The sequence below is a fragment of the Paenibacillus sp. oral taxon 786 str. D14 genome, assembly GCF_000159955.1.
In the GTDB taxonomy this organism is placed as follows: Bacteria; Bacillota; Bacilli; order Paenibacillales; family Paenibacillaceae; genus Fontibacillus; species Fontibacillus phoenicis.
Genome location: NZ_GG695981.1, coordinates 23,048 through 79,091, shown reverse-complemented (window position 1 = coordinate 79,091; position 56,044 = coordinate 23,048). Strand labels below are relative to the sequence as shown.

At 52.5% G+C, this 56,044-nt stretch carries 54 protein-coding genes; 4 read left to right on the top strand and 50 right to left on the bottom strand.

Annotated elements, in window-relative coordinates; genetic code table 11:
* Positions 1 to 44: 44 nt before the first annotated feature.
* From POTG_RS14690 to POTG_RS14515, 36 genes are all read right to left on the bottom strand, one after another.
* On the bottom strand, positions 45 to 551 hold the full coding sequence (locus POTG_RS14690; RefSeq protein ID WP_036645630.1) for a DivIVA domain-containing protein: 507 nt from the start codon (positions 549 to 551) through the stop codon (positions 45 to 47).
* A 180-nt stretch (positions 552 to 731) separates the two neighbouring features.
* Positions 732 to 1,514 (bottom strand): YlmH family RNA-binding protein, encoded by a 783-nt coding sequence (locus POTG_RS14685; protein ID WP_036645627.1) that lies wholly within the window; start codon positions 1,512 to 1,514, stop codon positions 732 to 734.
* A gap of 2 nt (positions 1,515 to 1,516) precedes the next feature.
* A complete protein-coding gene (locus tag POTG_RS14680; protein ID WP_009225615.1) occupies positions 1,517 to 1,801 on the bottom strand; it encodes a YggT family protein in 285 nt (94 codons plus the stop codon).
* Complete coding sequence (locus POTG_RS14675; protein ID WP_009225614.1) at positions 1,801 to 2,250, bottom strand: cell division protein SepF; 450 nt, start codon at positions 2,248 to 2,250, stop codon at positions 1,801 to 1,803. The genes POTG_RS14680 and POTG_RS14675 overlap by 1 nt, the downstream gene beginning before the upstream one ends.
* Complete coding sequence (locus POTG_RS14670) at positions 2,250 to 2,942, bottom strand: YggS family pyridoxal phosphate-dependent enzyme (protein ID WP_036645624.1); 693 nt, start codon at positions 2,940 to 2,942, stop codon at positions 2,250 to 2,252. Before POTG_RS14670 ends, POTG_RS14675 begins: the two co-directional genes overlap by 1 nt.
* 8 nt (positions 2,943 to 2,950) lie before the next feature.
* Positions 2,951 to 3,787, bottom strand: a complete 837-nt coding sequence (gene pgeF / locus POTG_RS14665) for a peptidoglycan editing factor PgeF (RefSeq protein WP_036645622.1) — start codon at positions 3,785 to 3,787, stop codon at positions 2,951 to 2,953.
* 274 nt (positions 3,788 to 4,061) lie between these two features.
* On the bottom strand, positions 4,062 to 4,397 hold the full coding sequence (locus POTG_RS14660) for a YlmC/YmxH family sporulation protein (protein WP_009225611.1): 336 nt from the start codon (positions 4,395 to 4,397) through the stop codon (positions 4,062 to 4,064).
* Positions 4,398 to 4,568: 171 nt separating this feature from the next.
* The gene (gene sigG / locus POTG_RS14655; protein ID WP_009225610.1) at positions 4,569 to 5,351 is read right to left on the bottom strand and encodes an RNA polymerase sporulation sigma factor SigG; all 783 of its coding nucleotides are present in this window, start codon (positions 5,349 to 5,351) and stop codon (positions 4,569 to 4,571) included.
* 152 nt (positions 5,352 to 5,503) lie between these two features.
* On the bottom strand, positions 5,504 to 6,226 hold the full coding sequence (gene sigE / locus POTG_RS14650; RefSeq protein ID WP_009225609.1) for an RNA polymerase sporulation sigma factor SigE: 723 nt from the start codon (positions 6,224 to 6,226) through the stop codon (positions 5,504 to 5,506).
* A gap of 19 nt (positions 6,227 to 6,245) precedes the next feature.
* Positions 6,246 to 7,217: a sigma-E processing peptidase SpoIIGA gene (spoIIGA, locus tag POTG_RS14645; RefSeq protein ID WP_009225608.1), complete on the bottom strand. Its 972-nt coding sequence runs from the start codon at positions 7,215 to 7,217 to the stop codon at positions 6,246 to 6,248.
* Between the two features lie 188 nt (positions 7,218 to 7,405).
* On the bottom strand, positions 7,406 to 8,521 hold the full coding sequence (ftsZ, locus tag POTG_RS14640; protein WP_036645617.1) for a cell division protein FtsZ: 1,116 nt from the start codon (positions 8,519 to 8,521) through the stop codon (positions 7,406 to 7,408).
* Positions 8,522 to 8,577: 56 nt separating this feature from the next.
* On the bottom strand, positions 8,578 to 9,828 hold the full coding sequence (gene ftsA / locus POTG_RS14635) for a cell division protein FtsA (RefSeq protein WP_009225606.1): 1,251 nt from the start codon (positions 9,826 to 9,828) through the stop codon (positions 8,578 to 8,580).
* Between the two features lie 255 nt (positions 9,829 to 10,083).
* Positions 10,084 to 10,851 (bottom strand): cell division protein FtsQ/DivIB, encoded by a 768-nt coding sequence (locus tag POTG_RS14630; RefSeq protein WP_009225605.1) that lies wholly within the window; start codon positions 10,849 to 10,851, stop codon positions 10,084 to 10,086.
* A gap of 116 nt (positions 10,852 to 10,967) precedes the next feature.
* The gene (gene murA / locus POTG_RS14625; RefSeq protein ID WP_009225604.1) at positions 10,968 to 12,248 is read right to left on the bottom strand and encodes a UDP-N-acetylglucosamine 1-carboxyvinyltransferase; all 1,281 of its coding nucleotides are present in this window, start codon (positions 12,246 to 12,248) and stop codon (positions 10,968 to 10,970) included.
* Between the two features lie 16 nt (positions 12,249 to 12,264).
* Positions 12,265 to 13,170 carry a UDP-N-acetylmuramate dehydrogenase gene (gene murB, locus POTG_RS14620; RefSeq protein ID WP_009225603.1) on the bottom strand — a complete coding sequence of 302 codons (906 nt, stop codon included), beginning with the start codon at positions 13,168 to 13,170 and terminating at the stop codon, positions 12,265 to 12,267.
* A 227-nt stretch (positions 13,171 to 13,397) separates the two neighbouring features.
* Positions 13,398 to 14,507 (bottom strand): undecaprenyldiphospho-muramoylpentapeptide beta-N-acetylglucosaminyltransferase, encoded by a 1,110-nt coding sequence (gene murG, locus POTG_RS14615; protein WP_009225602.1) that lies wholly within the window; start codon positions 14,505 to 14,507, stop codon positions 13,398 to 13,400.
* 4 nt (positions 14,508 to 14,511) lie between these two features.
* On the bottom strand, positions 14,512 to 15,609 hold the full coding sequence (gene spoVE / locus POTG_RS14610; protein WP_009225601.1) for a stage V sporulation protein E: 1,098 nt from the start codon (positions 15,607 to 15,609) through the stop codon (positions 14,512 to 14,514).
* Positions 15,610 to 15,658: 49 nt separating this feature from the next.
* Entirely contained in the window at positions 15,659 to 17,083 is a 1,425-nt protein-coding gene (gene murD, locus POTG_RS14605) for a UDP-N-acetylmuramoyl-L-alanine--D-glutamate ligase (protein WP_036645666.1), read from the bottom strand.
* A 5-nt stretch (positions 17,084 to 17,088) separates the two neighbouring features.
* Entirely contained in the window at positions 17,089 to 18,054 is a 966-nt protein-coding gene (gene mraY, locus POTG_RS14600; RefSeq protein ID WP_009225599.1) for a phospho-N-acetylmuramoyl-pentapeptide-transferase, read from the bottom strand.
* 23 nt (positions 18,055 to 18,077) lie between these two features.
* A complete protein-coding gene (locus tag POTG_RS14595; protein ID WP_009225598.1) occupies positions 18,078 to 19,478 on the bottom strand; it encodes a UDP-N-acetylmuramoyl-tripeptide--D-alanyl-D-alanine ligase in 1,401 nt (466 codons plus the stop codon).
* Positions 19,475 to 20,965, bottom strand: coding sequence for a UDP-N-acetylmuramoyl-L-alanyl-D-glutamate--2,6-diaminopimelate ligase (locus POTG_RS14590; RefSeq protein ID WP_009225597.1), 1,491 nt, complete (start codon positions 20,963 to 20,965; stop codon positions 19,475 to 19,477). The genes POTG_RS14595 and POTG_RS14590 overlap by 4 nt, the downstream gene beginning before the upstream one ends.
* Positions 20,966 to 21,051: 86 nt before the next feature.
* The gene (locus POTG_RS14585) at positions 21,052 to 23,016 is read right to left on the bottom strand and encodes a stage V sporulation protein D (RefSeq protein ID WP_009225596.1); all 1,965 of its coding nucleotides are present in this window, start codon (positions 23,014 to 23,016) and stop codon (positions 21,052 to 21,054) included.
* Between the two features lie 83 nt (positions 23,017 to 23,099).
* Positions 23,100 to 25,346 carry a penicillin-binding transpeptidase domain-containing protein gene (locus POTG_RS14580; protein WP_009225595.1) on the bottom strand — a complete coding sequence of 749 codons (2,247 nt, stop codon included), beginning with the start codon at positions 25,344 to 25,346 and terminating at the stop codon, positions 23,100 to 23,102.
* Positions 25,347 to 25,365: 19 nt separating this feature from the next.
* A complete protein-coding gene (locus tag POTG_RS14575) occupies positions 25,366 to 25,764 on the bottom strand; it encodes a hypothetical protein (RefSeq protein WP_009225594.1) in 399 nt (132 codons plus the stop codon).
* Positions 25,765 to 26,739, bottom strand: a complete 975-nt coding sequence (rsmH, locus tag POTG_RS14570; protein ID WP_009225593.1) for a 16S rRNA (cytosine(1402)-N(4))-methyltransferase RsmH — start codon at positions 26,737 to 26,739, stop codon at positions 25,765 to 25,767.
* Between the two features lie 53 nt (positions 26,740 to 26,792).
* Positions 26,793 to 27,230: a division/cell wall cluster transcriptional repressor MraZ gene (gene mraZ / locus POTG_RS14565; protein WP_009225592.1), complete on the bottom strand. Its 438-nt coding sequence runs from the start codon at positions 27,228 to 27,230 to the stop codon at positions 26,793 to 26,795.
* Positions 27,231 to 27,765: 535 nt separating this feature from the next.
* Positions 27,766 to 29,034 carry an adenosylhomocysteinase gene (locus POTG_RS14560; RefSeq protein ID WP_009225591.1) on the bottom strand — a complete coding sequence of 423 codons (1,269 nt, stop codon included), beginning with the start codon at positions 29,032 to 29,034 and terminating at the stop codon, positions 27,766 to 27,768.
* Between the two features lie 12 nt (positions 29,035 to 29,046).
* Positions 29,047 to 30,684, bottom strand: coding sequence for a bacillithiol biosynthesis cysteine-adding enzyme BshC (gene bshC, locus POTG_RS14555; RefSeq protein ID WP_009225590.1), 1,638 nt, complete (start codon positions 30,682 to 30,684; stop codon positions 29,047 to 29,049).
* A gap of 175 nt (positions 30,685 to 30,859) precedes the next feature.
* Entirely contained in the window at positions 30,860 to 31,801 is a 942-nt protein-coding gene (locus tag POTG_RS14550) for an ABC transporter ATP-binding protein (RefSeq protein ID WP_036645611.1), read from the bottom strand.
* Positions 31,798 to 32,793 carry an ABC transporter ATP-binding protein gene (locus POTG_RS14545; RefSeq protein WP_036645609.1) on the bottom strand — a complete coding sequence of 332 codons (996 nt, stop codon included), beginning with the start codon at positions 32,791 to 32,793 and terminating at the stop codon, positions 31,798 to 31,800. The genes POTG_RS14550 and POTG_RS14545 overlap by 4 nt, the downstream gene beginning before the upstream one ends.
* An 11-nt stretch (positions 32,794 to 32,804) precedes the next feature.
* A complete protein-coding gene (locus POTG_RS14540) occupies positions 32,805 to 33,767 on the bottom strand; it encodes an ABC transporter permease (RefSeq protein WP_009225587.1) in 963 nt (320 codons plus the stop codon).
* Between the two features lie 5 nt (positions 33,768 to 33,772).
* A complete protein-coding gene (locus tag POTG_RS14535) occupies positions 33,773 to 34,705 on the bottom strand; it encodes an ABC transporter permease (protein ID WP_009225586.1) in 933 nt (310 codons plus the stop codon).
* A gap of 186 nt (positions 34,706 to 34,891) precedes the next feature.
* Positions 34,892 to 36,607, bottom strand: a complete 1,716-nt coding sequence (locus tag POTG_RS14530; RefSeq protein ID WP_036645607.1) for a peptide ABC transporter substrate-binding protein — start codon at positions 36,605 to 36,607, stop codon at positions 34,892 to 34,894.
* A gap of 225 nt (positions 36,608 to 36,832) precedes the next feature.
* Positions 36,833 to 37,216: a DUF3397 domain-containing protein gene (locus POTG_RS14525; protein WP_009225584.1), complete on the bottom strand. Its 384-nt coding sequence runs from the start codon at positions 37,214 to 37,216 to the stop codon at positions 36,833 to 36,835.
* 81 nt (positions 37,217 to 37,297) lie between these two features.
* Positions 37,298 to 38,227 carry a ketopantoate reductase family protein gene (locus tag POTG_RS14520; RefSeq protein ID WP_009225583.1) on the bottom strand — a complete coding sequence of 310 codons (930 nt, stop codon included), beginning with the start codon at positions 38,225 to 38,227 and terminating at the stop codon, positions 37,298 to 37,300.
* Between the two features lie 105 nt (positions 38,228 to 38,332).
* The gene (locus POTG_RS14515) at positions 38,333 to 38,986 is read right to left on the bottom strand and encodes an RsfA family transcriptional regulator (RefSeq protein ID WP_009225582.1); all 654 of its coding nucleotides are present in this window, start codon (positions 38,984 to 38,986) and stop codon (positions 38,333 to 38,335) included.
* 345 nt (positions 38,987 to 39,331) lie between these two features.
* Between POTG_RS14515 and POTG_RS14510 the strand changes: the two genes are divergently transcribed.
* Both POTG_RS14510 and POTG_RS14505 read left to right on the top strand, forming a co-directional pair.
* The gene (locus POTG_RS14510; RefSeq protein WP_009225581.1) at positions 39,332 to 39,568 is read left to right on the top strand and encodes a DUF2626 domain-containing protein; all 237 of its coding nucleotides are present in this window, start codon (positions 39,332 to 39,334) and stop codon (positions 39,566 to 39,568) included.
* A gap of 129 nt (positions 39,569 to 39,697) precedes the next feature.
* Complete coding sequence (locus POTG_RS14505) at positions 39,698 to 40,774, top strand: coiled-coil domain-containing protein (protein WP_157273455.1); 1,077 nt, start codon at positions 39,698 to 39,700, stop codon at positions 40,772 to 40,774.
* A 14-nt stretch (positions 40,775 to 40,788) separates the two neighbouring features.
* On the opposite strand, the gene POTG_RS14500 is transcribed toward POTG_RS14505, so the two are convergent.
* Complete coding sequence (locus POTG_RS14500) at positions 40,789 to 42,051, bottom strand: sugar ABC transporter substrate-binding protein (protein ID WP_009225579.1); 1,263 nt, start codon at positions 42,049 to 42,051, stop codon at positions 40,789 to 40,791.
* Between the two features lie 657 nt (positions 42,052 to 42,708).
* Positions 42,709 to 44,040 carry a PhoH family protein gene (locus POTG_RS14490; RefSeq protein WP_036645603.1) on the bottom strand — a complete coding sequence of 444 codons (1,332 nt, stop codon included), beginning with the start codon at positions 44,038 to 44,040 and terminating at the stop codon, positions 42,709 to 42,711.
* A gap of 124 nt (positions 44,041 to 44,164) precedes the next feature.
* On the opposite strand from POTG_RS14490, the gene POTG_RS14485 reads away from it, so the two are divergent.
* Positions 44,165 to 44,740, top strand: a complete 576-nt coding sequence (locus tag POTG_RS14485) for a YhcN/YlaJ family sporulation lipoprotein (protein WP_036645601.1) — start codon at positions 44,165 to 44,167, stop codon at positions 44,738 to 44,740.
* A 40-nt stretch (positions 44,741 to 44,780) separates the two neighbouring features.
* Here the strand turns inward: POTG_RS14485 and POTG_RS14480 are convergent, their stop codons facing one another.
* The 6 genes from POTG_RS14480 to POTG_RS14455 all read right to left on the bottom strand — a co-directional run bounded on the left by POTG_RS14480 (position 44,781) and on the right by POTG_RS14455 (position 50,237).
* Complete coding sequence (locus POTG_RS14480) at positions 44,781 to 45,233, bottom strand: pyridoxamine 5'-phosphate oxidase family protein (RefSeq protein WP_009225576.1); 453 nt, start codon at positions 45,231 to 45,233, stop codon at positions 44,781 to 44,783.
* Between the two features lie 106 nt (positions 45,234 to 45,339).
* Positions 45,340 to 46,434 carry an LCP family protein gene (locus tag POTG_RS14475; RefSeq protein ID WP_036645599.1) on the bottom strand — a complete coding sequence of 365 codons (1,095 nt, stop codon included), beginning with the start codon at positions 46,432 to 46,434 and terminating at the stop codon, positions 45,340 to 45,342.
* Positions 46,435 to 46,527: 93 nt separating this feature from the next.
* A complete protein-coding gene (locus POTG_RS14470) occupies positions 46,528 to 46,836 on the bottom strand; it encodes a YlaH-like family protein (RefSeq protein ID WP_009225574.1) in 309 nt (102 codons plus the stop codon).
* Between the two features lie 37 nt (positions 46,837 to 46,873).
* Complete coding sequence (gene typA, locus POTG_RS14465; protein WP_009225573.1) at positions 46,874 to 48,715, bottom strand: translational GTPase TypA; 1,842 nt, start codon at positions 48,713 to 48,715, stop codon at positions 46,874 to 46,876.
* Between the two features lie 205 nt (positions 48,716 to 48,920).
* On the bottom strand, positions 48,921 to 49,421 hold the full coding sequence (locus POTG_RS14460; protein ID WP_009225572.1) for a hypothetical protein: 501 nt from the start codon (positions 49,419 to 49,421) through the stop codon (positions 48,921 to 48,923).
* Between the two features lie 156 nt (positions 49,422 to 49,577).
* Positions 49,578 to 50,237, bottom strand: a complete 660-nt coding sequence (locus tag POTG_RS14455; protein ID WP_009225571.1) for a TerC family protein — start codon at positions 50,235 to 50,237, stop codon at positions 49,578 to 49,580.
* A gap of 131 nt (positions 50,238 to 50,368) precedes the next feature.
* On the opposite strand from POTG_RS14455, the gene POTG_RS14450 reads away from it, so the two are divergent.
* Entirely contained in the window at positions 50,369 to 51,073 is a 705-nt protein-coding gene (locus POTG_RS14450) for a TerC family protein (RefSeq protein WP_009225570.1), read from the top strand.
* A 60-nt stretch (positions 51,074 to 51,133) separates the two neighbouring features.
* On the opposite strand, the gene thiI is transcribed toward POTG_RS14450, so the two are convergent.
* From thiI to POTG_RS14420, 6 genes are all read right to left on the bottom strand, one after another.
* The gene (gene thiI, locus POTG_RS14445; protein WP_009225569.1) at positions 51,134 to 52,366 is read right to left on the bottom strand and encodes a tRNA uracil 4-sulfurtransferase ThiI; all 1,233 of its coding nucleotides are present in this window, start codon (positions 52,364 to 52,366) and stop codon (positions 51,134 to 51,136) included.
* A gap of 15 nt (positions 52,367 to 52,381) precedes the next feature.
* Positions 52,382 to 53,521 carry a cysteine desulfurase family protein gene (locus POTG_RS14440; protein WP_036645596.1) on the bottom strand — a complete coding sequence of 380 codons (1,140 nt, stop codon included), beginning with the start codon at positions 53,519 to 53,521 and terminating at the stop codon, positions 52,382 to 52,384.
* 119 nt (positions 53,522 to 53,640) lie between these two features.
* The gene (locus POTG_RS14435) at positions 53,641 to 54,408 is read right to left on the bottom strand and encodes a lytic transglycosylase domain-containing protein (protein WP_009225567.1); all 768 of its coding nucleotides are present in this window, start codon (positions 54,406 to 54,408) and stop codon (positions 53,641 to 53,643) included.
* A gap of 187 nt (positions 54,409 to 54,595) precedes the next feature.
* The gene (locus tag POTG_RS14430) at positions 54,596 to 55,006 is read right to left on the bottom strand and encodes a hypothetical protein (protein ID WP_009225566.1); all 411 of its coding nucleotides are present in this window, start codon (positions 55,004 to 55,006) and stop codon (positions 54,596 to 54,598) included.
* A 29-nt stretch (positions 55,007 to 55,035) separates the two neighbouring features.
* Positions 55,036 to 55,269, bottom strand: a complete 234-nt coding sequence (locus POTG_RS14425; RefSeq protein WP_036645660.1) for a DUF1540 domain-containing protein — start codon at positions 55,267 to 55,269, stop codon at positions 55,036 to 55,038.
* 128 nt (positions 55,270 to 55,397) lie between these two features.
* Positions 55,398 to 55,901 carry a YpuI family protein gene (locus POTG_RS14420; RefSeq protein ID WP_009225564.1) on the bottom strand — a complete coding sequence of 168 codons (504 nt, stop codon included), beginning with the start codon at positions 55,899 to 55,901 and terminating at the stop codon, positions 55,398 to 55,400.
* Positions 55,902 to 56,044 lie beyond the last annotated feature (143 nt).

The following is a 56,044-nucleotide window of genomic DNA, read 5'->3' as shown; positions in this document are numbered from 1 at the left end:
CCATTTGGCTTCCATGAGGGAGCGCCAAATGGCGTTTGTTGTGATTAGTACAATTCCTGTACTTCTTGACCTTTCTCAGGGACACGTTCGCGGCTCTCCAGCGTATCCCAGGTTTCGCTGCTAAGCAAATCCAACTGGGCTTCCACCAGCGTACGGAAACGAGCGCGGTAAATGGAAGCCTGCTTCTTGAGCTCTTCCACTTCCATCGCGATTTTGCGCGATTTGGCCAGCGATTCGTTGACGATCCGGTCGGCATTCTTCTCCGCTTCCTTCACGATCAACTGGGCTTCCTTCTTCGCGTTGTTCTTCACTTCATCGGCCGCTTCCTGTGCAACGATAATGGTCTTGCTAAGAGTTTCCTCGATATTCGCGAAATGATCCAATTTCTCTTGCAAAGTCAACAGTTGGTTATGAAGCTCCTTGTTCTCCCGGATCACGATCTCATAGTCTTTAATGACTTGGTCGAGAAACTCGTTAACTTCATCTTCGTCATAACCGCGCAAACGTCTGGAAAACTCTTTGTTATGTATATCCAGCGGCGTTAATGGCATGATCCTCACCTCCTAGAAATTTCGAAACTCCCCGTGAAGCGATAGTTCCATCAGCTAATGGTCCCGTTGTTGAACTCGCACCTCAGCGGGAAGACGTGTCCAATTCAATCACGAGATACATTCAAGAACCAGTTCGAACTATCATATTCGACAAGAATCCACCATCTCCTGCAAAACGCCTTATACAAATTTACCGATTTTGACACGATGTCTGCCTTTCTTGGTCAGACCGCCTGCTTCCAGCACCTTAAACCGCCCGAAGCCCTGCAGTGCGACGACATCGCCAACCTTCAACGGTGTGGAGGGGTCCTCCTCCGTTCTCCAGTTCACTCGGCAGCGGCCGGCTTTGATCGGAAGCAGCACTTTGTTGCGGCTTAAGCGAAATACATCGCTGGCGATCCCATCCAGCCGCAATGAAGCCACCGTTAGCTCCATCGGTTCCAGCTCTTTCTCCATCGTCCGCAGTTCGCTGAGGTTCAGCACATCGGTCATGACGTTGACGCGATGCACTTGATGGAGGTTCATTTGCAGAAACGGCGCAATCTCTTCCGCAACGATGACGTGACATCCGTCCTCGCGAACATGGATGTCGCCGATTTTATCGCGTTTGAGTCCTAATCCCAAAATCGCCCCTAAATAATCGCCATGCTGCAGGGCGAGAAATTTCTGGTCTCCTGAGGTGATATCGAGCACTTTCAGTCCCATCGGCTCTTGGCTTAGATCCCGGTAATCCGGAGCAATTAATGCCCGCCGCCGTTCCGCGCCTTCATAACCGCCGTCCAGCCGAATTTGCGTGTCTGGATGACGATTCGCCAGGGTCTCCAGAATATAACACTGCCGCGGATCCAAGAAGTCGCTGAGCTTGACCTCATGATAATCCCCGGCATTCACGACCCATTCCCAGGCTCGGTCGACAAACGGCCGTTCCTCCGGTTTAAAATGCTCATAAATATCGGCTTTCATCATTAGTACCCAAAGATATAGTGGAGAACACTACTTAATCCGAAGAAAGCCAATCGGAGCACAAACAAGGCAATAATCGGGGAGATGTCGATCATCCCCATGATCGGTGGAATAAACCGCCGGAAAGGAGCCAAATAAGGTTCAACCAGCTTGCCGAGCAGCTCGCCGATAAAGCTGTCGCGGGCGTTAGGCACCCATGACATCAAAATGTAAACCAGGATCATATAAAAATAAATGTTGTATAGCAACATCACGATGGAATCAATATAGCCTGCCAAAGCTGTCATCACCTCATTCTGTTATAATCGGAATCCTCCGTTAAAATCTCTGTAATGGATCCCTGAATCTCGACGGTATCCGGCGTGCAGAGAAAAATATTCGATCCAATTTTGGATATGCTTCCGCTTAGCGCATAAATCGTTCCGCTTAAGAAATCGATAATGCGCATAGCTTGATCATTGCGAACCCGCTGCAAATTGATGACGACCGATCGATGGGAACGAAGATGGTCAGCGATTTCCTGCGCTTCTTCATAGGAGCGAGGTTCATAGAGGATCACCTTGACATTCTTCTGGGAGTGAATGCTGACCACGTTGCTTCCTCTCTGATTTTTACGGGATTCAAAGCTTGGGGTTTCAATTTCCGTGTCTTCTTGACCAGAAAACCGTTCGCGCTCCACAATCTCTTCTTCTTCCTGCAAGCCCAGAAAGTTCATGAACCGGTTCATTACTCCCATTACGACAATTCCCCTTTCCCCACTAACAGCGTTCCGAGGCGAACCCATGTCGCCCCTTCCTCAATCGCCACTTCAAAATCTCCCGACATGCCCATCGACAATTCCGTCAACGGCTCCGCCGTCACCGATTGAGCGTTCAGTTGATCACGCAGCTCGCGCAGCTTGCGGAAGACTGGTCTTGTCCGCTCTGCATCCTCCTCGATGGGAGCCATGGTCATGAGACCCACCACGCGGACATGCTTCAAATCAGCGATTTCCTTCAAAAAATCAGCAGCGGCCTCGGGTGCAATCCCTTGCTTGGACGCCTCGCCGGAGACGTTCACCTGCAAAAATGCGGTAACGCTCGTTCCCATCGCAGAGGCTCGTTTCTCCAATTCACGGGCCAGCGACAGCCGGTCCAACGAATGAATATATTGAAATCTTCCAATGACGTCCTTGACCTTATTGCTCTGCAGGTGGCCGATAAAATGCCAGGTCCCTTGCCCTCCGAGCGCTTCCCATTTCGGAACGGCGATTTGCGGGCGATTCTCGCCGATATGCACGATTCCTGCCTCCAGCACTTCGCGCGTAGCTTCAACCGATACATATTTGGTTACGGCGACGACATGGACCTCCTCGCGCTTCCTGCCGCTTCGCTCGCAGGCTGCCTTAATCTGCTCTTCCACGTGCTGTATCCGTTCCTTCAGCGACACGGGAAGGATCACCTCTCTTTTATGCCAATCCAGCTTGCCATTCTCCCTGTAACGCCATTTTGCGCCCGGTAAGAGTAAAAATACTCCGGATGACAGCTTGTACACCACGTTGTACATTCGATATGAGTCGGCAATATTCCTGCTTTAATCATAATGATTCGATTCATTTCTTTCAAGTTCAGCATTGTTTTTCCTGCACGGGGAGATGCGGAAGCATAATGCTGCTCCTCGCCTGGTAGGGCCTCACGGACCTTCTCCATCACCACTTCGTCCACCTCATAGCAGCATTCCCCAATGCTGGGGCCAATCGCCGCCCGGATCTCGCTGCGCTGGCTGCCGAACTCGCGCTCCATCGTTTGGATCATTTCCGCAGCGATCAGACGGACGGTGCCTTTCCAGCCGGCGTGGGCCAAGCCAACGACGCCTCTCACGGGATCAGCGAAATAAAGGGGAACACAATCGGCATAAAACGAGGTGAGCAGCACGCCCGGCACGTTCGTCACCAGCCCGTCCGTTTCCTGGAAAGCGCTGCTGCGGTCCAGGTATCCTTTGCCGCGATCTTCGGCACGAACCACGGCGACGGCGTTGGCGTGAACCTGCTCCCCGCAGGTCCATGCCTCAGGGGCAAACCCCAACGCTTCAGCTAACCGGCGCCGGTTCTCAAGCACGTGCTGAGGATCATCGCCAACGTGGAGAGCCAAATTTAAGGCATCATACGGCGGTTCGCTGACTCCGCCTGACCGTCCGGTAAATCCGGCGCTGATTCCCGGAAAAATATTCGCCCACGGAGCCAGCTCGAGCCGTTCCGGTTGTTGGTCTTTAGCATTCCTTACAAACGGTTCCATCATCCATCTCCTTATAGGAATTAAAATTTAACGGACCTAAACGACCTTATTTATCAAAAAAGCCGCCTAATTTTTTTGTAACGGACCGGAGAGTCGTTATTAGCTTGAAATCGCAGGAAATCATGCCCAGTTCAGCCGAATAAGGTCTTTAGGGTCCGCTACATTTTGTTTCCGGCAGAAATCGGCAGAATAACGTCTCTGAGGTCCGTTATAATTCAAGACACTGTATTTCCTTCAAGTCTACCACAAATCGGCACTACACCGCTTGTGGATTCTAGCTCCGCCGTTCCGCCCGTCCGTCTCGGTCGATATACACCGTCGTGTCGTAGGTCGTCTGCGTTCTTGGTTCTCGGAGTTCCTCCATTTTAACCAACACGACATCAGATCCGATTTTCACGATATTTTTCCATGGGATGATCAGATCGCTCCCTCCGCCAAACAACCCCATAAATTTAGCCCCGACAGGCACAACAATCGCCTCAATAACCCCCTGCCTCAAGTCCAGTTCCAGGTCGCTGATATGCCCAAGCCGTTTCCCGTCCACGACGTTGATGACGTCCTTCGTCTGAAAATCGGATATTTTCATACTCGCCCTTACCACATTGTCCATGGTTCTACCGCCCCCGTCCCGTCTAATTACTCCGTCCCTTTACTATATGAGCGCGGGATTCGGAGCATGCGCCTTGGCCACAGGAAAAGAGACGTCCAAACAACACACAAAAAAACTCCGTAGCGAAATCGGCAGGAGCCCAAATAAAAAAGGTCCCCGCAGGGACCGGATTTACGACTTCACATGCTTCTGCATTTGTAAAATAGCGGATTTCTCGAGCCTGGACACTTGGGCTTGGGAGATCCCGATCTCATCGGCGACCTCCATTTGCGTTTTGCCTTCAAAGAAACGCATGGACAAGATCATCTTCTCACGGTTGCCCAACCGCTGCATCGCTTCGCGTAAGGCGATTTCCTCGATCCAGGATACGTCCTTGTTCTTGTCATCGCTGATTTGGTCCATCACGTAGATGGGATCCCCGCCGTCATGGTAGATCGGCTCGAACAAGGAAACCGGGTCCTGGATGGCGTCGAGGGCAAAGACGACGTCCTCCTTCGGTAAGCCCAAAGCCTCAGAGATTTCAAAAATCGTAGGTTCACGGGAGTTCTGATTGGTCAGGTTGTCCCGCATTTGAAGCGCCTTGTAGGCGATATCTCGCAAGCTTCGGGAGACGCGGATCGGGTTGTTGTCCCGCAGGTAACGCCGAATTTCCCCAATGATCATCGGCACAGCGTAAGTGGAGAATTTGACGTTCTGCGATAAATCGAAATTATCGATGGCTTTCATGAGTCCGATGCAGCCAACCTGGAATAGGTCGTCCACATACTCCCCCCGATTGTTGAACCGCTGGATGACGCTCAGCACGAGTCTCAGATTGCCATTTACTAACTTTTCTCTGGCTGATCTTACGTGGTCCTGCTGCAACGAGTGGAACAATTCACGCATTTCCGCATTGGTTAGAACGGGCAATTTTGCGGTATCGACACCGCAAATTTCGACTTTGTTTCGGGTCATCGTGTCTTACCTCCCAAGGAGAAACTAATGAACAGTATCTCCCGGGACTGCATTTTTATTCCGCCGTCATCTTCCAGGTCGAAGCGAAAACACTTAAGTCGACTTCTGTCGAAATAATTGGAAATTGGGAAAATTTCGCTTCCATCAGGCCATTACACCATCTTGTTAAATTCCTTGCGCAGCCGTTTAATGATCCGTTTCTCCAGACGCGAGATGTACGATTGCGAAATCCCCAGCAGGTCAGCTACATCCTTCTGTGTCTTCTCATCGCCGTCAACGAGCCCGAACCGAAGCTCCATAATCATCCGTTCGCGCTCGGTTAATTTATCCAGCGCTTTGTGCAGCAGCTTGCGGTCGACCTGCTCCTCGATGTTACGATAGATTGTATCGTTCTCCGTACCGAGCACGTCGGAGAGAAGCAGCTCGTTGCCGTCCCAATCGATGTTCAGCGGCTCATCAAAGCTGACCTCGGTGCGGATTTTGCTGTTCCGACGCAGGTACATCAGAATTTCGTTTTCGATACAACGGGATGCGTAGGTCGCCAGCTTGATCTTTTTCTCCGGGTCAAACGTGTTGACCGCTTTAATCAAGCCAATCGCGCCGATGGACACCAGATCCTCGATATTAATTCCCGTGTTCTCGAACTTTCTAGCGATATATACGACCAGCCTCAGGTTGCGCTCGATCAGCATCGCCCGGATGGCGGAGTCGCCGCTGGGCAGCCGCTGCAGCAAGTATTCCTCCTCTTCGCGCGTTAATGGCGGAGGGAGCGCTTCGCTGCCGCCGATATAATAGATTTCTTCACTCTTTAATCCAAAAAGAAACAGCAGCCGGTAATACTGCAGCTGCAGCATCATTTTCCACTTTACATGCATCGCTTTGTATCCTCCTAAGTTACGTTCCCGTTTTACTGATGGTGTCCATGCTTTCATTCGCCTCTGCTGTCTCTACCAGTGCGGGATGAATAATCGCTTGGTAAGTGCCTTCCGTCGATAACCGCCCTCCATCCAAGCCGATCAGCACCCGGGACGTCCGGTGTTCCTGGCCTTCCAGACGGACCGTTACCTCGTCAGGCTTCAGCGCCAGCATGAACTGGGTTCCTTTGTTGATCCCGCGATACGGAACCAAACGCAGCCGCTCCGGCCATGGAAAATCCCCCGCTTCCGTCAGCTCCAAGATGAGGTTGTCCGCACGCTCGTCAGCCAGCTTTCCCCGATACGACGGGGGGAGAACCCGCTCCCAAAGCGCAGCTTCCATCACCGTCACCGGCAGCCGGCTCAGGGGATCGGATAACTGGTTGCCCGTATCGATCAACCCCGTGCACGTAATCGCCGTATCGCCAACACGCACCTCCAACTCGGCCAAGAACGAGCGAATCCGCTCCTGACGCTGACGTGCATCGATCACCCGCTTAAACCAATACAAGACGGCAAAGAAGCATACCAGAATAAACAACGCTCCGATTTTCAAGGAAAACGAAAGCCCGCCGGAAGCCGAATACCATATCCCGCTCCAGATTTCTCCGGAGTCTTGCAGCAAATAATGTACACCTAGAATCCCGCCGGCCGCTGCAAAATTGACGATATAAAAAGCTCCCATATTCCGTAAGTAGTTTTGTAAACTTCCAAATCCGAACGCAACCCACAGCATCACGACAGAGAATAGAAATTTCACCAGAAACGTGTACAGAAATGAGAGCTCCGGCAAAAACATCATGACGACGTACATCGCCCCAACCACCGCCGACAAGGCCAGCCGCCAGAGAACGACTTTTTGCTTCCGCATCCAAGCCGTGACCAGGAGCAAGCTTGCATCGATCAATAGGTTCATCAAAAATATGAGATCGATATAGACAACCAACGGCATTCACCTGCCTGGGTAGATGGTTATCAGTATAAAGAGAACGAGCGATAAAGTCTGTCTAAAATTGAAAGTAGAATGCCACTATTTTTGTCGACATCGCTGAAGAGATTCGCAGGACTGGAGGAGAGAAAAAAAGACCTTGGCCCATACTCGGGTCAAGGTCTCGGGGAAGACGTTTAATAGCTCCTAACCTATTCGTTGTTGTTCCGCGAACGGTTACGAAGAAACGTCGGAATATCCAGTTGGTCGCCGCTAGGCTGGTTGCCGAACGGTCTCAGCGTGGAGGTCGATCGGGTTTCCTGCGGCTCCGGAGCACCAGGGGCAGACACTGCCGGCTTGCGGCTAGGCATCGGCTTGTTCTCGAACCCCGTGGCGATCACGGTAACTTTGATCTCTTCTTTCATATTCTCATCGATGATTGCACCGAAAATCATGTTCACTTCTGGGTCAGAAGCCGCAATCACGATCTCTGCTGCTTCATTAACTTCATACAACGACAGGTTGGCCCCGCCGGTAATGTTCATAATGACGCCGCGTGCCCCTTCGATTGAAGTCTCCAAGAGCGGACTCATGATTGCTTTGCGTGCAGCTTCGGCAGCACGGTTCTCACCGGTTGCAAGACCAATACCCATCAGAGCGGATCCGCGCTCAGTCATGATCGTCTTCACGTCGGCAAAGTCGAGGTTGATCAGACCCGGCACGGCAATCAAGTCAGAAATGCCTTGCACGGCTTGACGCAGGACGTTGTCCGCTTCGCGGAACGCTTCCAGCATCGGCGTCTTCTTATCCACAATCTCAAGCAAGCGATCGTTCGGAATGACGATCAGCGTGTCTACCTTTTCCTTCAATGCTTCAATGCCCATCTCCGCTTGCGTGGAGCGCTTGCGGCCTTCAAACGTAAACGGACGGGTCACGACGCCAACCGTCAACGCGCCGCATTCTCTGGCGATCTCGGCGATAACCGGCGCTGCACCAGTTCCCGTACCGCCGCCCATACCGGCAGTAACAAACACCATGTCGGCGCCTTTCAACGTATTGGCAATCAAATCGCGGGATTCCTCTGCCGCTTTCTTACCCACCTCCGGATTGGCTCCGGCGCCGAGACCGCGGGTCAGCTTGTCCCCGATTTGCAATTTATGTTCGGACTTGGCCAAATGCAGCGCTTGAGCGTCCGTGTTGACCGTAATAAATTCCACGCCCTGCACGCCGTTCTCGATCATTCGGTTAACCGCGTTGCTTCCGCCGCCGCCAACCCCGATCACCTTGATTTGTGCCAAGCTCTCCATTTCGAAATCAAATTCCAACATACTCTTCCATCTCCCCCTCAATATGCATGGATCGCCCATGCATCATTCCTGAACCACTATATAAATTCGCTAAACAAGTTCTTGAGTCGTTCCATCAATCCGCTCTTCCGAACGGTTTCCTGCGGTGCCGGAGCCTTGCTCCGGTTCGCGTTCTTCTTCGGGCTGGAAGCGCTGCGGATCCGCATGTTTCTGACCACCTTATGCAGAATTCCCACCCCGCCGGTGTAAGAAGGATCACGAACGCCGATGAAATCAGGCACAGCAATTCGAACCGAAGCTTCCAGCTCCTGCTGGGCAATCTTGAGCAATCCCGGCATGGACACCGTACCGCCGATCAGGATATATCCCCCCGGCTGCTCGCTGTAGCCAAGACGCTTGACTTCCTGGCGGATCAACTGAAAAATCTCCTGTACGCGCGGCTCCGCAATCGCGGCTAAATCCTCCTGCGTAAACTCCTTGTCCACATTGCTTCCGATCCGTGTCACCTTAAAGGTTACATCCGACGCCGCGTCCTCGATTGAAGCGCAGCCGTATTTCAACTTCGCCTTCTCCGCATGATCCGTTAACGTCCGAAGACCGTAGGCAATGTCGTTCGTTATAAATTCTCCCCCAATCGGAAGCGTGGATGTCGCAACGATCGTGCCGCTTTCAAATACAGCGATCGTCGTGGAACCCGCACCGATGTCTACCAGGACGGATCCCATCGTTTTTTCGTCTTTAGACAACGCCAATTGACCGGCAGCAAGCGACAGCAATATCAGATCCCGAACCTTAAGGCCGGCCTTCTCCACACAGCGAAGCAGATTGTGAATCGCCGTCTTGGAGCCGGTGACGATCGTCGCTTCCACTTCCAGCCGAACGCCAATCATCCCGCGCGGGTCCGAAATCCCTTCCAGTCCGTCCACGATATATTGCTTGGCCACCACATCGATAATTTCTCGTTCTGGCGGCAGGGCGATCACCTCGGCCGCCTTCAGGACCCGCTCGATGTCTTCTTCACCGATTTCCCGGTCTTCATTTTGTACGGCTACAACCCCGTGGCTCGTTTGGAGTCCGATGTGATTTCCCGAAATGCCGACATACACTTCAGATATTTGAATATCTACCATCCGTTCTGCATGATCCACAGCGCTGCGGATCGATTGCACCGTTTGGTCAATATCTACAATCGCGCCTTTTCGAATTCCTTCCGAGTCGGCAGATCCAACCCCAATAATATTAAAGGTTCCATTATTAATTTCCCCAATAATAGCACGAACTTTGGATGTACCGATGTCCAAACTAACAATGATGTCATTGTTGCTCAAGCCCCTGGCACCTCCTATTTCCCCATCAAAATATACTTGCAAAATATACTTGCCGTGTTAGATGCACTATCTACTAATTCAACGCCACTTAACCTTTCCCTCTTTTTTCTACAAATTTTTTGGCTTCCAACTTTTTACATCTCATAGACAGGAAGTAACCTGACTGTGGCAGAGACCCTGCCCCTATCTGAAAAATTAGAAGAAAAAAGAGGGAGAACGCCAACTAGCCCATAAAATGTATTTTATCATTGTTTTTCAATCATGAGTAGTATCATTTTGTCCATCGTCTCCGTCCTCCGTCGTGGAGTAAGGAACATAAGAATCCGCGTCCAGCATCGTCAGCTTTCCAGGATCCTGTGTTTGCAGAATTTCGTTCATGTATTCCGCCTTTTTGGCTAGGAGGGAAGTGGCTGAAATGATTTCGAATTTGGACCGGGTATACAGCTTAATTCGGTCCGGATAAGACAACGTTGGTGAAGGTACGATCTCCGAAATGTCTGCGGTCAGCTCGTCCGGAATTTGCGACAGCGTTTGGCAAAGTTTGACCAAGCCCTCGTCATCGTCCTTCCAACCGGTTAATATCGGCTTGTCCACCGGCATCGCCCCGTCCTTCAGGTCGATGCGCGTTCCGTTGGCGAGCAAGCCTCGCAGCTTCCCGTCCTCTGACAGCACATACGCTGCAATCGGATATTCCTCGATATGGATCGTTACGCTGCCGGGAAACGTTTTGTCTACCTCAGCTTGCTTCACCGAAGGAATCTCTTCCAGCTTGCGGGCGATATGATCGGCACTGACCGCAAAAAACGGCGAACCCACCTGAAGCCCTGTGGCGCCCAACAGCTCCATCTCCGTCGTATACGTATTGCCTTCAAACGTAATGACAGAAATTTTGCTCAGAGTTGAACGGAAAAATAGAACGCATAATAACGCGAGGAACAGCAAGATAAGTATGGTTTTGATTTTTCGTCCGCTTTTCTTCTTGGGCGCAGGTTCTTTTAGAACGGGTACATTCGCTTTTGGCATGTCATTTCTCCGCAACTTTCTGAATAAGTATTACAAAGCTTATTATCCCCTCCAGGGGAGGGGACAAAAGTTTAGGGCTATACTACGAAGGTTTCGCGAATCAGCATCACATTGACCTAGGCCAGATCCAGCTGACGCAAGGCTGGAGATTCACGGCGTACCGAGCCTCCAAGCCGTTGGAACATCGTTTCGATCCGATCATAACCACGGTCGATATGATGAACCTGCTCCACCACGGTTTGACCCTGGGCCGCCAAGCCGGCGATCACCAGCGCCGCCCCTGCACGCAGGTCGGTTGCTTCCACGGTCGCGCCGTAAAGCCGGGGCACCCCGCGAATAAACGCGGAATTCAGGTCCACCGTAATGTCGGCTCCCATGCGAACCAGCTCGCCCACATGCTTGAACCGGCCTTCGAACACGGTTTCTTTCATCACGCTCATTCCGTCCGCCAAGGATAACAGTACCATCACTTGGGACTGCAAATCGGTAGGAAACGAAGGATAAGGTGAGGTCACAATCCGTTCCACCGCTTTCGGACGGCCTGCACTGCTCAACGTTATTATATCATCGCTCACTCCGATTTGAACACCGGCCCGCTTGAGCACGTGCAGCAGCGAAACCAGATGCGAAGGGTTGCTGTGGGTTAGCGTTACGCTGCCGCGGGTGGCGGCAACGGCAATTAAAGCAGTACCCGCAACGATACGGTCCGGGATAATCTCGTAATCGCAAGGGAAGAGGCGTTTCACTCCTCTGATCGTAATCGTGTCGGTACCAGCGCCGATGATGCTGGCGCCCATGGCATTCAAGAAGTTTTGCAAATCCTGAATCTCCGGCTCCCGTGCTGCGTTCGTAATCATGGTTGTGCCTTCAGCCAACGCTGCCGCCATCATGATGTTCTCCGTTGCACCCACGCTGGGGAAATCCAGATGGATGTCGGTACCAACCAGCTTGCTGGCTCTGCACCATATTTGCTGATCGTGCTCTTCAATCTTCGCTCCTAAAGCTTCAAGTCCCTTCAAGTGCAGATCGATTTTCCGTTCCCCGATCGCACAGCCTCCCGGCTGATAGATGCATACTTCCCCAAACCGGGCAAGCAGCGGCCCCATCAAAAAGATGGAGGAGCGCATCTGTTTCATCAAATCCTCAGGAACATGGCTGGAATCTGCTCCCGAGGTATCGACAGTCACCGTATCTCCCAAATGGACGGCTTTACAGCCCAGTCGACCGAGAATGCCTAACATGACATCAATATCGAGCAGGCGGGGGACATTTCGAAGTTGCACCTTACCTTCCGCCAGCAGCGATGCGGCCAGAATCGGCAGTGCGGCATTTTTCGCTCCATGGATACGAATGGTTCCTGATAGGGGTTTCCCGCCTTCGATCACCAATTTGTCCAATGTATCACCTCCGAGTTTACCGTTCACCCACGAAGAAGACCTCCGGCACCAGCGCCACCCCAAATTGATCTTGGACGGCTGCCTTGACTTGCTCCATGAGCGCAAGAACGTCCTCTGCTGTCGCTTGCCCGGTATTGACGATGAAATTGGCATGCAGCGTGGACACTTCAGCCCCGCCGACCTTCATCCCTTTGAGACCCGCCGCTTCGATCAACCTGGCGGCATGATCGCCGGGCGGATTGCGAAATACGCTGCCTGCACAAGGCTGCGAGAGCGGCTGCGTTTTACGGCGGCGGTCCTTGTACGCCGCCATGGCCGCCGCGACCTCCAGCCGGTCACCCGCGGCAAGCGAAAAACGTGCCTGAGCCACGATCCCTCGCTGTTCATGCAGGACGGAATGCCGGTAGGCAAACTTCATATCCTCCGCTGTGTATGTGACCAATTCACCCGTCTCCAGAACAATGTCAGCGGATTTAAATATACGTGACACATCGGACCCGTGGGCACCGGCATTCATGTAGACGGCGCCGCCGACCGTACCCGGGATCCCCCCGGCGAATTCCAGCCCGGTTAACCCCTCTTTGCCCGCCATGATGCTGAGCCGGACGGTGGATGCGCCTCCTCCGGCGCTGACTTCCGTACCGTCGAAAACAATCTGCTCGAACTCACCACCCAGCCGGATGACGCAGCCTCGGATGCCTTTGTCGGAAACCAGCAGATTGGAGCCTTTTCCGATCATCATCCACGGGATTCCTTCTGCGTGGAGCAAGCGCATCAGCTCCGCAAGCTGCCGGGTCGTTTGTGGAACGGCCATCGCATCCGCCGGACCGCCGATTTTCCAAGTCGTGTACTTCGACATTGGCTCATTCGGCAACACCTCCAAGGCCTCCAGCCTGGTCAATTGTGATATCCACTGCTGCATCGTATAACCCTCCTTGACTTGAATGGCGGATACCTTCGGCGGTATTTCGCCGGGTGCCACTGTTCCATATCGGCAGCCGATGACTGCCGGAGCCCGGGTCCTGCAGGGTGATCATCTTGCCCCGCTTGGTTGTCACGATTTATAGAGTATCTTATGCCTCCCTCACGGAGAGTGTGACAATCGCCCAGCCCTCGGCACAAGGCCTTACGCCGCCCATGAACAGCGCCTTATTGGTGTTTGACGAGCCTCCGCATCTCTTCCACGATAAGATGAGCGGAATCCGGTTTGCCCAAGGCACGGGAAGCGGTCGACATCGCGCTGTGCCGACGCAAATCGCTCATCACGCGCTCGATGGACGCATACAGGCTGCGTCCCGTCAGCTCCGACTCCAAAATCACTTCGGCGGCACCGGCGCTCTCCAGCGCGCGGGCATTTTTCTCTTGATGATTGTTCGTCACGTTAGGGGATGGAATCAGAATCGCGGGGATCCCCAGCGCCGTAATTTCCGCCAAAAAAGAAGCCCCAGCACGGTTCACGATCAGCGAGGTGCAGGCCAGAACCTCCGGCATGTTATGCACATAAGGAAGCACCTGCAGATTGGCGGGCAACTCGCCCAATTTCGCCGAAATCGCCTCCACCGTCGAGGCATAATAGCGGTCTCCGGTGACGTACACAAATTTTAAGTGTTCGGACTGTTTAAGCAGCGGAGTCATTTCAACCATCGCTTGATTGATGGCTCGAGCTCCCTGACTGCCGCCGACCACAAGGACAACCGAGCTGCTAGGCGGCAAACCAAGGGATTCAAAGCCCTTTTGTTTATCGGCTGCAAATACGGTTGTCGCCCGCGGATTTCCCGTGTAAATGACGTTTCGAGCTGCGGGGAACGCCTTTTCCGATCCCTCGAAGCTGACGGCAACCGTCGATGCGTATTTGCTCAGGAAGCGGTTCGTTAAGCCCGGAATGGCGTTCTGTTCATGAATGATGCTGGGAATGCCCAGCTTGGCCGCAGCGTACACCACCGGACCGCAGACATATCCGCCGGTTCCGATGACGACATCGGGCTTAAATTGTTTTAACAGTTTCTTGGAAGTTTGCACTCCCTTGAGAAAACGCATGACCGTTTTCACATTATCGAATGACAGCTTCCGACGGAAGCCGGTAATCTCAATCGCTTCAAACGGAATTCCTTGCTGCGGAACAATCGAGCTTTCAAGCCCGCGCTTGCCTCCAATGTACAGAAATTCGGAGCCGGGAAATTCCTTGGCGCATTGGCTGGCGACGGCCAGAGCCGGGTAAATATGCCCCCCGGTTCCGCCGCCGCTTAGTACGACGCGCATATTCTCACCTCGCATAACGGGATAAATTCAGTAGAATGCCCAGCGCGGTCAGCATCAGCGTCAGCGAAGATCCTCCGTAACTGATCAGCGGCAGCGTAATGCCGGTGACCGGCATCAGGCCGATGACAACGCCGATGTTGATCACGACCTGCACGCCAACCATGCCAACGATCCCAACGGCAAGCAAGCTGCCAAACAGATCGTCGATGGTCATGGCAACGCGCATACCGCGCCATACTAAAATTAAAAACAATAACAGAACCAAAAGTCCGCCGATAAAACCTAATTCCTCTGCTAGGATCGAGAAGATAAAGTCGGTTTGCGGCTCCGGCACGTAGCTGTATTTTTGCCGGCTCATCCCCAGTCCCAAGCCCGCCAATCCGCCGGGTCCAATCGCATACAGCGACTGGATGATCTGATATCCTGCGCCCAGCGGGTCCGACCAGGGATCAAGGAAGGCGGTGATCCGCTTCAGCCGGTAAGGCGCTGCCAGGATCAAGCCGACGAAGCCCAGCGCTCCCACGGCCGCCAGGCCGGCTAAATGCCGAATGCGTGCACCTGCGGTAAACACGATCAACAGGGAAGCGCCCAGCATGACCGTCCCCGTCCCCAAATCGGGCTGAAGCATGATTAAGCCGAAGGCAAGTCCGATAATCCCAAGCGGCGGCAGCAGGCCTTTCGTAAAATTCGTGATCTTGTAATCTTCCTTACTCAGCCAATAGGATAGAAACAAGATCATGCCAAGCTTCATAAACTCGGAGGGTTGAATCCCAAACGAGCTGATGCCCAGCCAGCTGCGCGCCCCGCCGCGCACGACCCCGATACCGGGAATCAGCACGATCACGAGCAGGATGAAGCATAGAACCAGCCCGATTTTGGCGTATTTCCGCAGCAGACGGTAATCTACATTCATCATCAGGAACATCGCGATTAACCCAAGTACAGCAAAGAGCAGCTGCCTCTTGACGAAATAGAAAGAATCGCCGTAATCATGGAAAGCGAGTACGGAACCCGCGCTGTATACCATTACGATTCCGATCGCCAGCAATCCGAGAATGCTGGCCGCCAGCCAAAAATCCGGCGCCGTACGGCTCTTGCCCATCGTGGATGCCACCTCTTAACCGAAAGTAGGGGCTTTTCCACCCCCCTACTTAAAGGGTATGCACCGCCTCTTTAAAAATGCGTCCACGCTCCTCATAGGAAGGGAACATATCCCAGCTGGCACAGGCTGGCGAGAGCAGAACGATATCTCCCGGCTCCGCCAGGCTTGCAGCCTCCTTCAGCGCAGCACGCAGCGTATCTGCGGCGCTGTCCACAGTATCGACCAGCACGATGTGCGATAGACCCGCCAGCTCAGCGACTCTAGCAATTTTTTCTTTCGTTTGCCCCATCGCCACAACGGCTTTCACCTTCTCTTTGAAAACCGGCAGCAGCTCCATATAATCCGAGCCGCGGTCCAAACCGCCGGCGATCAGCACGATGGGTGCCTGCAGCGCGCCGAGGGCCATGACCGTCGCTTTGGAATTGGTCGCTTTGGAGTTGTTATAGTAAACGACGCCTTGCTTCTCGTCCACATACTCCAAACGATGCTCCACACCGTGGAACGTTCGCAGTGGCTCCGCAAGCGCTTCTGGTGCGGCACCCGCCGCAATCGCCGCCGCAACCGCCGCCAGCGCGTTCTCGATGTTAAAGCGGCCCGGCAAGGCGATGTCGGCAATGTCGATGATGACACGCACCTCGCCATCAGCCCCCCGATACATGATGCGGCGGGCCAGCCCGTCTTCAACGTCCGGAATGTATGCCGGCTCGACGTAAACACCCTCCGACTGCAACTCCTCGGTCATGGAGAAAGGGATCAGCTTCGCTTTTATGTAAGGCACAAGCTCCCGGCACACGGGGTCGTCCCAATTGAGGACGGCGCGGTCCGTTTCCCGTTGATTCGCAAACAGCTTGGCTTTCGACGAGATGTAATCATCCATTGTCCCATGATAATCCAGGTGCGTCTCCGCCACGTTCAGCAAGCAGGCTACCTCCGGGCGGAACGCCCGGGTCCCCTTCAGCTGAAAGCTGCTGAGCTCGGCGACCAGCCAATTGCCTTCATCCGCCTCCTCAGCGGCCTCGCACAGCGGGATGCCGATATTGCCAGCGACAATCGGTCTCATGCCGGCAGCCTCCAGCATGTTGCCGATCCACGTTGTCGTGGTCGTTTTACCGTTGGATCCGGTGATCCCGAGAATGGGAGCCGGGCTGATCAAATAAGCGACCTCCACCTCCGTCACAACCTCGATGCCAAGCTCAATCGCCCTGGCCACGGGAGGCGCGGTATACGGGATTCCGGGGTTTTTAACGACCAGCGAAACGCCCTCATGAATGAGATCGTCCGGGTGACCTCCGCATACAACAGAAATTCCCAAAGCCTCCAATTCGGATGCTTCGGGACACTGTTCTCGTTCTTTTTTATCGTTGACCGTGATGACGGCGCCATAATGATGCAGGGTTTTGGCGACCTGAACGCCGCTTCTCGCCAAACCGAGAACGACAACCTGACGTCCCCGGTATTCTTCTGGATGATTCATCTTCATTACAACCCCTTGTTCAAGTAAAGTCCTATGACCGCCAGCACCAGTCCAACCGCCCAGAAGGTGACGTCAACGCGCCATTCCGACCATCCGGACAACTCGAAATGATGGTGAATCGGGCTCATTTTAAATACCCGTTTGCCGCATGTCTTAAACGAAATGACCTGGATGACGACGGACAACATTTCGATGACGAAAATTCCGCCGATGACCAGGAACAACAGCTCGGTTTTGGTGACGATCGCAATCGCTCCAATCGCCCCGCCGATGCCCAGCGAACCGGTATCGCCCATGAACACCTTGGCCGGATGAGCGTTAAATACCAGAAAGCCCAGCACGGCACCGATCATGGCTGCCGCACAAACCGCGGCAGGAAGCGAAGTCACCTGCATGGCGATCACCGCAAACGCCCCCAGTGCAATCGCGCTGACGCCAGACAGCAAGCCGTCCACGCCATCGGTAAAATTCACGGCGTTGGTCACCGCCATCATCATAATGACGATAAACGGATAATAGAACCACGGGCCCCAGTCAAACGCAATGTCCGTCCCCGGGATAACGATCGCTGTGCTATGGCCCTCCGAGATGAGCAAGGCACACATGATTCCGGCGAACAGCAGCTGTCCAATCAATTTCTGTCTGGGTGTGAGACCCAAAGACCGATTAAATACAATTTTGATATAGTCGTCGAGAAATCCGACCAGTCCAAAGCCAAGCGTGGCGACCAGAAGCACGTAGAAGTCGGTATTCACAACGGAAAATTTCAAGAAAGCTAACGTAAACGCCAATAGGATAATGATGCCGCCCATCGTTGGCGTTCCCGCCTTTTTCAAATGGCTTTGCGGCCCTTCGCCGCGGATTTGCTGGCCGAATTTGAGTCTTCTCAGCAGCGGAATGATCAGCGGAGCCGAGATGACCTCCAGAATAAAAGATACGCCGATCGTTAGCAAGATAAGTCCAAAATCCATGGGATCCCCCCCTTTCGCCGGTATTAGTGTGTCAGCTCGCTAGTTTTGATCGCTTCGACGACTTCTTCGAGTTTCATGCCTCGGGAAGCCTTAACCAAGACGACGTCCTGCGGATGCAGCAACGAAACCAGCTTGCGGATCAGTTCAGACTTATCAGTATATGCATGAATGAAATTCGGGTCCAACTGTTTCTTCGCCCCTTCGGCGATGTGGCGGGAAAGCGGACCGCAGGTGAACAGCTGATCCACCGTACCTGGTGTCAACATCTCCCCGATTTCGCGATGGTAATCTGCCTCGGAATCGCCCAGCTCCAGCATATCGCCGAGCACGGCGATTTTCTTCCGATACCCTTTCATATGCTCCAAAACGCCAAGGGCCGCTTTCATCGAAGTGGGGCTGGCGTTGTACGCGTCGTTCAGGATCGTAATGCCGCTCCGTCCGGTAATAACCTCAATCCGCATTCCGGTCAGCTCCACTTTGCTGAAGCCCTCGCGGATCGCTGCTTCGCCCACCCCGTAATGACGGGCAACCGTGATCGCCGCAAGCGCATTGGATACGTTATGCTCGCCGAGAAGCGGCAGTTCCAGCGGATCGCCTTCACTGCCATGCGGCGTAAACAACGTTTGATGGTCCGTAAACAGGATCCCCGTGGGATACTGGTCATTCTCCGGACGCAGCCCAAACGTTGCCGTTTGCAGTCCTTCCGGCTTCACCGTAGACGGCTCGGCCAACACTTTAGGGATGAGAGGTTCGTCCCCATTGTAGATGAACAGTCCTCCCGGCTTCATGCCCGCTAGAATTTCCAGCTTGGCTCTTGCGATCTCTTCCCGCGAACCCAGCTGCAGCAAGTGGGATTCGCCAATGTTGGTGACAACCGCCGTTTCCGGTTCACCGATCTTCGAAAGCAGTTCGATTTCCCCACGGCCGCTCATCCCCATCTCCAGTACGGCGATTTCCGTATCTTCCGGCATGGCCAAGATCGTTAACGGAAGGCCGATATGGTTGTTGAAATTCCCTTTGGTTTTATGCACTTTATAAGTCGTAGACAAAAGAGCGTAAACCAAGTCTTTGGTCGTCGTTTTCCCGTTGCTTCCGGTGATCCCGACGACTTTAGCTCCGGTTTCGGTCAAGTATGATTTGGCCAGCGCCTGCAGCGCAATTAGCGTATCGTCCACGAGTACGGCCGGGCCTGGCGGCGTTCCCTTCGAGAGTGCCCACAGGCAAGCGCCTGCTCCCGCCTGCAGGCAGTCCGAGGCGAAATCATGGCCGTCGAACCGTTCTCCCGCCAGCGGCACAAACAGGCAGCCTTTCGTTATTTGCCGGGAGTCCGTCACAACGCCTTGCACCACGATGCCGGCATCGCCCGCTTCCCGAATCTGTCCGCCGCACATCGCGGCAATTTCCGCTAAGTTTCTTTTGATCACTTTGCCAAACCCCTTATCGCTTCTTTTGCAACGATTCGATCGTCAAAATCGAGCACCTTGGAGCCTATCAATTGATAGGTCTCATGGCCTTTCCCCGCAATCAATACTACATCCTCACGGCTTGCCATTTCAATAGCCTTCCCGATGGCCTCGCGGCGGTCGACGATCAGCTCATAACGCGCCTGATCCACGCCGTCCTCAACGAGTCCCTGTTCGATGTCCCGTAAGATGGCTTGCGGGTCTTCCGTGCGAGGATTATCAGAGGTCACCAGTACGTAATCTGCATACTTCGCGGCGATTTGGCCCATAATCGGACGTTTCTTCCGGTCCCGATCCCCGCCGCAGCCGAAGACGCAAATCACTCGGCCTTTCGCGAATTCATTCACCGTCCGCAGCACATTCTCCAATCCGTCCGGGGTATGGGCGTAATCCACAATCACGGCGAAATCCTGACCTTCATCCACCGCTTCCACCCGGCCCTCAACGCCTTTCACCGATTCCAGGCTGGCCTTGATCTGCTCTAGCGGTATGCCTTCCAAGAGCGTCGCCGAGATGGCTGCCAGCGCGTTGTACACATTAAACTTCCCTACCATCCGCAAGGAGATATCTGCGCTCCCGCGGAACGTATCCACGTGGAAGGACGTCCCCCGTGCGGTAATCGAGATGTTTGAGGCTCTAACGTCGGCATCTTGCTCCACGCCATACGTAATCACCTCAGCCGCCGTCTGCTTGGCAAAATAAGCGCTCGCCGGGTCGTCAACATTCAGCACGGCATAGCTGCGCTCCTCTGGATTTTCCGCATACGTATTGCCCAGTCGGGAGAAAAACAATCCTTTGGCCCAGCGGTATTCGTCCATGGTCTTATGATAATCCAGATGATCCTGGGTCAAGTTCGTAAAAACGGCCGTCCGGAAGCGGGTTCCTTTCACGCGCCCTTGCGCCAGCGCATGAGAGGACACTTCCATTACACAATACTCACCGCCGCCTTCAGCCATGTCATGCAAATATTGCTGCAGCTCCAGCGACTCCGGCGTTGTCCCGGACATCGGATACGTCTGCCCGGCGAACCGGCGTTGGATCGTGCCGATCAATCCCGTTTCCCTGCCTTGATCTTGCAAAATCCGCTCGATCAGATAAGTGGTGGTCGTCTTGCCGTTCGTGCCGGTCACGCCGATGACTTTCAGCCGCGAGCTTGGCGCGCCGAAGAATACGCCTCCGAGCACAGCCATCGCCTGCCGGCTGTCCTTGACTTTAAGCTGCGGCAAGGCAACATCGTCCAGCCACCGTTCTACTACAAGTGCCGCGGCACCTTGTTCTTCCGCCTGCCGGGCATAATCGTGACCATCCACCGTATGGCCGGGAAGGCAAATAAATAGATCCCCCGGCTGTACCTTGCGCGAATCGATCGCAATCCCCGTACAGGACGTTTCCCCATCCCCTCGTATCTGCGATGTCATAAAATACGTTGCTAGTTTCTTAAGCAGCATAGGTTACCCCTCCGTCTTTCAACTGCGTGTTGTACCGCTACACACTCATACTATATTATCACCAAATTTAACTAAGTTCAGGATTATTATTCACTTGTGATCGAGTTATGATCATGCTGTTGCTCTGCCTCCGCTTCTGTCCCCATGTAGATGCGGATCGTCGATCCTTTCTCTACCCGGGCCCCCGCTTTCGGAGCTTGGTTGATCACCACATTGCCGGTGCCGGATCTCGCCAGGTTGAAGTTCATGTTCAAATCCTCGTAGATTTCCTGGGTCGTGTGGCCGATCAGATCAGGTACCGTTACGATTGGCGTCTCTCCGTATTTATACTTCTTGTTGACCTGCTGCTCGCGAGGCGGAACCTTCATATATTCCAGTGCATCCTCCATGATGTTGCGTACGATCGGCGCGGCCACCACGCCGCCGAATTGAATGCCTTGCGGGTTATCCACCGCCGTGTATACGACGATTTGCGGGTCGTCTGCCGGAGCGAAGCCGATAAACGAAACGATATGTTCATTTTGCGAGTAACGCCCGTTCACAACCTTTTGCGCTGTCCCGGTTTTGCCGCCAACCCGATACCCGTCGATAAACGCGTTCCCGCCGGTTCCGTTAGCGACGACGCTTTCCAGCGCCATGCGGATCTGCTTGGAGGTCTCTTCCGAAATGACCTGCCGCACCAGCTGCGGCTTGTTCTCCGAAACCACCTCGCCCGTCTCCGGATTCGTCCACGCTTTGGCTACATAAGGTTTATACAGCTTGCCGCCGTTGATCGCCGCGGATACCGCCGTAATCTGCTGGATCGGAGTCACCGAAACGCCTTGACCAAACGAGGTCGTCGCCAGTTCCACCGGCCCTACTTGCGAGAGCTTAAACAGAATCCCGTTCTCTTCCCCGTTCAGGTCGATGCCGGTTTTGCTGCCGAAGCCGAAATTTTTGATGTATTGGAACAGCGTTTCTTTCCCCAGCCGTTGACCTAAGGCGACAAACCCGGGGTTGCAGGAGTTTTCTACGACCTGAAGGAACGTTTGGCTGCCGTGGCCGCCTTTCTTCCAGCAGCGCAGGGTTGCCCCGCCCACCTTGACGTAACCCGGATCAAAAAAACGCTCATTCAGCAAATCCACCTTTTTCTCTTCCAATGCCGCAGCCAATGTAATGATTTTGAAGGTGGAACCTGGTTCGTACGTCATCCAGATTGGTAAATTCCGGTTATACACTTCTGCATCATATTCTTGGTAGGCTTCCGGCTCATACCCCGGCCGGGCAGCCATGCCAAGGATTTCTCCCGTCTTCGGGTTCATCGCAATTGTCAGCGCTGAATCAGCCTGCAGCCGGTCCATCGCCTGATCCAACTCCCGCTCGATGATGCTCTGGATCGTCTTATCGATCGTCAGCGTCAGATTCAGGCCGTCCTTCGGCTCCACGTATTTCTCCGACGAACCTGGCATCAAGCGCCCGCCGGCATCGGACAAATAAGACACGCTTCCGTTCATGCCGCTGAGCAGGTTGTCGTATTTGCTTTCCACGCCGGTAAGGCCTTGGTTGTAGCCGCCGGTGAAGCCCAGGATATGTGCTGCCAATCCCCCGAAGGGGTAGTAGCGCTTATTGTCTTCGGCAACAACAATACCCGGAAGAGCCAAATCACGAATTTGCTGCGCTTTTTCCATCGTAATTTTGCGTCCGCCGGGTTGCAGCCTGACTATGGATTGTCTCTTGGTGATCGTCTTCAGTACCGATTCCTCGGTCATCCCAAGCAGCGGCGCCAGGCTCTTGGCCGTCTGCTCCGGATTTTTGATCTGCACCGGAATGGCCATCACCGTTGGCGTCGTAATATTATAAGCAAGCACCGTGCCGTTGCGGTCGCTGATTTCGCCGCGCTTCGCCGAATACGGGATGTTCCGGCGCCAGGAATCCTCCGCTTTGGCGGACAATTCAGCGCCTTTCCCGATTTGAACGTAGGCAAGACGCACGGCCAGCGCCGCAAACAGCAAACACAACACCATTAACAGCCAGAATAATCTTCGTCGTACAGTAAATCTGGATACTTTCACAGGTCGCCCCCCTTACCCATCCTGACATCATCATGATTGCACTCATCACATGACTATTCAGGACAACCAGGGGTTAGAACAAGCTATGGCGAGTCCGAGGTCTCCTTCTCTCCGGCATCGTTCCCTTGATCGCCGCTGGTTGAGGCATCCTCCACCTGCTCATCGTTGGACGAAGTTTCCTCCTTATCCGGCGGTTCCAGGGTAAGGATTACACGTCTGCCGCCGTTCTCGTTGACAACCTCCTGTGAGACGACGTAGCCTTCCCCATTCGCCGTAACCGGGATTTGAAGGACCGATAGTAACTCCAAGGCATCGCGCAGCGATTCGCCTTGCAGGTTTGGCACATTGATGTCCGATCCCTTCTCCGTAAGCAAGTAAACGAATTGCCCGGATTTGAGCGTCGTTCCCGCCTTCGGGAATTGGGAGATAATCGTATCCCCTTTCCCATATGTTGCATAGGAAATGCGACTTGCCGACAGTTTGTCCTTGGCTTGTTGAACTGGCAACCCGCCGACATCCGGAACTTTTGGTCCCGAAGCCGCTGTCTTCGAGGAGTTACCGGACGCGCTGCCTTCGATTTTTTTCGGAACTCCCATATACTGCAGCGTTTGATTTACGATCTGCTTAAACACCGGAGCGGCGGCGGCCCCCCCGCCCAGTTCCGAGTCCTTGGGTTCGTCGATCAAGACGATAACCGCGATCTTCGGATCATCCACCGGCGCATAGCCGATAAATGAAACGACCTGTTTCGTGTAATCATATTGGCCGTTAACTACCTTTACTGCAGTCCCCGTCTTACCGGCAACCCGATACCCTTCGATGTAGGCGTGACGTCCCGTCCCGATCTTTTGGTCCGAGACCACCTGCTCCAAATAAGTTCCAACTTCTTTCGCTTTGTCGGGAGAGATCACCTGCTGAAGCACTTTAGGTTTGGTTTCCACCGTCTCCCCGGTTTGCGGATCGGTGATGGACTTGACGATATGCGGCTCCATCAGCTTGCCGCCATTCGCGATGGCCGATACCGCCACAATTTGCTGCAACGGCGTCACAAGCAGCTTCCCGTGGCCGTATGACATCGCCGCAAAGTCAGCCTGCTGCACCGGATCCACGATCCCTTTGGATTCCCCCGGCAGCTCGATGCCCGTTTTTTTCCCGAATCCGAATTGATCGACGTACGTCTTCAGACGTTCCGGACCCAGCATCTCGTAACCCAGCTTGACGAAAGCGACGTTACTGGAGCGTTTCACGCCTTCCAGATACGTGATCTCGCCCCAGCCGGAACGCTTCAAGTCGTGAATCGTTTGCCCCGGCACCCGGATGCTGCCGGATTTGTATGTAGCATTTGGATTAAATAAGCCTTCCTGTACCGCCCCGGCCAAGGTCACGATTTTAAATGTGGAACCTGGCTCGTAAACGGATTTGATCGCGTGGTTATAGAAATTTTTCTGATCGACATCCGCCCAATATTCATTGGGGTTATAGGTCGGCATATTCGCCATGCCAAGGATTTCCATCGTCTTCGGATCGGCCGCAATCACCGTCATACTGATCGGCTGCAGCTGATCGTACGCTTCCTTCATCGCCTGCTCGATGTAGTACTGGATCGTGTAGTCAATCGTCAGCTTCAGGTTGTCTCCGTTCTTCGGCGGGTTATAAATTTCGCTGGCTTTCGGAATCTCAATTCCCCGGCCGTCCCGCTTGTACTCGAGCGAACCGTCAACGCCCTTGAGCTGCTCATCGAAGTAGGCTTCAATACCGGATACGGCTTTGCCTTCGCGGTCGATGTATCCCAAGACGTGGGAAGCCAAGCTTTGATTCGGATAATACCGCTTCTGATCCTTGATCAAGTAAATGCCGACGTCCTGCAGTTTGCTATGCTTTTCCTTCAGCTCGTCGATCAATGCCTGCACCTGATTCTTCAGGTCTTGATCAATCTTCCAGCCCTCGTTCCGAACCTCGCGTTGCGTATAGTACTCGCCGGACTCTTTTTTGGCACTGACGATTTTCCGGAGTTCACTTTCATCTTTACCGAGGACCTTGCCAAGCCCTTCAACTACCTCGTCCTGAAGGCCGTACTTGTTAATCAGTTCGGGATTGACGGCCACCGTGTAAGCCGGAGCATCCACCGCCAGGACATCGCCATTCCGATCCGTGATCGTTCCTCTCGTTGCGGGCAGCAACTTTTTGGTTGACCACAGCTCCTCCGCATGCGCCTGCCAAAAGTCCGCTTGCACGACCTGCAGCCAAAACGCTCTACCGATCAATACAGCAAAAAAGAGGGTAATACATCCCCCTATCAGCAGTGTTCGAAGCTTTATTCGCTTGATCATGGCAAAACCTCTTTAGACATTATTTCTTGGCCGTTTCAACGCCATCTGCCGGTACATTCACATGAAAGCCTTCTACCTCCGGCTGAACATAACCGAGCTCCTTCGCCTTCTCCGGAATTTGCTCCTCCAGCTTTTCCTTTTGAATGCTTAGTTCCTTCACTTCCGCGTTGATCGCTTGAATGTCCGTATTCAAATTAAACATTTGACGCTTAATGTTGTAAAGTGACACATTTTGCCATAACAACCCGCCCATCACGGCTACGCAAAAAATAACCGTCATCATATACAGCAACTTCTCACGAACCGGCAACGGCGAACGGCGGGTTACCACCTTCGTCGTTTCCCGATAACGCTGCGGTTGATAGCTGCGTTCCGCTTGCTTCTCCTTGACTGCCAGATTCCCACGCGTATAAGCCATTTACGATACCTCCACACCGGTTTGCAATTTCTCCGCCACGCGTAATTTCGCGGAACGGGCCCTCGGATTGTCAGCCAACTCCTGCTCCGACGGAACGATTGGTTTCCGGTTGATTAATTTAAGTGATCCTTTGCCGCCGCACACGCACATCGGAAAATCGGGCGGGCAAGTACATTTCTCCACATAGCTGGCAAAGATTTGCTTACAGATTCGGTCCTCCAACGAGTGGAAGGTGATGACCGAAACCCGTCCTTCCGGCGCCAAACAACGGATGGCCGCATGCAGCCCTTCTTCGAATGCGCCCAGCTCATCGTTAACCGCGATGCGCAATGCCTGAAAGCTGCGCTTGGCTGGGTGGCCCCCCGTACGCCTTGCAGCCGCCGGGATGCCCTCCTTGATCAGCTCGACGAGCTGCCCCGTCGTTTCGATCGGCTCCTGTGCTCGCCGGTCTGCAATGACCTTGGCGATCCACCTGGAAAATTTCTCCTCGCCGTATTGGAACAAAATACGAGCAATTTCGCGTTCCGGCCACGTATTTACGATCTCCCGAGCCGTCAATGCGGCCGATTGATCCATCCGCATATCGAGCGGCGCGTCCGCGTTATAGCTAAACCCCCGCTCCCCTTCGTCAAACTGAGGGGAGGAAACACCGAGGTCGAACAATACGCCGTCCACCTGGGGAACCCCGTTTAGCTGCGGCACCCCTTCGATCTCCCGCAGTTTTTGCTCGATGTAGCGGAAATTGCTTTTTACCAAAGTTAACTTGTCCGCATAGGCTGCGAGCCGCTCCTTGGCATTGTCCAGCGCCCAGTCGTCCTGGTCGAAAGCGATCAGCCTTCCCCCTGGACCTAGCTTGGATAAGATGACGGAGCTGTGGCCGCCGCCTCCCAGCGTACAATCCACATAAATGCCGTCCGGCTTGATGCGCAGCCCTTCTGTCGCTTCTTCTTTGAGTACCGTGATGTGATGAAACAAGACTTACGCCCCCAAACCTGAATTCATTTGACTAGCTTAAAGAATAACTCCTTCTAAAGATCGAAGTTGAAATCCACCAGCTTCTCAGCAATTTCGTTAAACGTATCTTCCGACTGCTGGAAGTATTGCTCCCACGTGTCTTTGCTCCAAATTTCCACGCGATTCGACACGCCTAAAACAACGCAATCCTTCTCCAGCTTGGCATACTGCCGTAAATTACTTGGCAAGTTTACCCTTCCCTGTTTATCCCATTCACATTCGGTTGCACCCGAGAAAAAGAAGCGGGTAAACGCACGGGCGTCGGATTTCATCAGTGGCAAAGCCTTCAGCTTCTGTTCCAGCACTTCCCATTCCTGCATCGGATAAACGAAAAGACACTGGTCCAAGCCGCGGGTAACCACGAAAGAGCTGCCGAGGAGTTCACGAAACTTAGCCGGAATAATAATCCGGCCTTTATCGTCAATGCTATGTTGGAACTCCCCCATAAACATTGGTGACTCACTCCTTACCTCTTTCCCCCACTTTGCACCACTTTACACCACTGTGATATGTAACTATTCCACACTGAACGAGAAAATCCTTCTCTGGTTCAAAATTTTTTTGACAGGCGGTTGGTGGGAAGGAGGTATTACTTTAGGGCTGCAACCGCGGTTGACGCTTCGTTCGGCGCTAAATAAGCAGCAAAAAGGACTATCCCGGCAGATTTGATCTGCCTCAGATAGTCCTTTATTGGTGTGTTAACAGTAAAAAGTACCTTTATTTTATTGAACAATCCGCAGTTTCAGCGAATTAACAGGATTTTGTACCGTTATTTTCGGTGAAATCACCCGACTTCGCCCAATCCGGCAAAATTAGCGGTAGGATTTACCGTTAATCATCGTCTAGCGGCGGATAAGTAACAATTAGCGGTACGATTTACCGTTAATTATCGTCTCCCGGCGAACACGCATCAATTTACAGCGGCCGTAGCGTTTCACCGTAACGCCTGTCCACCGGCGATCGAGCTGTAATCACCGCTGCGACGAATTAATGCTCCTGCCAGCTATCCAGGTAAGCGCGTTGCTCAGCGGACAGCGTATCGATGTTCACGCCGAGGCTTTCCAGTTTGAAGCGGGCCACTTGCTCGTCCAGCTCATAAGGGACGTTAACAACCGTTTTCCCGATTTCCTGATAACGGTCATTCACGTATTTCAAGGACAACGCCTGCAGCGCAAACGTCATGTCCATGATTTCGGCCGGATGTCCGTCGCCGGCGGCCAAGTTCACCAGACGGCCTTCGGCGAGCAGGTACATTTTGCGTCCGTCCTTCAACTGATATTCCTCAATGTTCTTGCGCACGGTGCGAACCGAAACCGAACGCTCCGCAAGCTCAGGCTTGTTGACTTCCACGTCGAAGTGGCCGGCATTGGACAGAATCGCGCCGTCCTTCATCACATCATAATGCTCGCCGCGAATCACGTCGCGGTTGCCGGTCACAGTGACGAAGAAATCGCCGATCTTCGCCGCTTCCAGCATCGGCATCACTTGGAAGCCGTCCATCACGGCTTCCACCGCTTTGATCGCGTCAACTTCGGTAACAACGACGTTAGCGCCAAGGCCTTTGGCCCGCATCGCCACGCCTTTGCCGCACCAGCCGTAGCCGACAACCACGACGGTTTTCCCAGCAACGACCAGATTCGTCGTCCGGTTAATTCCGTCCCACACCGATTGGCCGGTGCCGTAGCGGTTGTCGAACAAGTATTTGCAATAAGCATCATTTACTGCAACCATTGGGAATTTCAGCTGGCCTTCCTTGTCCATCGCTTTCAGGCGCAAAATCCCGGTGGTCGTCTCTTCAGCGCCGCCCCGCACATTCTCCAGCAAATCCTGACGTTCCGAGTGCAAGATCGTAACCAAATCACCGCCATCGTCGATGATAAGATCCGGCTTCGTCTCCAGCGCTTTAATTAACAACGCCTTATATTCTTCCGGTTCAGGATTATATTTGGCATAAACGGTGATGCCATCTTCAACGAGTGCAGCACAAACATCGTCCTGCGTCGACAGCGGATTGCTGCCGGTAATCGTCACTTCCGCCCCACCGGCTTGGATAACTTTAGCCAAGTAGGCCGTTTTGGCTTCCAAATGAAGCGAGATGGTCACTTTCAGTCCTTTAAAAGGCTGCTCCGCCTCAAATTGCTTCCGAATCCGGTTCAGCACCGGCATGTGGGCTTCCACCCAATCGATCTTCAAATGCCCCTCCGGCGCAAGCTTCAAGTCGGTAATGATGCTGTTCTGAATCGCTAACGAACTCATAAATGTCTCCTCCTATAAATAGATGATTCGATGTTTGCCAGTTAACTCATAAGGGATATTCATCAGGCCTTCGATCCAATCCGTCCCATATCGATTTAATGCATCAAAGAGATTGTAAACTCTCTCCTGCGGCTTGCTTAGAGGGAATAGCGAGAGTTGAATCCGGTCGAAATGGCGTAAGCCGGTCTCATGAATTTTCTCCAACGCATCCTTCGCCTTGCCGCGCAAATACTCGATTTGGCCGATGATCTTGTCTCGGTTCACCGCCCCGAGTCTGGACAAATCGCTTTGAACTCCTGCCAGCTCCTCAATGAGCGGATTGTATAGCTCTCCAAACGCAGCGATGACCTCATCAAACCGCTTGTCGACCGGCATCCGCTCCTGCGCCGCAAGCCAAGCTCCACGTCTGCGGCGGAAGCCTTCGGCATCCTTCACATCATCCCAGCTGAGCTGATATTTCTGCATATACTTTTGCACGGTTCGATCTACCACCGTAAAAGCTTCCCGTGCCAGCAGCAGTGGCATTTTCAGCCCAAGCTTATGAAACGCCTTGCGCGTCAGCCCCCAGTAAGCAATTTCGCCGGGGCCGAGAACCGAGCCAAGGACGGGAAGCAAACTGTCCTGCATCAAGGGGCGAGTTAACACATTATTGCTGAACCGCTCCGGATGCTCCCGCAGCTCGGCGAGCAGCTCGTCAGCCGTAAAGGAGACTTTGCCCTTGCGGTCTTCGAAGCGCCCTTCCTGTTTAAACAACAGCAGCCGTTCATGTTCATTAATATAGAACAAATTCGCTCCATTTTCGGCCACTTCAGCCGAAGGTTCAAATCCCAAGCCCGCCAAATCCCGTACCGTTTCGTGGTAAGCCGATTCCAGCTCATCATTGCGGCGAATCATTTGCTCAAACACCGGTACTTCCAGCCGGCGCAACTCAGGATCTGACGAGTCCAGCAGCACCAGTCCGTATTTTCCAAATAAAGCTCCCATCAGCTTGGCAAAAGCGGCCGTCAAGTTATCCGCATCCGCTGACGAGCTTCGTGCCAAGTCCAGGAGCGCCGCCTTATGCTCGCTGTCGGGCAACAGCTGCTCCAGCTCTGAAATGGCCTTGTCCCACGCCTCGGACGTCACCTTCGTGAAGCTGACCGGCAGCCGGTCCATGCTGCCGCGGTGCATGCGAATCCGACGCACCTGTAAATCCGGCGCCAACACATAGGTGTGATTGACCTCATCCCAGTCGTGATCCTCGCCGGCAATCCAGAACACCGGCACCACCGGACGATTTAACCGGGCCGAAGCGGCCTTCGCCGCTTTGAGGATGGTCACGGCTTTATAGATCACGAGCAGCGGCCCGGTGAATAACCCGCTTTGCTGCCCGCCGACAATCACCGCCGTCCCCGGCTGCTCGAGTTGATCGATCGCCTGTTCAACGGCCGGGGACGGGTTATATTGTCTGTTATATTCACGAAGTCGGGCAGCGACTGCCTTCCGACTTATGCGCGTATGCTCTGATTGATCAAGCCATGCGACTCGTTCAGCCCAGCTGTTGGCCTCCGCCGGGTCGCTCTCATACAATTGCTGAACCGTAGCAAACTGATTGACGTATACTTCAGCCAGCGGCCCCACAAATGAAAGTTGCTCTTGAACGACATTCATCAGTTTGCGTCCTCCTGTCTGCATCAAAACCTTCCTTGATTGTAACGGATGTCCTACCGCTCCGTCAAAGAAATCCTTACTTTTGCTAAACCTCTAACTTTCCGTAATGATCAGGCGCAAAAAAAAAAAAACTCCCGCAACCGTCATGAACGGCTGCGGGAGTTCGCAGAATCGATCAACCTTTTTTCGGCATGGAGACGAAATGTCCTTTAGACACTTCAACCAGCTCGGAGTTCTCCAAGTCGTACAAACCTCCGCTGGCAACCCCTTCTTTGCCGATTGGACCGCTGGTGGTATCCTCCAGAACAATCCGTTTCTTGTTAGCTTCAATTTCCGGATCCGGGATCGGAATCGCGGACAGGAGCGTTTTCGTATAAGGGTGCATCGGGTTGGCATACAACTCTTCGCTGTCTGCCAGCTCCACGATCCGGCCCAGATACATCACGGCCACACGGTCACTGATATGCTTCACCATGGACAAGTCGTGCGCGATAAACAGATACGTTAATCCGAGACGGTCCTGAAGATCCTCAAGCAGGTTGACAACCTGTGCCTGAATGGATACGTCCAGCGCCGAAATCGGTTCGTCACAGATGATGAACTTCGGATTCACCGCCAGCGCACGGGCAATCCCGATCCGTTGGCGCTGACCGCCGGAGAATTCGTGCGGATAACGGGTTGCATGGTCCGGGTTCAAACCAACCATATCCAGCAATTCTTCAACCCGTTTCTTGCGTTCTGCTTTAGATCCGGCCAAACCGTGAATATCCAGCGCTTCCCCGATGATATCCGTAACGGTAAACCGCGGATTCAGCGATGCATACGGATCCTGGAAGATCATCTGCATGTCGCGGCGCATCGCTTTCATTTTCTTCGGCGGCAATTTGCTGATGTCCACGCCGTTGAAGCGAACGCTGCCAGCCGTCGGCTCGTACAAACGAAGAATCGTACGGCCCGCGGTCGATTTACCGCAGCCCGATTCGCCAACGAGGCCAAGCGTTTCGCCTTCGGCAATCGAGAAGCTGATGTCGTTGACCGCCTTCAGTACGTTACCGCCGCCAACGTTAAAGTATTTTTTCAAGCCTTCAACTTCAATTAGAGTTTTGCCTTTGCTCATGACGACTGTACCTCCTTGGCCATCGGATGAAGATCCCAGCAGCGGGCTGTATGCGTTTCGCTAAATACAGTCGCGCCTGGGTCGATGCGTTCGCAAATCTTCATCGCTTGGTCGCAACGAGCGGCGAATGGGCAACCAATCGGCGGCTTGATCAAATCCGGCGGTGTACCGATAATCGGAATCAGCGGTTCGCCCTTCTTCTGATCCAAACGCGGCATCGAACGCAGCAAACCTTTGGTGTATGGATGCTGCGGGTTTTTGAAGATCTCCCACTTCGTTCCGGTCTCCACCACTTCACCGGCATACATGACGATGACGCGATCACACATGCCGGCTACGACGCCAAGGTCATGGGTGATCAAAATGATGGAGGTGCCCAGCCGGGATTGCATCTCTTTCATGACGTCCATGATTTGAGCCTGAATCGTCACGTCGAGCGCCGTTGTTGGTTCGTCAGCGATCAACAGCGCAGGCCGGCAGGCAAGTGCGATGGCGATCATGGCGCGTTGCCGCATCCCCCCGGAGAATTCGTGTGGATATTGGTTAAAGCGGGCTTCTGCATTTTTGATGCCTACAAGCTTAAGCATCTCGATAGCCTGTTTCTTCGCTTCGCCCGCTGACATTTTCTGATGTTTGATTAATACTTCAGTGATTTGTCGGCCTACTTTGATCGTAGGATTCAAGGAGGTCATCGGGTCCTGAAATATCATGCCAATATCTTTCCCGCGGATCGATTCCATTTGCTTGTCGCTTTTCTTCAAAAGGTCTTGCCCTTGGAAAATAATTTCACCTTGCTTAATGATGGAAGGAGGAGACGGAATCAGGCGCATAATCGTTTGGGCCGTGACGCTCTTGCCGCTGCCGGATTCGCCGACGATCGCAACCGTTTCACCTTTCCCCACTTCAAAGTTCATGCCGCGGACGGCCTTCACTTCTCCACCTTTGACTTGGAAGGAAACATGCAAATCTTTAACTTGTAAAATCGGCTCCATCATTCCACCTCCTACTTCTTCAGTTTAGGGTCAAGCGCATCGCGAAGACCGTCACCAAAAATATTAAACGCCAGCATGATGATACTGATCAAAATGGCTGGGAACAGCATCCGCCACGGGTAATACAACCAGCCGGTCAAGGCATCATTGATCATCGAACCGAGCGAAGCAACCGGAGCTTGAACGCCCAAGCCAAGGAAGCTAAGGAACGCTTCGGCGAAAATCGCGTTAGGTACAGACAATGTCACCGTAACGATGATAGGTCCAACCGCATTTGGCAACAGGTGGCGGAACAACAAGCGTCCGTGGCCTGCGCCCATCGAACGGGAAGCCAACACGTATTCGCGGTTCTTCAACTGCATAATTTCACCGCGGACAATCCACGACATGTTAATCCAGCCGGTAATTGTTAAAGCAAGGATAATCGTTCCCAAGCTCGGCTCCATCACGACCAGCAACAGAATCGTAACGAGCAGATAAGGGATGGAGTACAAAATCTCTGAAAACTTACTCATAATTTCATCGACGCGGCCGCCAAAGTAACCCATGATTCCGCCGTAAATGACGCCAATCAAAAGGTCGATACACGCTGCCGCCAGACCAACGATCAGGGAAATGCGCGCCCCCATCCAAGTTCGGATAAACATATCGCGGCCAAGGTCGTCCGTACCAAACCAGTGCGTGGCCGATGGCGCTTTGTTCGTATTTAAAAGGTCGTTTGAATAATAGTTGTAGCCGTAGATTTTACCGACGATAACCGGAGCGATAATCGCAGCCAACGTTACCAGCGCCAAGAAGATCAAAGCCGTCATCGCCAGCTTATTGCTGCGCAATCTTTGCCATGCATCTCGCCAAGCTGAGATACTTTCGCGTTGAATGACTTCGGCTTCTTTCTCGTCCGCGCCGATTTTGCGGAAATCGTCCGCCGTCAGGTCGACCGGAGTCGGCATCACTTTGATTGGATTCGTATCCATGCGCATTATCCCTCCTTCCCTTTCGAAAGCTTAATTCTCGGATCCACTAGCACGTAGAGGATGTCCGTGATAAACCGGGCCAACATCAGCAATACGCCGTAAAAAATCGTAATCCCCATAATCAGCGGATAATCGCGGACGCTGATCGCTTGCACGAACTGTTTTCCGATACCGCCAATCCCGAAGAGCTGCTCGATAACCACAGAACCGGTTACGATGTTTGCCGTCATCGGTCCCATATAGGTGATTACCGGCATAATCCCGTTACGGATCACGTGACGGAACAGAATTGCCATCCAGCCCAGGCCTTTCGCCTTAGCCGTTTTGATGTAATCTGCATGCAATACTTCCAGCATGCTTGAACGGGTCAAACGGGCGATAAACGCGATCGGCTGCGCCGTGAGGGCCGCTACCGGCAACACATAATACATCGGACCTTTAAAGCCCATCGTCGGCAGCCAGTGCAGCTTCGAAGCAAATACGTACTGCAGCAAAGAAGCCACGACGAAGCTAGGTACCGCGATGCCCAGCACCGCTAACACCATCGCCACATTGTCGATCAATTTGCGATGATACAGCGCTGCCAACATACCAAGCAGTACCCCAAGGACTAACGCGACGATAATCGCAACAATCCCCAGCTTCAAAGACGCCGAAAACGTTTGACTAATGATGTGAGATACATCCTGGTTGATCTGCTTCATGGAAATTCCCAAATCGCCCTGAGCAATTTCACCCAAATATTTCAGATATTGCTGGTAAACGGGCTTATCGAGTCCTAACTGTTCTATAAGACGCTCCTTAATTGCCGGAGGCACCTGTTTCTCGGAAGTAAGCGGATTCCCCGGAATCGCCTTCATCAGGAAAAAGGTAGCTGAGATCAAAATAAACAGCGAAATTAACATGTAAAAAAACTTACTGGCAATATAGCGCACCATGCCCGTTCACACCTCCTTCTTTTAAATTTCGACACATATCGATTTTAGGTGAAAAGAAACACTTTGTCTATTCCATATATTTGTATAAGGACGCAATGCTTGGAAGAAGAGGGCACACAAAAAAAACGGGATATATATGGAACACCCACATATATATCCCGAGATTTCTATGCGATTAACAATGACTTATTTACGATCATCCGTAATATAAGCGCGGCTGTAATCGATCGCACCGCTGTAGTCGAGAACTACACCTTTCAACCACGGTTTCGTAGCCGAAACGTTCGTGTAGTAGTAGATCGGCATCAAGACTTGGTTGTCCTTGATCAGGATTTCTTCGGCTTTTGCGAAGTTCGCGTCACGAAGTGCCATATCTTCGCTATTTTTCGCTTCTTTGATCAGCTTGTCGTATTCTTCGTTCGAGAAGCCGGTGTCGTTGTTACCGCCACCTGTTACCCACATATCCAGGAATGTCATCGGATCGTTGTAGTCTGCACTCCAACCAGCACGAGCTACTTGGTAGTTCAGGTTTTGACGGTTTTCGATGAATACGGCCCATTCTTGGTTTTCCGTTTTCACGTCAACGCCCAGGTTTTTCTTCCACATATCCGCAACTGCCAAAGCGATTTTCTTGTGCCCTTCACTGGAGTTGTAAGTCAATGTGATCTCAGGCAATTTCGTATAGCCTTCTTCTTTCATACCTTGTTCCAGAAGCTTCTTCGCTTCTTCCACGTTTTCTGTGAAGTAGTCGTCTTTGTGTTCATTACGATATTCGTCATTCAGACCTTTGATACCCGGAGGTACGAAGCCGAATGCCGGAACTTGACCACCCAGCGTTACGTTGTCAACGATCGCTTGACGATCGATAGCCATCGCAAACGCTTTGCGGATATTCACGTTATCAAACGGTTTAGCCGTTACGTTAAATTCATAGTAGTACGTACTTGCAATCCCTTTGATCTCCAATTCGTCTTTCAATTGATCTTTCAGGATCGGAATTTGGTCGGTTGGGATTTCGCCGTTAGGCGCACCTGCGCGATCCAATTCGTTGTTTTGGTAAGAAGCCAACTCAGTTGCGCCGCTGTTAACCAGAGACATGGTGATTTTGTTCAGCTTGATGTTAGCTTTATCCCAATAGTTTTCGTTCTTCGTTACTTCGATCGATTGGCCTTTCACCCAGTTGGTCAGCGTGAACGCGCCGTTAACGATCATTTTGCTTTGGTCAACCGCCCATTTCGGATCATCCTTAACGGATTGGTGAACCGGATAGAACGTATAGAAGGAAGTCAGACCAAGGAAGTAAGGAGTTGGAGCAACCAGTTCCACTTCCAGCGTATAGTCGTCAACTGCTTTTACGCCGACTTGGCTGAAATCCGTGATGGTTCCTTCGTTATATTCTTGAGCATTTTTCAGGTAGTACAATTGATAAGCATAAGGTGCAGCCGGATCTGTGTTCGGGCTCAGGACACGTTCCCAAGCGAATACGAAATCGTTCGCCGTAACAGGGTCGCCATTGCTCCATTTAGCGTCTTTACGCAGGTGGAACGTATATTTCGTCCCGTCGATGTCCCAGCTTTCAGCTGCAGCGGGGATAACTTGACCAGATTCGTCCTGGCGTGTAAGACCTTCGTACATCAACTTCAGAACGGTGTTAGCTTGGCTGTCTTGAGCTTGAGCCGGGTCGAAAGTTGGTGGCTCGGCGCTCAGGTTAATTCTCAGCGTTTGATCTGCGGCCAACTTCTCTCCGCCGCTGTTGCCACTGTCGGAAGCTGTATTGCCTCCATTCGCTGCGCCATTATTAGCAGCGCCATTGTTTCCGTTGTTCGAACCGCATGCGGCTAGCAATGTGCCGACTGCAAGAACGAGCGTCAGAAGAAGCAAAAGACTCTTACTCTTCTTCATCTAGCAATATCCCCCTTAAAATGGTTTGGTATATGTTTTTAGATTATACAACCAGCGGTCAAAAAAATCCAACATAAAATTCAAGATTTTTCGCGTTAATTGCTAAAATTCGCGCTAGACTTTAACAAAATAGTCCAATATACAATATTGACATTTGATTTTCTTAACAATTAACCAAGAATGTCATCCCTTTATTCGGTATTGGGAAGGCAACCCTAGTTTGACCTAAGCGGCGGTGATATATGTAATAAAGCTGATTAAAAACAATAAAACGTATGCTAATCCGGTTGCCGCAAACGCCAAACGCCACACCACACGCAGCAGCTTGCGGGCGTCGACCCTTCCCTTCAGGCGAGTCTGCGCCCCGCCAATCAATCCGCTAACAACCAATAGAATTAATACGATCAGATAGAAGCCAAAGGTCGAATGGAACACATTATTAAACAACGCAGAGACCGACAAGATCAGAAACAGCGTCGTTACGTCCATGGCCAGCTTCAGCGCTCTTTTCTTATCCCGCTTGACATAATAATGAATGAAATAAACGAGCCCAAATGGAATGACCGGTATCATAGCCAACACGATAAAGGAAGAGACCAACGCTTCCAAAGCCTCACCTCCGCATCAATTTTGGTTATAGAAAAAATCAATTCAAAAAGTAAGTAACTATATTTTTATATCCATGTCAGCTTACAAAGCACGAACCAACCGCCACACCATCTCGTGTCCGGGAACCGGAATTCCCTTGCGGCGCGCCATCTCAACCAATTTCCCATTAATATGATCGATTTCCGTCGGCATCCCCTGCTGCACATCCTTCAGCATCGAGGAGACATTGGAAGCGGTCGACCGGCATACCGCTGCGATTTGATCGAACATGTCGTCATCGTAAGGAATCCCGTAAGCCTCATAAATGCGTAAGCCTTCATCGCAAAGTTGCCGGAGCAGGCGAACCCGTTCGTCGTTCTCCAGCAGTTGGCCGTTATTCAGCCGCCATATCGCCGTTAATGGGTTGATCACCGCATTAATCAGCAGCTTCCTGTAGATTTCTCTCCCGATGTCTTTCGACAAAAGGGCGGTAAATCCTGCCTTCTCCAGTATTTTCACGAAACTTTCTGCGTTTGACTCAAGATTTGCCCCATCTCCGTTCGCACCAATCTGCGTGGTTCCCTGACCGGCCCTTTTCACGCTGCATTCATCCATCCGTTTGGCCCCTTCCGTCGTAATCGCCGTATAAAGCGGAACCCCTGGCAATGCTTTGCCGATCAGCTCTAGGTGCCCTATGCCATTTTGAAAGCATACGACCTTCGTCTCTGTCTCCGCCATCTGACTGAGAAAAGACAGCAAACCGGCATCGATATGCCATTGTTTGATGGTTAACAACATCCATTCAGCCGTTTCGCCCTCTCTGCCGCTTTTTCCCACAGGGAAGGCTTCGAGCCGCTGCCTCCCCACAACGGTTGTGCTCCCGTCCGCTTCAGTAACGCGGATCCCTTCTTTATTTAGCTTAGCGGCTTGCTCAGGGGTTCTTGTCCAAAAACGCACCGGCACGCCGGATGCCGCCAGCTTCCCGCCAAACAACAGCCCGAGTGCACCGGCGCCGATAATATCTATTTTCATGATGAAACTCCACGTCCTTTCCTTTCAACTAATCCCTTTATACCAAACTCCCCCTGACAACACAAAAATCTCGCCAGAATGGCGAGATTTTGCGATAGTTTTCAGTTATTCGATCCGTTCTAAGTTCCCGTTTGCGTCCATCTTGAATCTGGATTTGTTTTCTTCGTCTTCTTCATTTAAGAAAGCTAAGCGTCTAGCACGGTCCATAATCTGAATTAACGCCTTATAATCGTCGTTCACAACCCGGTAATCGGTCTGCACCTCATTGACCTGTGCCGACAGCTTCTCGTTCTCCTCGCGAAGCTTAGCAATCTCCTCTTCTTTCTCTTTAAGCTCTTTCTCCAGCGTTTTGATTTGGCGATTCGTTTCCTGAATCGTGTTTTTCCATCCGCGTAAGAAGCGGATCACAGCGTCGATCGAAATCGTCTCCTCCGACACCCCATCTCCGCGATAACCGTTGTCGTCCATATCGACGGACGTAAGCGAGGCCATGCCGGAACCGGCCGTTAGCGAGTTTTGCTTTTTCATATAATTTCGCTTCTGTCTTTGTGCTTTCGCGATGCTGATGGCCGCTTCATACTTCTTGCGAACGCAGCTGTTCCATCGGAAACCGCAGGCCGCCGCCGTTCTGCCTATCCGTTCTCCGACCTCTTCGAAAGCGTTTAATTGGGTGCTGCCCTCCCGTATATGCCGAAGGGTAACCTCGGCCAGAATCAAATCATCTTCTGGGCTCCATGCATCTTGTCTCACAGCTGTCATGCTATAAAAACCTCCTAACGACATCCTAATCTAACCGTCATCCAACCGGCGGTCTCCGGCAGGCGTAAGGGTAAAATGCTTCTTACTCCATTTCTATGCCTCTCATAGAGTTCATAGAATCTATTTGATACTAAAATGTATTTCCAAAATCCAGCTCCTCCATACATGACGTTTCACGAAATGAATAACAAGAGCAGGCGCCGCCAACACTACTGTTAGGTTTGTCACAACAACACCTGCGTAATTTGGCTAAATCATGACTTTTCGTTTACACTTTTCAGCCTAACGGGTATAATGGGGAAAGGAATGGAAGCTCGTTGATACATAAGAAAGGGGGATTACCTCGTGGCACGCATGTTCCGCGTCCTTGGCTTCTTCACATTGGCTATTGGGCTTATGGCCTTTGCGGGCGATCTGACGGAAATGGCTTTGCTGTTCTTCTTGCAAACCGCCTTTTTCGTGCTTTTCGGCTATCTGAAGCTTACCGAGAGAACCTATATCCTGCTGTTCTGGGGATATATGATCGTCGCATTTACCGGTTTCAGCTACTGGACGGTCTTCAAAATGGGTTTACCCCTCTAATCCCAAATCACATAAGTGTTTCAAGAAGGCGTTTCAGCTTTGAGCTGGAACGCCTTTTTTCGTGAGTTCTGCTATTTCCGGGTCTGTTATCATATATATAGGACAACTACGGATGGGAGAGGATCGTTGTTGAAGATACGCATCATATCGCTCTGTCTACTGCTGTTGCTTGCGGCGTTTCAGATCGCCGATGTGTCGGCCGCGGCTGCTCCGCTGACTGCCGAAGAACAACAGATCCTGGAACAAAGCTTATCCATTCAGGAAATTGACCGGGAAATCGAGCGGATCGAATCCCGCCAGCAAGAGACTGAAACGGAGCTTCGCGCGCTGCAAGAGCAATTAACCGAAAAAAACGAACAAATCCGTATCAGCCGCGAACAAGCTGGCTTAAGACTACGCGCGTATTATATGGGGGAACGGGAAAATCTGCTGTACGCATTGCTAAGCGTGAACAGCCTCAAAGATTTTTTTACCGTATTGGATTATTATCAACTCATTATGGATCGGGATCGTACCATATTAAACCAATACAAGTTGGAATATGCTGAACTGACGAAGACCAAGCAGAAGCTGGAAGCCACGTCCACCGAACTCGACCGCATGAAAGAGGAGCTGCAGCTCCAGCGCACCCGGGTTGCCGCGCTTCGGCAAAGCGTCGACGAATCCCTTGGCCTCAGTGCCGATCCCGAGAAGCTCAAGGCGTTAATTCAAGAGTTGACCGCCTATTGGGAGAGCGTTGGGCTGTATGAGCTCCGCAGATATTTTCAGGCACTCAGCTCCGCCATGTCGCAATTCTCCGACTTTTTGAAGCAGAACGAGAGCAGTTTGATCGCTGAAAAAGGGGGATACCGTTTGGAAATCCACGAGGATGATCTGAATGCGTTCCTCTATGGCAAGAGCGAGTTGCTCAAGGATATGAGCTTTCAATTCAAAACGGACAAGATCATCGCGCGCGGCAGCCGGGAAGGCCTGGAGCTCGAAGTCGAGGGTCATTATACGGTGGAGCAGGAGCCGGAGAACGCGATTGTTTTCCATGTGGACCGCCTGCTGTTTAATGGGTTGGCCCTCCCGGATACGACGCGGGCCGAGCTGGAGCGGGATTTCGACCTTGGCTTTTATCCGAAAAAAATTGTCCCCTTCGTGGAAGCCACTGAGGCGGTGATCTCCGAGGGGACGTTAACGGTGAAATTGAAGTTGGCGTTGTAAGCGCTGGTGATGCTTTACCGACTAAGCTCAGCCAACCGTCCGCGATATTGCTTGCCCGTGATCGCTCCGCTTAAATAATCGGAGGTGAGCGGCGCGAAGCGCTCGAGCTGTTCCGGCAGCGACGGACTCGCCGGCAGCACAATTCCGGATCCGGCAGCCAGCGTGGCGGGGATCCAAGTGGGGAGCTGATTTCGGGCGGCTTCGTAATAAACGGTTTTGAGAACAGGAAGATGCCCGGTTGTTTCATACCAACGCGCTTGATTATAAAGGGAGGTCATTTCTGAAATCCACAATCCGGCCGCATCGGGATGATCCGTTTGCGAAGAAACGGCATAACTTCGGCCTAGGATCCAGGTTGACGCTAGATTCGGCTGGAACTCCGGCATCCAGATTTTCGAGCGGGGATGACGATGCTTCTCGGCTTCCGTCGCCGTGGTGATCATCATCGCCAGTTCGCCGTCACTCAGCTTGCTCCACGAATCCGATCGGGCCAAGCCCGAATCCAAGAGCGCGGGGCGCAGCGATTCCAGCTGTTGCAGGGCGTACGTCATATTGCCCTCCACTGTATAGAATTGCCCGGAACCGGCCGGCTTCCAGCCTCCGCCGACTTGCCACAGCAAAGTCGCTGCCGCATAGGGATCACGGTAATCCAATCCTAACAGGTAGGGCTGGGAATGTTGTTTTTTGAAGGTGGAGACTAAGACGTTCCAATCGTCCGCTGTAGCCGGCGGGCGTTCCAGTCCAAGCTGCTTCAGTTTGTCCTCATGATAAACCAGCACATAGGGATCCACATCCAGCGGAACTCCCCAGACGTAACCGTTCCACTCGTTTGGAATTAAGGAAGCGCTTAACACTTCGCCTGACAAGGAACCAGAGAAATAGCCCTCCGTGGGCAGCAGATAACCGTCCGCTGCAAAACGGCGAATCCAGACATTGTCCAAGAGCAGGACGTCCGGCGATTCCCCGAGCTTCATCAGCTGGCGCTGGTACGCAGCATAACTCTCCTCTAACGGCACATTCACCAGATCAACCTCCACCGGATGGCTCACCGTAAACTGCCGGTTCATCTCCTCCAGGCGACGGAAGTCAGTCTCATTCATCTGCACGGCCACCTGAATGTGGCCGGTCTCCTCCTTGGTTTGCGCTTCAGGCGGCGTAACCGGCTGAGCCTCCCCGCCGTCTTCTTGGCGAACTAGCGTCATTTCTTCGCTAGGCGACAGATTAATTAAAGCGAGCAGGAGGATTGCAAAAAGCACCCAATGATTTTTTCGCTTCACGCCTGTCCTTCCTCTCCACAATTTAGGAGCGCACGTCACGTCAATAACCTTCTGATACTCCGTATTGTAGCAAATCGCCGGATGAATTGTCCCGTAAAAAAATGTATATGTGTATGGCGGTGGGGTGCTTGGACTTTAACTCTCCTGTAATGTATGCGATTCCTGCAAAAATGCAGTTTTTTGAGGTGAAATCGCCGCTTTGTGCAAAAAGCCTGCAAAAGTGCAGGCTTTTTGCGCCGAATTGCCCCATTTGTCCGAAATCGTGAAAAATAACTGTACTTTTGCAGGCTTTGGCCGAGAAATCGGGATTTAGCCGAAAAAAACTGCACTTTTGCAGGTTTCCCCCCTTCGAGCAAAAGCGTGCAAACAAAAAAGCCCGGCGAATTAAGATAAACCGATTCGCCGGGCTTTTACTATTATTTTCCTCGCGACGGACGAGCGGTATGCTCTCGGTCAGCAACTTCCTGTTCCAGGAAGGCAAGTAACGAGCCGGAGGAAGTTTACGTCCGCATTTGGGAGCCGGTTCTCCTCCTTCTACCTCATCAGGGACAACCGGCGGACAAGAGCGGGCCGAGGGCGTTACTTGCTTCCGTTGACCTGGCTATCACTGTATCCGCCACAGTTGGCCAAGGCCAAGTCCAGTCCGAGCTCGCCCTTCTACAACAAATCCGCCGCCAGCTGAGCCAGCTTGGAGCGTTCGCCCTTCTCCAGGGTGATATGCCCGCTGATGCCCTGGTCGCGGAAGCGTTCGACCAAAATGGTTAATCCGTTGCTGGAAGCGTCCAGATACGGATGGTCGATCTGCTCCGGATCGCCAACCAGCACGATCTTGCTGCCTTCCCCGACGCGCGACACGATCGTCTTCACCTCATGGCGCGACAGGTTTTGCGCCTCGTCCACGATGATGAACTGCCCGGGGATCGAGCGGCCGCGAATGTACGTAAGGGCCTCCACCTGAATGCTGCCAAGCCCCATCAAGATTTTCTCGATGTCGCCGGATTTCTTCGTATCAAACAGGTACTCCAGGTTATCATAGATCGGCTGCATCCAAGGCCGCAGCTTTTCTTCTTTTTCCCCGGGCAGGTATCCGATATCCTTCCCCATCGGGACAACGGGCCGGGCAATCAGCAGCTTTTTGTATTTGTGCTCATCCTCGACCTTCAGCAGACCGGCGGCTAACGCAAGCAACGTCTTACCGGTGCCGGCTTTACCGGTGATCGTAACGAGCGGAATATCATCGTTAAGCAAGAGCTCCAATGCCATGCGCTGCTGGGCGTTTCGAGCGCTAATCCCCCAGACCGGCTCATTACTAAGATACAGCGGCTCCAAGCGGGTGGCATCTTCGTTCACTTTCAGCAAAGCGGATTTGCCAGTCCCCATCTCATCTTTTAATATCACAAACTCATGCGGGTAAAGGGAATAATTAGCCCCAAGCGGTTTAATTGGCAAAAAGCGATACGTATAAAATTCATCAATCACCGACGGATGAACCTTGATGGTTGAATAACCTCCGTATAGGTCGCTGGGGCCTACGGTCCGGTCCGACAAATAATCTTCGGCATGGAGTCCCAGAACGTCGGCTTTGATTCGGACCAGCACATCCTTGCTGACCAGAATGACCGGCCGCGGCGTTTCCATCTCCGCCTGCTCCAGGTGATAGTTCAGGGCTACCGCGAGAATCCGGTTGTCGTTGGTGACTTCCCCGAACTTTTCCTGAACCTTGACGAAGCTGCGGTGATTTAACTCGACCTTAATTCGCCCGCCGCCCTCCAGCGGTACGCCATCATGCAAATGGCCCGTTGACCGCAAGCCATCCAGCAAGCGAGAGACGCCCCGCGCATTCCGGCCGATCTCGTCGGCATTGCGCTTTTTGCTGTCGATTTCCTCCAGCACGACAGCCGGAATGACCACATCATGTTCGTCAAAGGCAAATACGGCACCCGGATCATGCAATAATACATTCGTATCCAATACAAAGATCTTCTTCATCATTATCCCCTCCACCGCGGTCATTGCAGCCTTATGAGCATACATATTTTTTGGCGTCCCGGGAACTCTATAACCGATATTAGAACCGGTATCGAGAGATCAATTCCGAAAGGACGGATTGAACATGCGATTATGGCTGTGTTTGTTACTGACGGCTACCCTGCTTACAAGTTGCGGAACTCGTTCTGAAAAGGCATCACCCTCTCCAAATCATCAAACAGGGAATGCGCCCCAGGCACAAAGCGTGAATCCTTATGCCACCAACGCCAACGACAAAGAGGTCATGTCAGACCGTGACAGACAAGTTTATTTGGAAGAACTGGTGAAAAAAGTCCCTGGCGTGAAAGGCGCGCATTGTGTCATTATGGGCAAAACCGCCATCGTTGGTATCGATGTGGATAGCCGCCTCGAACGTGCAAGGGTAGGGAGCATTAAATATACGGTAGCTGAAGCGCTTCGAAAAGATCCGCACGGAGCCGGCGCCATCGTCACCGCGGATATCGACTTAAATCAACGACTTGCCGAGATCGGCAAGAAAATCCGCGAAGGTCGGCCGGTTTCCGGCTTCGCCACCGAGCTGGCTGACATTATCGGACGGATCGTCCCTCAGATTCCGAACGATACCCGGCCGCCGGAAGGCAATCCGAAGCAAATGCAAATCGCCCCTGACGGCGGAGCAACGCGGCAAAATCTGCGTTAAGTTTGTCCCAAGAAGGAAAAAAAGCCTAGCGATCAACTCGCTAGGCTTTCTTCATGGCTTCAAACACTTGACGATCCAGCATGTCCGCAGCCCGCTGGTCATAAACTTTGGCATATTCCGGCGGTGACACCAGCTGCGCGCCATAAAACAGCGCGTTTCGCACCGCATCGATCTCGATGTCGAAGCAGCACATATTAAACGGCACCCCGTCCAATGGATCCTGTACAACGGTAGCTCGGCCATTGATGGCGTAAATCGTATCCTGGCCAAACACTGTGACCGTCGCCCGCGGATTGGCCTTCAAATTGCCGACCAGTCTGGAGCGATGATCCAGCGCCAGCCGCAGCTTCGAAGGATCCACGGCATACACCCAAGAAATGGCGCTGGACGTAGGGCCGCCGGATTCCTGATCCACCGTGTTCAACAGTACATACGTTTCGGACTGGAGAAGGGAATAAAGTGAATCAGATAATTGAGTTACGACTTCGGACATTAGACCAGCCCTCCTGTACAGTGTTACATCGGATTTCTGCTCAATACGCTTCAGCTATCCTTAAGTCAATTGTATTATAGCATGCGGCAAAACTTGCATTCAATCGTCAGTTCACCTGTCCGTCGTCCGTCTCCCCGCTATTTGCCTGCGCGGAACTTGCCTTCCCGGCGAGCTGATCCTTCAGCGCCTGCTTGGCCGCTTCCAGTTCATCCTGGTGCAAGTAGACGTACGGGCTCTTCCAATCCCCGGTCACTGGCACGAATGCCACATTCTCCTTAGAAATGTTCCAATACGCTTGAATGATATTTTTCATTTGCTGCGATTCCAGGTCGGTCTCCATATTCTTTCCGACGGATTCGATCACTTTGCCGGCCCCCATGACACCGTTCAGCGACTTCGCTTGGTCGATCAGGGCGTGCAGCACTTCATTCTGCCGGCGGTTACGGTCGAAATCATCCGAACCCTTCGTCTGCGGCTTGCAGTTCGATTTGCGGTAGCGCACGTAGCCTAACGCATCTTCCCCGTTCAGGTGCTGCTCGCCTTTCTTCAGGTTGATGTTCGTACCGTCCGCCGTATCGCGGTAACACATGTCGGCATCCACATTGACGTCAACACCGCCCAGCGCATCCACCACATCGCGGAACCCTTGGAAATTCAGCACCGTCACATAATCGATATTGATACCAAAAAACTTGCCCATCATCGTTTTCATTTCCTGTGTGGCGGGAATCCCTGTTTTCTTCTCAGCCGCCAGGAAGTTCGGATAGTACGCGTTGAGCTTGTTCGTCTTATATCCGTCCAATTCCAGCTTGGTATCGCGCGGAAGAGAGACGACCGTTGCCGATTTGGTATCGGGATTCATCGCGATGACCATCATCACGTCACTCAGATGGGTGCCGGTCTGCGGACGGTAATCCGTCCCAAGCAACAGCATCGTAATCGGCTTCACCTTGGCGGATTTCTCAGGTGCTACTTTGTCTGGAGTCCCCGTTGCATCGATCACCTGATCCGCGGTATAGAATAAATACCCTGCATAAAGGCCAACCCCGATTACCCCGAGGATGAGGAGCGTCAGGACGGTTTTGAAGAACCGTTTCAGGCCGCCGGATTTTCTTTTTCGAGTGGAGCCCGCTTTTGCACCTTTTGTCGATCCTCTTTGGCTTTGCCCCCGTGGAGGTAAGCCGCTGCGGTTAGAACTCATGAACTTAAACACCTTATTTCTGTAAAAATGTTGTCGCATTCATTAAGACGTACAGAGTTTCGGAAAAGTTACCGGTTAGAAAGCGGAGGCAAATTATGCCGATTTATCGCTTGACGGCGAACCCGTCTTGTTCTCCTTGTTCCGTCGACCCTCGACAAAATAACGAATCCGCACCATCAGCATCAAAACGACAGCCACCAGCAAACATTGAATGATCGGCAGCTTGTCAATTTGGAAGATGAGCAGCAGGAAGGAGCCCAGCGCCATAAGGAGGTACAGAATAATCTCTTTAAACAGCGGCAGCTTCTGCTGTGCACGGAACACTTTATTGTAAACATAAATGATCAGCACGAAGATCAGCACGTAGGAAATGATCGGATGGCTGGCAAACCAAGCCTGCATAACGAAACCCTCCTTCAAATGGCAACCTTATTCCTAATTATAGGTTGGCTTCCGCCATTTTGCGATGTTTTTCTGCACGTTCCCGCTCGCTCTTGTTCAAAATCTTCTTACGCAGGCGAACCGATTTTGGCGTAATTTCACAATATTCGTCGTCATTCAAATATTCCAGCGCTTGTTCCAACGAGAAGAGCCGCGGGGTCTTCATCTTCACCGTTTCGTCCTTCGTGGCGGAGCGCACGTTTGTCAGTTGTTTTTCCTTACAAATATTCACCACAATATCGTTATCGCGGGTATGCTCCCCGACGATCATGCCTTCATAAACTTCCGTTCCCGGTTCCACGAACAGAATCCCGCGATCCTCAATGGACAAGATCCCGTAGAGGGTGGATACGCCGTTTTCACTGGAAACAAGCACGCCTTCATGACGTCCGCCAACCTGTCCGCCAACGAATGGACCATAGCTGTCGAACGCGTGATTCATAACGCCGTAACCGCGAGTCAACGTAAGGAAATGCGTCCGATACCCGATCAGGCCGCGGGCTGGAATCAAGAACTCCAAGCGAACCTGGCCGTTACCGTTGTTAACCATATTCACCATTTCCGCTTTGCGGGAACCCAAGCTTTCCATGACTGCGCCCATGCTTTCTTCCGGCACGTCGATCAGCAGGCGTTCGATCGGTTCCATTTTCACGCCGTCGATTTCCCGTACGATGACCTCAGGCTTAGATACCTGCAGCTCGTACCCTTCACGGCGCATGTTCTCGATCAGAATGCCCAGGTGAAGCTCACCACGGCCAGATACGATAAATGCGTCCGGGCTGTCCGTCTCATCCACGCGCAAGGAAACGTCAGTTTCCAGCTCTTTAAACAGGCGCTCGCGCAGTTTACGGGAAGTCACCCATTTGCCTTCGCGTCCTGCAAACGGGCTGTTATTAACGAGGAACGTCATTTGCAGCGTTGGTTCATCGATCTTCAAGACCGGCAAGGCTTCCGGGTGATTTGGATCGGCGATCGTTTCCCCGATATTGATGTCCTTGATCCCGGCAACAGCGACGATGTCCCCGGCTCCGGCTTCTTCGATTTCCACGCGGCGCAGGCCCTGGAAGCCAAACAGCTTCTCGATACGAGCGGTCTTCTTGCCGCCGTCGCGCGTCATCACCGCCACAGATTGACCTTGGCGAATCACGCCGCGGTTCACACGGCCGATGGCGATCCGGCCCAAGTATTCGTTATAGTCCATCAACGTCACGAGGAATTGCAGCGGCTCGTCAACGTTCTCCGTAGGCGCCGGAATATGGTCGATGATCGTTTCGTAAAGCGCCAGCATATTGTCATCCTGCTTCTCTGGATCCAAGCTGGATGTACCGTTTAACGCGGAGGCGTAAACGACCGGGAAGTCCAGCTGATCCTCACTGGCTTCCAACTCGATAAACAGATCCAGCACCTCATCGATCACTTCGGCCGGACGTGCAGCCGGGCGGTCGATTTTGTTCACCACGACGATTGGCGTCAGGTGATGCTCCAGCGCTTTACGAAGCACGAATTTCGTCTGCGGCATGCAACCTTCGTAAGCATCAACTACGAGTAGCACGCCGTCGACCATTTTCATAATCCGTTCCACTTCCCCGCCGAAGTCGGCGTGTCCCGGAGTATCTACGATATTAATCAAATAGTCCTTGTACGTAATGGCAGTATTTTTCGCCAAAATGGTAATCCCGCGTTCCCGCTCCAAATCGTTGGAGTCCATGGCCCGCTCTTGCACCGCTTCGTTCTCCCGGAAAATCCCGGATTGCTGCAGCAGCTTGTCGACGAGCGTCGTTTTCCCGTGGTCAACGTGGGCAATAATCGCAATATTGCGAATTTGTTTTCTATCATGCATAGGTTTGTCTCCAGATCCTTTCGTCTCTATAGATTATTGAGATGGTTTTATAAAATACAATTTGCACTTCGAACAGGAATTAGTTTACAAGACCAAGTGCAGCCTCATCCACCACAAAACAAAGCGTCGACTTAAATGCCGACGCTTGACATATCCCTTATATTATACGTGAAATCTTGAAATTTTCAAGAACTATCCCTGTGACTCACCAAGATCTCCGGCGGTTGCCCCGGCCAGCGATCAACCAAATCCCGGCAACGATCAGAACAATAGCTAAGAAATAAACGATCGTCGAAGCAAACAACGTCCAGCCAAGCAAGAGCAGTGATATCGCTCCCAATATCATGGCGGCGATGAATATTCCGTTCTGGCGCTGAGGCGCGAAATAACCATATTCAAACAAACCGACGGCAACGCCTAGGAAGAAGATCGGCCAGGTGTATTTCAATGTTTGCCATCCGCCGATGACCCCGGTAAAAAATACGAGGCTGTATACGACCAGAATGGCTCCGGGAAGCAGCAGTTCCGCAGGGCCTTTCCGCCAGAAATGCCATACGTGAAGCAAGATCCCAGGGATCAGCAGCAGCAGCGGCCAAAGCGCTCTTCCAAGAAAGCTGAAAAACCCTAATTTACCGAGCAGGATAATCACTCCGGCAGCGAGGATCAAGACGCCTGTCATGAGTTTGTTGTTGTCGGACATATCCATCACACACCTTCCAGAAGACAATGAGGGACAAGACGTTGCAAATTACGACATCCCCTTCACTTCCAGTTTATATGAATTCTGCCCAAAAAACCACTCGGCCTAAGGCGGGGGCCTGATGTTTTTTTCGGATGGTGTGGATGGAACTGCTGAGTGCGGTTAACCGCGCCCGGCGTTACATTTTCGCAGCCAGCCGAACATAATAACGACCGCGGCGGTTCCCGCCGGTACGACTCGTGCCAATGCGGGAGCGGCCGCCGCAAGCGCCGGTCCAAGCTGCGGATCCTGCAGCAGCATTTCTCCGGCAGTGTATCCGAGGATGCCTGCACCGGCATAAACGAGGAGCGGCAGACGCTGCAGCCAATCGGCGATCAGGTTGCTGCCCCAGACCACGATCGGAATGCTGATGGCGATCCCGATCACAAGAATCGACACATCGCCCTCTGCCAGCGCGGCGATCGCCAGTACATTATCCAAGCTCATAATAAAATCGGCGGCAAGAATCGTCTGCACCGCCTTCCACAATGAGCTTGCGCCCGCCACGCGGGAGTGTTCCTCCTGCGGCAGCAGCAGCTTTACGGCAATAGCAGCCAGCAGTACGCCGCCTGCCGCATGAATAAACGGGATTTTCAACAGTAACACGGCTACCCAGGTCAAGACGCAGCGCAGCAGTACGGCTCCCAGCGCTCCCCACCATACCGCCCGCTTACGTTGTTTAAGCGGCAAATTCTTGCTCGCCATAGCTATAACAACGGCGTTATCGCCGCTGAGTACGAGATTGATGATTAATATTTCCGATAACAGCAGCAAATGTTCCAAGCTTATCCCTCCCCCCTACAACTTGTATGAGGGATGTAGCCAAGCTATGCCACTTTAAAAAACAACTCTGGACAAATGAATCCTTTTAGAGATTTAATACGTATATACGTCTATAGAGGAAGTGACATAACGTGGACTTATTTAGCGCTGCTTTTTTTCTCGCCCTGATCAATATCATTTTTATCGATCTCATTTTGGCGGGTGATAATGCAATCGTCATCGGGATGGCGGCAAGAAAACTGCCCCACTCGGTCCAGAAGAAAGCCATTTTATACGGTACCATCGGTGCCGTGGTACTAAGGATCGCCGCAACGCTGATCGTCGTATGGCTGTTGCAAATCCCCTGGCTGCTGGCGGTAGGCGGATTGATGCTGGTCTTTATCGCCTACAAGGTGCTGGCGGATGAAGGCGGCCATGACAACATCGAAGCGAAGGATAAGCTATGGCCGGCGATCCGTACGATTATCATTGCCGACGCCGCCATGGGACTCGACAATGTCATCGCCGTAGCGGGGGCGTCCAAGCAGCACATGGTGCTGGTGGTGATCGGCCTGCTGATCAGCGTCCCGATCGTTGTTTGGGGTAGTACCTTGTTTATTAAACTGTTGGACAAGTTCCCTTGGATCGCATATCTTGGCGCTGCAGTACTTGCCTACACAGCCGCCAATATGATTACGGAGGAACGCCATTTCGCGCATTTCTTCGAGGAGAACCCGTCTCTTCGTTATCTGCTGATCGCCATTGTGATCGCCGGCGTGCTGTTGGCGGGTTACATGAAGAAGCGCCAGCAGCGCAAAGAAACCGAAGGAGCTCAGACCCATCCGGCAACCCGGTAGAAAAAAGCAAAACCCGCATGCGGCCATTTGATTTGGCCCGGGCGGGTTTTCTCTTTAGGGTTAGAACCAACTTTCCTGAACGACGTTGTCCGCGTTATCCCGTCGCTTGATGCTGCGCCCGGGGCGGATAAAGATCGTTTCCGTATCCTCTACGGCTTTGTCAATCATCTCATCCAAATTCTCCAACGAACGCTCAACGTTCTCCAGGACCCTCAGATTCGGGTTGGTTGCTGGAGATTTCGGAACAAATAACGTGCAACAATCTTCATAAGGCAAAATCGACAAGTCGTACGTGCCAATCTGCTGCGCCATCGCAATGATATCCACCTTGTCGGTCATCACCAAAGGCCGCAGGATCGGGAGATTGGTTACGCGTCCGATCGCATTCATGCTGGACAACGTTTGGCTGGCTACCTGGCCCAAGCTGTCTCCGGTGACTAGAGCCAAGGCGCCATTCCGTTCCGCCAGCTTCGTGGCAATGCGCAGCATCGCTCTTCGCATCATCGTGATGATCAAGTTATCCTGACCAGTCTGTGCCAGCTTGGTTTGAATTTCGGTAAACGGCACAAGGTGCAGCTTGATGAAGCCGGAATATTGAGCTAACACGTTGGCTAAATCAATGACCTTTTGCTCCGCTTTTTTACTGGTAAATGGATAGCTGTGGAAATGAACGCATTCGATTTCCAATCCGCGCCGCAGCGCCGACCAACCGGCAACAGGGCTGTCGATCCCTCCGGACAACAGCAGCATGGCTTTGCCGTTTGAACCGAGCGGGAACCCTCCCGCTCCCGGTATCACTTCGCAGAACAGATACGTGCCCTGCTCCCGAATCTCTACGCGCAGCTCCAGTTCAGGATGATGGACATCCACCCGAAGCTCGGGGCAGGCGTTCAGGATCGGGTTGCTGACCAGCTTGTTCATTTCCTGCGACGAGTGGGGGAACGGCTTCCATATCCGGCGGGCGGTAACTTTAAACTTCGTTCCCGGGGCTGGCCCCAGCTCCTTAATGAAATCGACCGCGGTCTGAAGGATATCCTCCAGACGGGACGGTACAACCTTGATGGGAGACATCGAAGTGACGCCAAACACGTTCTTCAGCGCCGCGATCATCGGTTCAAGCGGCTCTCCGTTTATGGCAATAAAGATTCTTCCGTATTCTTTGATGACTTCCGCCCGGGGGAAGTCATGCATCAGCGCTTTGACATGGTTGTGGATCACTTTCTCGAAGCGCGAGCGGTTTCGCCCCTTGAGGGTAATTTCTCCAAAACGGAGCAGCAGCATATCATATTCCATTTTAACATTTCTCTCCTATCGTAAAACCTGCAGCCGCTTAACACATTGCTTTAACGCGGCGAGCAGGGCGTCAATGTCTCGTTCTTCATGTTCTTCGCCCAGACTGATCCGAATGCCGGACGAGGCCACTTCCTTGGATTTGCCCATGGCCAGCAGGATGCGGCTCGGTTCACTTCGCTTGGAAGAACAAGCCGAGCGGGTGGATACGAAAAATCCTTCTTCCTCCAGCATGTGCAGCAACGCTTCGGCTTTCATCCCCGGATAAGAAAAATGCACGATGTGCGGCGCTCCTTGCGCCGGGGAATTGATCGTCAGCTCTGGCAGCTCTGCAAGCCCATGCATTAGACGCTCACGTAAGCCATACAGCTTGGCTGCCCGAGTCTCGCGGCCTTCCTTCGCCAGACGCAACGCCTTGGCGAAAGCCACGATATAAGGGATGTTCTCCGTACCTGAACGGTAGCCCCCCTCCTGTCCGCCGCCTGCCAGCAGCGGCGCAAGCCGGAGCCCCTCACGGACGTACAGCAGACCAACTCCTTTGGGTCCTCTTAGTTTGTGCGCAGACAGGCTGTATAAATCAATTCCGCTGTCAGCCAAGGACAAGGGCAGCTTTCCAAAGCCCTGAACGCCGTCCACATGGAACAGCACCCGAGGCGCAACCGCTTTAAGCATCCGGCCGATTTCCCCCACCGGCTGTACGGTCCCGGTTTCATTGTTGACATGCATGACCGACACCAGTACGGTGTCTGGACGCAACGCTTCCCGCACCTGTTCGACAGTCACGCCTCCATCCTCGTCAACCGGAAGAATGGTCGTCTCCCAGCCCCAAGTGGCCAACTGCTTGACACTCTCGAACACGGAGGGATGCTCCGTTGCCGTCGTGATCAAATGCTTGCCCCGCTCAGTAAACTGAAGGGCGACCCCTTTAATGGCCATATTGTTGCTTTCTGTCGCCCCGCCGGTAAACACGATTTCCCGCGACTGAACTCCCAGAGCAGCGGCGCTTACCTCTCTCGCTTTGTCCAGCAGCTTCGCACTCTCTTCGCCCAGCCGGTGTAACGAAGACGGGTTCCCATAGTGCCGTGCCATAACTTCTGCAACAGTCTTGGTGACGTCCTCGTAGGGCGGGGTCGTCGCCGCATGGTCGAAATAGATCATTATTTTCACCTTCATCTCAAAAAAGATCAAATGAAAAACGCGTATACCCGAAATCACCGCGATCGGAGCGTTTTCCCTTTGATCTTTCGAATCATGTACTACTCAATTTTTATAACCAATTAAGCCTCGTATTTCGCTTGCGCTCGCATAATCTTGGCAATATAGCCCTGCGTCTCCTGCGGCAGCAAATGGAACTTCTCCATCAGTTGCTCATCGTTGCTGATTCCCAGCCGCTGCAGTCTGCCCGGTCCGGCATTGTAGGCCGCAAGAGCCGTTTTGATATCCCCGCCGTAACGGTGGATTTGATAAGACAAATATTTGGTGCCTCCGTCGATATTCTGCGCCGGATCAAACGGATCGCTGACCCCCAGCCCTTTCGCCGTAGCGTCCATCAACTGCATCAGACCTTTGGCACCGGCGGACGATACCGCCTGCGGATTAAAGGACGACTCCGTGGCAATCACCGCTTTGATCAGGCTTTCCGGCACTCCATATCGCGCACTAGCCTGGGCAATCAAAGACTGCAAATCGGCTATACCCTCCGACTCCTGCCCCGGGACATCCCCTACCGTCTCTGCCGCAGCGGCCGTCAAGTAATTGGGAAGCATCTCTGCGAAGACTCCGTCCAACGATTCCCCAGAGTCAATACCAGCAGAATACAGATACCCTTGAAGCGACGCTAACAAAGATTGAGTATCGGCATTGGATTCGGTCTCAGGTGACGATTTCTCGCCCTGTTCCGCCAACATCAACTCCTGAAGCAATATATCAAACAACGAGCCGTCCGTATCACCGGTTACCCGCTCAGATGACGATTGTTGCAAGTTTAATGGGTTTAAAGACTGAAGCTGAATCAGCTGTTCCACCGTTCGCGGATCGATTTGCATGCGTTATAAGCTCCTTATCGAGGAATAACTAGTTCAATGCCTATATTTTACACGCAATCCGCGACTCATACCACCCTTTTTCGATAAAAGCTGCAGAAAAGAAAAGGCCAACGCCCTAAAGATGACGTTAGCCGATTGATATGACGGTCATGATTCCATCGCCACCAGCAGCCCCATCGGACGACTGTTAGCGGGTAAACGGCATCAGTACAAAGTAGCTTAACGTGGATACGAGCCCTAGGCCGATCGCCCAAGCTCCGGATGTTTTGTTGCCTTGGCTGTAGGCATAGAAGCCCATAACCGCAGCCAGCGGACCTAGAATAATCGACCATAAGAACAACGAGGCGATCCCTAAACCAACGCCGACGTAACCTACGGTACGTCCCGCCGTATTGGCGTTATCCGCAAGTTCGTTCCGGGAGGCATCGTGAGGTTCTTCGGATCTTTCACTGCGGACCACGTTACCGCTGAACGTCCCGGCCGGCGTGACCTCGGCCGCATACTCCTCACGGTGCTCACGATTTACTTTACGCGGATAGTCGGTGCGGCTCTTTTCGGCCGATTTTTTGTGGGGTTTGTCTGCTTTGGTATCCGTCATCTGAAGCACCTCCTTGAAATGTGTTTTCCTTACGACGATTTGGACTTAGGTTTAAACGTATGGCAGCAAGTGGAAGCGGACGATGAAGCGGTATCTCGGTGTTCCGTATCAAACGTTTCGCCGGCGAACTCTGCCGAATAACGGCTCTTCGCATGCTGATCGACATCGATCATAATGACGTCGGCATTGCACACGTTTTTCTCTCCCCAATAGGTGCAGTTGGATACGCTACATTTAACTATGGGTTTTTCCCCATTTGGCATATTGATCACCTCGCGTATCATTTTCTCCCCGGCCTGATTCCCTTATGCGCCGCACAATTAGCAAATCGTTCCCAAAAATAAAAAGATGCCGTGATCGCGGCATCTTGTCGTTTCATTTCATCCATCATTTATTTGGCGGAACGGTTTAATCGTAATTGGGTTAAATAATCGCTTTCATAATAATTTAGATCGTCCCGCAATTCCTCAAAAATCCCCGTGATATCCAGCACGATGTCGCGCGCCGCGCGAACCGGCTTCTTACGGAATCGAATGGCATCCTGCCCGGTATAAGCGTATCTGCCATCTTCGGAATAGCTTTCATTTTTAGGATAGAAGAAGTTATTAACGCAGTCATGGTACACATGGTATAGCACTTTCTCAGCAGCTTCGTCGTCAAAGGTTCCGCGACGGAGGGCAACGCCCAGCTTCTCGTAGCAAACCTCACTGAACACAAGCAGGTGACGCAGATCTGACAAAAATCCTTGGTAAAACAATACTCTGTCTTCGTCTTGGCCTTCCATAAGCTGCGGCAGAGAATGTTGGTTCAAGAACGTTTCAAGCTTCTCCACCGCTTGTTTTAATTTCTCTCGAGTGGTTTCACACAGCTGCCTGATGTTATTGGCTTGTGGCATGCGAACAATTCTCCTTCACCTGTAATGATCGGTATAGTCATTATCGAAATTATCGTAACACAATTTTACAGAATACGGTATCCCTCAAGAATAAAATCAGAGACATCACCTCACGCTATGGCTATGGACATTGGACACATGTT

Excerpts from the sequence above, each read along its gene's own strand:
- POTG_RS14690 (WP_036645630.1), bottom strand. The coding sequence starts at position 551 with ATGCCATTAACGCCGCTGGATATACATAACAAAGAGTTTTCCAGACGT.
- POTG_RS14685 (WP_036645627.1), bottom strand. The coding sequence starts at position 1,514 with ATGAAAGCCGATATTTATGAGCATTTTAAACCGGAGGAACGGCCGTTT.
- POTG_RS14680 (WP_009225615.1), bottom strand. The coding sequence starts at position 1,801 with ATGACAGCTTTGGCAGGCTATATTGATTCCATCGTGATGTTGCTATAC.
- POTG_RS14675 (WP_009225614.1), bottom strand. The coding sequence starts at position 2,250 with ATGGGAGTAATGAACCGGTTCATGAACTTTCTGGGCTTGCAGGAAGAA.
- pgeF (WP_036645622.1), bottom strand. The coding sequence starts at position 3,787 with ATGGAACCGTTTGTAAGGAATGCTAAAGACCAACAACCGGAACGGCTC.
- POTG_RS14660 (WP_009225611.1), bottom strand. The coding sequence starts at position 4,397 with ATGGACAATGTGGTAAGGGCGAGTATGAAAATATCCGATTTTCAGACG.
- sigG (WP_009225610.1), bottom strand. The coding sequence starts at position 5,351 with ATGACCCGAAACAAAGTCGAAATTTGCGGTGTCGATACCGCAAAATTG.
- sigE (WP_009225609.1), bottom strand. The coding sequence starts at position 6,226 with ATGCATGTAAAGTGGAAAATGATGCTGCAGCTGCAGTATTACCGGCTG.
- spoIIGA (WP_009225608.1), bottom strand. The coding sequence starts at position 7,217 with ATGCCGTTGGTTGTCTATATCGATCTCATATTTTTGATGAACCTATTG.
- ftsZ (WP_036645617.1), bottom strand. The coding sequence starts at position 8,521 with ATGTTGGAATTTGATTTCGAAATGGAGAGCTTGGCACAAATCAAGGTG.
- POTG_RS14630 (WP_009225605.1), bottom strand. The coding sequence starts at position 10,851 with ATGCCAAAAGCGAATGTACCCGTTCTAAAAGAACCTGCGCCCAAGAAG.
- murB (WP_009225603.1), bottom strand. The coding sequence starts at position 13,170 with ATGCAGCAGTGGATATCACAATTGACCAGGCTGGAGGCCTTGGAGGTG.
- murG (WP_009225602.1), bottom strand. The coding sequence starts at position 14,507 with ATGCGCGTCGTACTAAGCGGCGGCGGAACCGGGGGGCATATTTACCCG.
- spoVE (WP_009225601.1), bottom strand. The coding sequence starts at position 15,609 with ATGGGCAAGAGCCGTACGGCGCCGGATTTTTGGCTGGCGGCCAGCATT.
- murD (WP_036645666.1), bottom strand. The coding sequence starts at position 17,083 with ATGAATCATCCAGAAGAATACCGGGGACGTCAGGTTGTCGTTCTCGGT.
- mraY (WP_009225599.1), bottom strand. The coding sequence starts at position 18,054 with ATGGATTTTGGACTTATCTTGCTAACGATCGGCGTATCTTTTATTCTG.
- POTG_RS14590 (WP_009225597.1), bottom strand. The coding sequence starts at position 20,965 with ATGCTGCTTAAGAAACTAGCAACGTATTTTATGACATCGCAGATACGA.
- POTG_RS14580 (WP_009225595.1), bottom strand. The coding sequence starts at position 25,346 with ATGATCAAGCGAATAAAGCTTCGAACACTGCTGATAGGGGGATGTATT.
- POTG_RS14575 (WP_009225594.1), bottom strand. The coding sequence starts at position 25,764 with ATGGCTTATACGCGTGGGAATCTGGCAGTCAAGGAGAAGCAAGCGGAA.
- mraZ (WP_009225592.1), bottom strand. The coding sequence starts at position 27,230 with ATGTTTATGGGGGAGTTCCAACATAGCATTGACGATAAAGGCCGGATT.
- POTG_RS14560 (WP_009225591.1), bottom strand. The coding sequence starts at position 29,034 with ATGAGTTCGTTAGCGATTCAGAACAGCATCATTACCGACTTGAAGCTT.
- bshC (WP_009225590.1), bottom strand. The coding sequence starts at position 30,684 with ATGAATGTCGTTCAAGAGCAACTTTCATTTGTGGGGCCGCTGGCTGAA.
- POTG_RS14550 (WP_036645611.1), bottom strand. The coding sequence starts at position 31,801 with ATGAGCAAAGGCAAAACTCTAATTGAAGTTGAAGGCTTGAAAAAATAC.
- POTG_RS14545 (WP_036645609.1), bottom strand. The coding sequence starts at position 32,793 with ATGGAGCCGATTTTACAAGTTAAAGATTTGCATGTTTCCTTCCAAGTC.
- POTG_RS14540 (WP_009225587.1), bottom strand. The coding sequence starts at position 33,767 with ATGGATACGAATCCAATCAAAGTGATGCCGACTCCGGTCGACCTGACG.
- POTG_RS14535 (WP_009225586.1), bottom strand. The coding sequence starts at position 34,705 with ATGGTGCGCTATATTGCCAGTAAGTTTTTTTACATGTTAATTTCGCTG.
- POTG_RS14530 (WP_036645607.1), bottom strand. The coding sequence starts at position 36,607 with ATGAAGAAGAGTAAGAGTCTTTTGCTTCTTCTGACGCTCGTTCTTGCA.
- POTG_RS14520 (WP_009225583.1), bottom strand. The coding sequence starts at position 38,227 with ATGAAAATAGATATTATCGGCGCCGGTGCACTCGGGCTGTTGTTTGGC.
- POTG_RS14515 (WP_009225582.1), bottom strand. The coding sequence starts at position 38,986 with ATGACAGCTGTGAGACAAGATGCATGGAGCCCAGAAGATGATTTGATT.
- POTG_RS14490 (WP_036645603.1), bottom strand. The coding sequence starts at position 44,040 with ATGAAGAAGATCTTTGTATTGGATACGAATGTATTATTGCATGATCCG.
- POTG_RS14485 (WP_036645601.1), top strand. The coding sequence starts at position 44,165 with ATGCGATTATGGCTGTGTTTGTTACTGACGGCTACCCTGCTTACAAGT.
- POTG_RS14480 (WP_009225576.1), bottom strand. The coding sequence starts at position 45,233 with ATGTCCGAAGTCGTAACTCAATTATCTGATTCACTTTATTCCCTTCTC.
- POTG_RS14475 (WP_036645599.1), bottom strand. The coding sequence starts at position 46,434 with ATGAGTTCTAACCGCAGCGGCTTACCTCCACGGGGGCAAAGCCAAAGA.
- POTG_RS14470 (WP_009225574.1), bottom strand. The coding sequence starts at position 46,836 with ATGCAGGCTTGGTTTGCCAGCCATCCGATCATTTCCTACGTGCTGATC.
- typA (WP_009225573.1), bottom strand. The coding sequence starts at position 48,715 with ATGCATGATAGAAAACAAATTCGCAATATTGCGATTATTGCCCACGTT.
- POTG_RS14460 (WP_009225572.1), bottom strand. The coding sequence starts at position 49,421 with ATGGATATGTCCGACAACAACAAACTCATGACAGGCGTCTTGATCCTC.
- thiI (WP_009225569.1), bottom strand. The coding sequence starts at position 52,366 with ATGGAATATGATATGCTGCTGCTCCGTTTTGGAGAAATTACCCTCAAG.
- POTG_RS14440 (WP_036645596.1), bottom strand. The coding sequence starts at position 53,521 with ATGATCTATTTCGACCATGCGGCGACGACCCCGCCCTACGAGGACGTC.
- POTG_RS14435 (WP_009225567.1), bottom strand. The coding sequence starts at position 54,408 with ATGCAAATCGATCCGCGAACGGTGGAACAGCTGATTCAGCTTCAGTCT.
- POTG_RS14430 (WP_009225566.1), bottom strand. The coding sequence starts at position 55,006 with ATGACGGATACCAAAGCAGACAAACCCCACAAAAAATCGGCCGAAAAG.
- POTG_RS14425 (WP_036645660.1), bottom strand. The coding sequence starts at position 55,269 with ATGCCAAATGGGGAAAAACCCATAGTTAAATGTAGCGTATCCAACTGC.
- POTG_RS14420 (WP_009225564.1), bottom strand. The coding sequence starts at position 55,901 with ATGCCACAAGCCAATAACATCAGGCAGCTGTGTGAAACCACTCGAGAG.